The following is a 57,671-nucleotide window of genomic DNA, read 5'->3' as shown; positions in this document are numbered from 1 at the left end:
GAGGCGAGCGAGAAACGGATCATGATCCACAGAGCGACCACACCGGTGCCGAGGCCGCCGAGGAAGGCCAGCGACACGCCGGCCGCGGTGGACCCGGACCAGGCGATGAGGATGCCGGGCAGTGCGCCCACGGCGACGATCGTCATGGCCATGAGCGGCAGCAGGATCGTGAGCCCGCCGAGCCGGGCGAGCTGCGGGCGGGCGTCGCGCCAGGCCTCGGCGGCGGTCACCGGCCTGCCGAGCACCGCCCTGCTGGTGACGGCCGTGAGCAGGGCCGTGGCGATGATGGTGCCGAGCAGCACCAGCAGCATGACCACGGCGGAGCCCAGCAGCGCGTCGCCCAGCGCGCGGCTCACCTCGCTCATGGAGGCGCTGGGGTCGTTGAAGGTGTTCGTGTCGGTGGTGTCCTTCAGGACGAGGCCCTGCAGCAGGATGACCACGGTCTCCGTGACGACCGCGACGGTCAGCGAGATGCCGAGGACCGTGCGCCAGTAAGTGCGCATGGTGGAGACCGCGCCGTCGAGGATCTCGCCGACGCCGAGCGGGCGCAGCGGGATGACGCCGGGCTTGGCCGCGGGCGGCGGGCCCCAGGCACCGCCCCAGCTTCCGTAGCCGCCGAACCCCTGCTGGGGTGCGCCCCAGCCACCGCCGGGACCTGCGTGGCCGCCCGGAGCGGCGGGAGGACGGGCGCCCCAGCCAGGGCCGGGCGGAGGTGGTGGCGGGGCCTGGCCGGGGCCTTGAGGCTGAGGAGCGGTCCACTGTCCGGGCGGGGGCTGCGCCTTGGACCACGTGGCCGACGGCTGCGGCTGATCGGTACCGCTCTGGTCCGAGGGCTGCTCCGGGGTCTGCGCGCCGGGGACGTCCGGCTGCCGCCCGTCGGAGGGGGAAGATCCGGGCGAGGCCCAGCCCGGAGTGTCGTTCATCGTCGCTCCTTCACGGTGCCCGTCCGCGGTCGCGGCGGCGGGTTGGCAGCCATCGTGCCACGCTGTGTCCGCCGGGGAACCGGGGGTGGTGCACGCAGCATGCCTTCAATAGTCGGCGGTGTACGGGGCAGACTGACCGCATGGCTGATCAGTACGCGCGATCCGGCGAGGAAAACGGGGCGGTTGCGATACCGGCGATCCGCTGGGAGGAGCCGCCCGAAGGCCCGGTTCTGGCGCTTCTCGACCAGAGAAGGCTGCCGGCCGAGGAGGTGGAGCTCGTGTGCACGGACGCGTCCGCGCTCGTGGACGCGATCCGTACGCTCGCCGTGCGCGGGGCACCGCTGCTCGGGATCGCCGGTGCCTACGGCGTGGCGCTCGCCGCCGCGCGCGGTTTCGACGTGGACGAGGCCGCCGCCGCGCTCGCGGGCGCCCGGCCCACCGCGGTGAACCTCGCCGTCGGCGTGGGCAGGGCCCAGGCCGCGTACCGGGCCGCGCTCGGCGACGGCGGTGACCTGCGGCAGGCCGCCGAGGCGGCGCTCGCCGCCGCGCGGGCGCTGCACCGTGAGGACGCCGAGGCCAGCGCGCGGATGGCGCGCCACGGCCTGGCGTTGCTGGACGAGCTGCTCCCGGGCGGCGGGCACCGCCTGCTCACGCACTGCAACACGGGTTCGCTGGTCTCCGGCGGGGAGGGCACGGCGTTCGCGGTGGCGCTGGCCGCACACCGGGCGGGGCGGCTGCGCAGGCTGTGGGTGGACGAGACGCGTCCGTTGCTGCAGGGTGCTCGACTGACGGCGTACGAGGCGGCCCGCAACGGGATGGCGTACACCTTGCTCACGGACAATGCGGCGGGCTCCCTGTTCGCCGCGGGCGAGGTGGACGCGGTACTCATCGGGGCGGACCGGATCGCGGCCGACGGCTCGGTCGCGAACAAGGTGGGGAGCTACCCGCTCGCCGTGCTGGCCCGGTACCACCACGTGCCGTTCATCGTGGTGGCGCCGGTGACGACGGTGGATCCGGAGACACCGGACGGGGCGTCCATCGAGGTGGAGCAGCGGCCCGGGCACGAGGTGACGGAGTTCACCGCACCTCAGGTGCAGGTGGCTGGAGCGGAAGCGGGAGGCGGGATACCTGTGGCACCCCTCGGGACCCAGGCGTACAACCCGGCGTTCGACGTGACGCCTCCGGAACTGGTGACGGCGATCGTCACCGAGGAGGGCGTCGCGTCGCCTGTGACGGCCGATTCACTCGCTGCGCTGTGTGACAGGTCACGCCAGGTAACGATTTAGTTAATGGGATGATGTGGTCCATGAAGGGACGAGTCCTTGTCGTCGACGACGACACCGCACTGGCCGAGATGCTCGGCATCGTGCTGCGTGGTGAAGGTTTTGAGCCGTCTTTCGTAGCCGACGGTGACAAGGCGCTGGCCGCCTTCCGTGAGACCAAGCCCGACCTGGTGCTGCTCGACCTGATGCTGCCGGGTCGGGACGGCATCGATGTGTGCCGTCTGATCAGGGCGGAGTCCGGGGTGCCGATCGTGATGCTCACCGCCAAGAGCGACACCGTGGACGTGGTGGTGGGCCTCGAGTCCGGCGCGGACGACTACATCGTGAAGCCGTTCAAGCCGAAGGAGCTGGTGGCGCGCATCCGGGCGCGGCTCCGCAGGTCGGAGGAGCCTGCGCCGGAGCAGCTCGCCATAGGTGACCTCGTCATCGACGTGGCCGGCCACTCCGTGAAGCGCGACGGGCAGTCGATCGCGCTGACCCCGCTGGAGTTCGACCTGCTGGTGGCGCTGGCGCGCAAGCCGTGGCAGGTGTTCACCCGCGAGGTCCTGCTGGAGCAGGTGTGGGGCTATCGCCACGCGGCGGACACCCGCCTGGTGAACGTGCACGTCCAGCGGCTGCGGTCGAAGGTCGAGAAGGACCCGGAGAAGCCGGAGATCGTGGTGACCGTGCGTGGCGTCGGCTATAAGGCCGGGCCGAGCTGACCATGAGCCAGGACAGTGCCGCTCCGGCGCCCGGCCGGCCCGGAGCCCACCCGGGGCGGCCTGTCGGTCGGCGGACGACGCGCTCGGGGTGGGAACGGTTCTTCGAGGGCGGGCTGCTTCAGGGCGGAGTCCACGGCAGCCCGGTCCTCCGGCTCGTCATGCGCTGGGTGCGCCGCCCGCTGCTGCCGATGATGAGGCTGTGGCGGCGCAACATCCAGCTTCGGATCGTCGTCACCACGCTGCTGATGTCGCTCGGCGTGGTGCTGCTGCTGGGCTTCGTCGTCATCGGCCAGGTCCGCAACGGTCTGCTGGACGCCAAGGTGAAGGCGTCGCAGAGCCAGGCCGTCGGTGGGTTCACCGTCGCCGGGCAGAGGGCCGACAGCGCGGCCGGCGCGAGTGACGGCAACGACAACTCCGGCACGGGCAACAACCCGGTGCAGAACGTCAGCGGGTGGATGAGCGACCTCGTCGAGTCCTTGTCCAGTGGTGGTCAGGGTGCCTTCGACGTGGTCACGCTCAGCACTACCGCCGCGGACAACGACAACCGCGGCCTCGGTCCGCGCGCGTCGGGCGGGGTGGATCCGAGCCAGAGCGTGCCGGAGGACCTGCGCAAGCGCGTCGACGCCGGTATGGGCGTGGCCCAGAGCTACACCCGCATCGTCTACACCGACAGCGGCCGGGCCACCCAGCCCGCGCTGATCATCGGCAAGCAGATCAACGACCCGAACGGCGACCCGTACCAGCTGTACTACCTCTTCCCGCTCACCCAGGAGGAGAAGTCCCTCAGCCTGGTCAAGGGGACGCTCGCCACCGCGGGGCTGTTCGTCGTCGTACTGCTCGGCGCCATCGCCTGGCTCGTGGTGCGCCAGGTCGTCACCCCCGTACGCATGGCCGCGGGCATCGCCGAACGGCTGTCCGCCGGGCGCCTGCAGGAGCGTATGAAGGTCACCGGCGAGGATGACATCGCGCGCCTGGGCGAGGCCTTCAACAAGATGGCGCAGAACCTGCAGCTGAAGATCCAGCAGCTGGAGGACCTGTCGCGCATGCAACGGCGGTTCGTCTCGGACGTGTCGCACGAGCTGAGGACGCCGCTGACGACCGTGCGGATGGCGGCCGACGTCATCCACGAGGCGCGCGTCGACTTCGACCCGGTGACCGCGCGGTCGGCGGAACTGCTCGCCGACCAGCTGGACCGGTTCGAGTCGCTGCTGGCGGACCTGCTCGAGATCAGCCGGTTCGACGCGGGTGCGGCGGCGCTGGAGGCCGAGCCGATCGATCTGCGGGAGGTCGTGCGCCGGGTGGTGAGCGGGGCCGAGCCGCTCGCCGAGCGCAAGGGCACGCAGATCCGGGTCGTCGGCGACCAGCAGCCCGTCGTGGCCGAGGCGGACGCCCGGCGTGTCGAGCGGGTGTTGCGCAACCTGGTCGTGAACGCGGTCGAGCACGGCGAGGGCAAGGACGTCATCGTCAAGCTCGCCGCGGCGGGCGGCGCGGTCGCGGTCGCGGTGCGCGACTACGGCGTGGGGCTCAAGCCCGGGGAGGCGACCCGGGTGTTCAGCCGCTTCTGGCGTGCGGACCCGGCACGTGCGCGTACCACCGGCGGTACGGGCCTGGGGCTGTCCATCGCCCTGGAGGACGCGCGGCTGCACGGCGGCTGGCTGCAGGCGTGGGGCGAGCCGGGAGGGGGTTCGCAGTTCCGGCTGACGCTGCCGCGGACCGCGGACGAGCCGCTGCGGGGCTCTCCGATACCCCTGGAGCCGCTGGACTCACGGCGCAACCGCGGTCTCGGCGACGCCGGACTGCCGCAGGGCGGCTCCGGCAAGCGCGCCACGGTGCCCGCGCAGTCGACCGGTGAGAAGGCGGGGACGCGTGACCCGATCGCGCCGCGGCTGACCGTGACGCCGACCGCGGACCCGACGGCGATGCCCGGCAGCGGGGCGCGCGTCGTGCCACGGCCCGCCGGGGGTTCGCGACGCCCGGACGACAGAACACAGGAGCCGCCGAGGGGTGGCGGCGGACCCGACGAGCGTGAGCAAGGGGAGGCGTTTCGTGGGCGCTGAGGGGGGCGGCCGGCGGCGTGCGCTGCTGAGGGGGGCGTACGCCGGCCTTGGTGCCGTACTGCTGGCCGCGTGCGCCTCGATGCCGGACAGCGGGGATCTGCAGGGGGTCGAGTCGACGCCCCGGCAGGACGCGCAGGTCCGCGTCTTCGCGATGCCCCCGCGTGAGAACGCCGGGCCGGCGGAGATCGTGCAGGGCTTCCTGGAGGCGTTGACCAGCGACGACCCGCAGTACGAGACGGCACGCAAGTACCTGACGGCTGCCGCGTCGCGCGGGTGGGACCCCGATGTGTCCACCACGGTGCTCTCCGACGGGCCGAACACGGTGCCCGAGCACCCCCGGAGCCGGGAGGCGGGGGACGACTACATGTACGCGCTGACCGGCACCAAGCTCGCGAGGGTGGACGAGCAGCACGCCTACACGCCGGACTCGGGGGCGTACAGCGCCACGGTCCACCTGACGCTGGTGAAGAAGACCGGACAGTGGCGCATCGACACCCTGCCGCAGGGCGTGGTGATGGGCAGGTCCGACTTCCAGCGCAACTACGTGTCGGTCAACAAGTACTACTACGCCGCGAACGTGCCCGCGGGGGAGGGCGGACAGCTGAGTGCCGTCGCGGACCCGGTGTACGTGCGCAGCAAGGTGGACCCGGTGACGTCCACGGTCCGCGCACTGCTGAAGGGCCCCACGCGCTGGCTGGACCCCGTGGCGACCTCGAGTTTCCCCTCGGGCACGGCACTGCGGAAGGACGTCACCTCCCTGTCGCCCGACGACCAGAACAAGCTGACGGTGCCGCTCAACGACAAGGCCGACCGGGTCGGGGCGACGCAGTGCGGCAGGATGGCGGCGCAGCTGCTGTTCACCCTGCAGGACCTGACGCCCACGGGCGTGAGCCAGGTGGAGCTGCGCGGCTCGAAGGGCACGAAACTGTGCTCGCTCAACGAGGACCGGGCGAAGGTCATCGCCACGCACGGCACAGGCCGGCGACCCGAGTACGAGTACTTCATCGACGGCAGGCAGCGGCTGGTGCGCCTGCCCAGCGGCAGCGCCTCCAAGCAGCCCCAACCGGTGCCGGGCCCGCTCGGCGAGGGAGAAAAGCCGCTGCGCGCGGCCGCCGTCTCGCGGGACGAGGAGACCGCGGCCGGCGTCTCTGCCGACGGGCAGTACCTGTACGTGGGCTCGCTGGCGGCGGGCGCCCCGCTGGGGAACGCGGTGGTGATCAGTGGCGGCGCGTCGAAGCAGGACCGGCTGACGACTCCCAGCTGGGACGGCGGGGGCGACCTGTGGGTGGCCGACCGTGACCCGAGGCGCCCGCGGCTGGTGATGCTGCAGCAGGGCGCGGGCACGCCGGTGGAGGTCCGTACACCGGGCCTCGACGGGCGGATCGACGCGGTGCGGGTGGCGGCCGACGGTGTGCGGATCGCGTTGATCGTGGAGAAGGACGGCAAGACGTCCCTGCAGATCGGGCGCATCGAGCGGGCCGGCGAGCGAGGCGGACAGCCTGCCGTGTCGATCCTGGAACTGCACTCGGTGACCCCGCAGCTGGAGGAGGTCAAGGCCATGTCGTGGGCCGGTGACAGCCGGCTGGTGGTGGTCGGCAGCGAGGCCGGCGGGGTGCAGCAGATCCGGTACGTGCAGGTCGACGGCTCGACGCCGGTGGGCAATCCACCCGCCTCGCTGACCGGCGTGAAGCAGATAGCGGCGTCCGAGGACGAGCGGCTGCCGCTGGTGGCGTACTCGGAGGACGGAATCGTGCGCCTGTCGTCCGGGGCTCAGTGGCAGAAGGTGGTCAAGGAGGGGACTGAGCCGGTCTATCCGGGGTGACGCCGCGCGCCCCGAGCAGGACTGCGCGCCGGTGGTTCGACGGTCGCCGCCCGGTTGTCCACAGGGAGTTCTCCACAGGGGTGGCAGGCCGCTGCGGGCGTTGGCACAGTGGTCGCCATGCGGGGGTGGTGGCAGGACCTCACAGACCTGGTACTGCCAGCCGAGTGCGGAGGCTGTGGCAGGCCGCGCACGGTGCTCTGCCCGGAGTGCCGTGCGGCCCTCCACGGCAGCGCGCCACGCCGGGTGCGGCCGGTGCCGGAGCCTGCGGGGCTGCCCCCGGTGCACGCGGCGGCGCCGTACGAGGGCGCGGTGCGCGCCACGCTCCTGTCCCACAAGGAACGGGGCGCGCTCACCCTCGCTGGACCGCTGGGGACGGCTCTGGCGGGGGCGGTGCGGGCCTGCTACGGCTCGGTGGCCTCCCACGCCGGTGGCGGTCCGGCACCCGTGCTGCTCGTGCCCGTTCCGTCCGCGCGGCGGGCCGTGCGGGCGCGAGGGCATGATCCGACGCGGCGGATCGCGCTCGCGGCGGCGGGACAGCTGCGCCGGGCCGGGACGGCGGCCAGGGTGGCGGCCGTGCTGCGGCAGCGGCAGGCCGTGGCCGACCAGGCGGGACTCGGCTCCCGGCAGCGGCTGACCAATCTCGCGGGCGCCCTCGAGGTGGCCGCGGGCAGCGCCGGGCTGCTGGCCGGCGGGCGGATCGTCCTCGTCGACGACCTGATGACGACGGGCGCTTCGCTGGCGGAGGCGGCACGCGCGGTACGGGCGGCGCTCGCGGACGCCGACGGCGCTGACATGGAGGTGTATGCGCGCGTGCCAGGGGAAGCAACGGGGGAACGGACAGCGAGGGAGGCGACGGCACCGGCGCACCGGCCCCGGGGGCCGTGGGGAACGGCCGCTGGGAGCGGCCTCCAGGACGGGATCCGCGCGGCCGTGGTCGCCGCTTCGCCGGAGTCTTTCGAAACAAACCGGAACTGACCGAGAACTTGCTTCGTTGCAGGTAATGAGCAGGTCAATTCACCTGAACGGAGGTACGCCGCAGTAGAGGGTGACGACATCCGTCCGGGCGAGATATGTTCGGTTGAGAGGGAAAGGCGCAGGCCGTCCCTCCCTTGTCCGAATGCCGTGCTGCGGGTTTTCTGTATTCACCCGTAGCGGTGGGGTGGAGACCTCGCCCCCGGGGGAGGAGGAGGTGGACGTCACCGAGTCCGAGGTTCCGGCGCTCGCCGGGGCCTGGTGCACAAGGGAGATGCTCCGCCACGAATGCGGAGCGATCCGGGAACGGAGTTCTGCGTGGACATCGTCGTCAAGGGCCGCAAGACCGAGGTGCCCGAGCGGTTCCGGAAGCACGTGGCCGAGAAGCTGAAGCTGGACAAGATCCAGAAGCTGGATGCCAAGGTGATCAGCCTCGATGTCGAGGTGTCCAAGGAGCCCAACCCGCGGCAGGCCGACCGCTGTGAGCGAGTGGAGATCACCCTGCGCTCTCGTGGACCGGTGATCCGGGCGGAGGCAGCGGCAAGCGATCCGTACGCGGCACTCGACCTGGCGGCGGAGAAACTGGAGGCCCGGCTGCGCAAGCAGCACGACAAGCGGCACACCCGCCGAGGGGTCCGCAGGCTCACGGCAGCCGAGGTGCCCGACCACGTCCCGGGAGCCGCGACGCTCAACGGCAACGGCGGCCTCGTACCGGAAGAGGAATCGGACGCCGTACCGACCAAGAAGATCGGATCCCTCGAGGTGAAGGGCGAAGGCCCCCTCGTCGTCCGCGAGAAGACCCACGTCGCGTCTCCGATGTCACTCGACCAGGCACTCTACGAAATGGAGTTGGTCGGGCACGACTTCTATCTGTTCGTCGACTCCGAGACCAAGCAACCCAGCGTCGTCTACCGGCGGCACGCCTACGACTACGGCGTCATCCACCTCAGCACCGACCAGATGGTGGCCGAGGCACAGGCGGCCGACGCGGGCGGAACGCTCCGCGGCTGAGCCCGCGGGGTCCTGGCTGAACCCGGTGCCCCTGGTGAGCCCATGCGCCCCCAGGGGCACCGGTGTGCCACCACTTCGCGCCGCGCTCTGTCACCTGACTGTCGCCCCGGCATGGAATCATGGTCACAACGGCTCAACCGGTGGGCCGTTGCCTTGGGTTGGCGATGGCAGCAGGACCACAGGCCACAGCCTTCAGGGGGAGGAACATGGCGGACAGCTTCGGACCGACGCAGGACGAGGACGCCGGCGACGGCGTGGCCGGCACGGTCCCGGAGACGGGCCCCGCACAGAAGGAGCCGATCCGCGTTCTCGTCGTGGACGACCACGCCCTCTTCCGCCGCGGCCTGGAGATCGTGCTGGCGGCCGAGGAGGACATCCAGGTCGTCGGCGAGGCCGGGGACGGCGCGGAAGCGGTCGACAAGGCGGCCGACCTGCTGCCGGACATCGTGCTGATGGACGTGCGGATGCCCAAGCGGGGTGGCATCGAGGCATGCACCTCCATCAAGGAGGTGGCGCCCAGCGCAAAGATCATCATGCTGACGATCAGCGACGAAGAGGCCGATCTCTACGAAGCGATCAAGGCGGGCGCCACGGGTTACCTCCTCAAGGAGATCTCCACCGACGAGGTGGCCACCGCCATTCGCGCGGTCGCCGACGGTCAGTCGCAGATCAGCCCCTCCATGGCGTCGAAGCTCCTCACCGAGTTCAAGTCGATGATCCAGAAGACCGACGAACGCCGACTGGTCCCGGCGCCGAGGCTCACCGACCGGGAGCTGGAGGTCCTCAAGCTCGTCGCCACCGGAATGAACAACCGGGACATCGCCAAGGAGCTGTTCATCTCCGAGAACACCGTGAAGAACCACGTGCGCAACATCCTGGAGAAGCTGCAGCTGCACTCCAGGATGGAGGCCGTGGTCTACGCGATGCGGGAGAAGATCCTCGAGATCCGCTAGCGGGTCCGGACGAGCCAGGGATCAGCCCAGGGCACGAGCCAGCTCCCGGACGAGCGGCTCGCGCAGTTCGGGGGCGTCCAATCGCTCCACACGGACGTCGGTGCAGTCCACCCAGCTCGCCGCCTCCAGCAGCGCCTGGGCCACCGACGGGACCGCCTTCGCACCGTCCAGCGTGACCTGCCGGGCGACCAGCGTGCGGCCCTCGCGTGCGGGGTCCACCCGGCCGACCAGCCGGCCGCCGGCGAGGACCGGCATCGCGAAGTAGCCGTACACCCGCTTCTGCTTGGGGACGTACGCCTCCAGGCGGTGGGTGAAGCCGAAGATCCGCTCCGTGCGCGCCCGCTCCCAGATCAGCGAGTCGAACGGCGACAGCAGTGTCGTCCGGTGGCGGCCGCGCGGCGGGGTCCGCAGCGCCTCCGGATCCGCCCAGGCGGGATTGCCCCAGCCCTCGACCGTCACCGGGACCAGGCCCGAGTCCGCGATCACGGCATCGACCTGCTCGCCCTTGAGACGGTGGTAGTCCGCGATGTCCGCGCGCGTGCCCACGCCCAGGGAGCGGCCGGCCAGGGAGACGAGGCGGCGCAGGCACTCGGCGTCGTCCAGCTCGTCGTGCAGCAGCGCCTCGGGCACGGCGCGCTCGGCCAGGTCGTACACCCGCTTCCAGCCGCGGCGCTCGACGCACACCACCTCCCCGTACATCAGCGCGCGCTCCACCGCGACCTTCGTGCCGGACCAGTCCCACCACTCGCTGGTCTTCTTCGCACCGCCCAGATCCGTGGCCGTCAGGGGGCCTTCGGTGCGCAGTTGCTTGATGACCTGGTCGTAGGCACCGTCGGGCAGGGTGTGGCTCCAGTGCGGGCGGGAGCGGTAGGCGCGGCGGCGGAAGGCGAAGTGGGGCCACTCCTCGATGGGCAGGACACAGGCGGCGTGCGACCAGTACTCGAACGCGTGCGGGCCGGCCGTGGACCGGCCGTCGGACGAACGTGTCCAGTACGCCGAGTCGACCGCCTTGCGGCCTATGGCTCCGAGGCGGGCGTACGGAATGAGTTCGTGTGAGCGGGCCAGGACCGAAATGGTGTCGAGCTGGACGGCGCCGAGCCGGCGCAGCAGGCCACGCACACCGGCCCTGCGGTCGGGAGCACCGAGGAAGCCCTGTGCCCGCAGGGCGATACGGCGGGCTTCGTCGGCGGTCAGTTCCATGGTGGGGCGGGGGAGACTCGGCATGGTCACACCGTAGGGGGCGGCACTGACAACGCGGGACGAGCTGTGAGAGCCCGCGCCTACGGCGCCGGTGTCCGCGCCGGCAGGTACGCCGCCGACGACGGCAGGTCCAGGTCCGAGGGCAGCAGGGAGCCGACCCAGCAGTCCCGGCGCACCCCCTTGTTGTTGATCGCGGACCGCAGCACCCCTTCGATGGTGAAGCCCGCGCGCTCCGCGACCGCCCGCGAGCCCGCGTTGCCGACCTCGGCGCGCCACTCCACGCGGTCGACCGACAGGTGGGTGAAAGCCCAGTGCGCAGCGCGGAGCGTGGCTTCGGTGATGTAGCCGTTGCCCCGGTGCTCCTTCGTCGCCCAGAAGCCGACCTCGGCGACGCCCAGCGAGCGCATCGTCAGACCGAGCATGCCCACCAGTTCCCCGGACGGAAGGAAGACGCCGAACGTGAACATGGAGGCGTCCCTCCAGCCGTCCGGTGCGATCTGCTCGACGAACAGCTCCGCGTGTTCACGCAGATACGGAGACGGGATCGTGGTCCAGCGCTGGATGTCGGGGTCCTGGGCTGCCGCGTACACCGCGTCGGTGTCCTGGGTGCCCACGGTGCGCAGCAGGAGGCGTTCGGTGGTCAGGGTGACGGGGTCCATCGCTTGATTCTGCTAGGGCCCCCGCCCGGTCGCCATGATTTTTCCGTGTCAGGCCTGGCCGCGGTCGCCGCTGCTGCCGGTCCGCCGCGCGCCCCGTGGCACCCGCCACGCCGTCGTCCGCGCCTGCCTCGTCACCTCGTGACTGCGCGGTTACTTTTCGTGGCACGGACGCGGCACCTTCCGCCACGCCCGTCCGTTGTCCTAGTGGCTGTCGGTGGCAGACCTCCCGGCGCGGCGGGGTCCTCGCTTACGATGGCCGTTGCTCAAGCTGTCATTTAACCGACCGTCCCAGGCCCGACCGGCAAGGAGACAAACCCCCGTGTCCGTCCTCTCGAAGATCATGCGTGCAGGCGAAGGCAAGATCCTGCGCAAGCTGCACCGCATCGCGGACCAGGTCAACTCCATCGAAGAGGACTTCGTCGACCTCTCCGACGCCGAGCTGCGGGCCCTCACCGATGAGTACAAGCAGCGGTACGCCGACGGCGAGAGCCTCGACGACCTGCTTCCCGAGGCCTTCGCCACCGTGCGTGAAGCCGCCAAGCGCGTCCTCGGCCAGCGGCACTACGACGTGCAGATGATGGGCGGCGCCGCCCTGCACATGGGCTATGTGGCCGAGATGAAGACCGGTGAGGGCAAGACCCTGGTCGGCACGCTCCCCGCGTATCTCAACGCCATCTCCGGAGACGGCGTCCACATCGTCACGGTCAACGACTACCTGGCCGAGCGCGACTCCGAGATGATGGGCCGCGTCCACAAGTTCCTGGGTCTGTCCGTGGGCTGCATCCTCGCCAACATGACCCCGGCCGAGCGCCGCGAGCAGTACGCGTGCGACATCACCTACGGCACGAACAACGAGTTCGGCTTCGACTACCTCCGCGACAACATGGCGTGGTCGAAGGACGAGCTCGTCCAGCGCGGGCACAACTTCGCGATCGTCGACGAGGTGGACTCCATCCTGGTCGACGAGGCCCGTACACCGCTGATCATCTCCGGCCCGGCCGACCAGGCCACCAAGTGGTACGGCGACTTCGCCAAGCTGGTCACGCGCCTGAAGAAGGGCGAGGCGGGCAACCCGCTCAAGGGCATCGAGGAGACCGGCGACTACGACGTCGACGAGAAGAAGCGCACGGTCGCCATCCACGAGTCCGGCGTCAGCAAGGTCGAGGACTGGCTGGGCATCGACAACCTCTACGAGTCGGTGAACACCCCGCTGGTGGGCTACCTGAACAACGCGATCAAGGCCAAGGAGCTCTTCAAGCGCGACAAGGACTACGTCGTCATCGACGGCGAGGTCATGATCGTCGACGAGCACACGGGCCGCATCCTCGCCGGCCGCCGTTACAACGAGGGCATGCACCAGGCGATCGAGGCCAAGGAAGGGGTGGACATCAAGGACGAGAACCAGACGCTCGCCACGATCACCCTGCAGAACTTCTTCCGCCTCTACAAGAAGCTCTCCGGCATGACCGGTACGGCGATGACCGAGGCCGCCGAGTTCCACCAGATCTACAAGCTCGGCGTCGTCCCGATCCCGACCAACAAGCCGATGATCCGCAAGGACCAGTCGGACCTGATCTACCGCACCGAGGTCGCCAAGTTCGAGGCGGTCGTCGACGACATCGCCGAGAAGCACGAGAAGGGCCAGCCCATCCTGGTGGGCACCACCTCGGTCGAGAAGTCCGAGTACCTGTCGCAGCAGCTCAGCAAGCGCGGCATCCAGCACGAGGTGCTGAACGCCAAGCACCACGAGCGCGAGGCGGCGATCGTCGCCCAGGCCGGCCGCAAGGGCGCCGTGACGGTCGCGACGAACATGGCCGGCCGTGGTACCGACATCAAGCTCGGCGGCAACCCCGAGGACCTCGCCGAGGCCGAGCTGCGCCAGCGCGGGCTCGACCCCGAGGAGCACATCGAGGAGTGGGCCGCGGCCCTGCCCGCCGCCCTGGAGAAGGCCGAGCAGGCGGTCAAGGCCGAGAAGGAGGAGGTCGAGGCCCTCGGCGGCCTCTACGTCCTCGGCACGGAGCGCCACGAGTCCCGCCGCATCGACAACCAGCTGCGCGGTCGCTCCGGCCGTCAGGGTGACCCCGGCGAGTCCCGGTTCTACCTCTCGCTGGGCGACGACCTGATGCGCCTGTTCAAGGCCCAGATGGTCGAGCGCGTGATGTCGATGGCGAACGTCCCGGACGACGTGCCGATCGAGAACAAGATGGTCACGCGCGCGATCGCCTCCGCCCAGTCCCAGGTCGAGCAGCAGAACTTCGAGACCCGGAAGAACGTCCTCAAGTACGACGAGGTCCTCAACCGGCAGCGCGAGGTCATCTACGGCGAGCGGCGCCGCGTCCTGGAGGGCGAGGACCTGCACGAGCAGATCCAGCACTTCATGGACGACACGATCGACGCGTACGTCGCCGCGGAGACCGAGGAGGGCTTCCCGGAGGACTGGGACCTGGACCGGCTGTGGGGCGCCTTCAAGCAGCTCTACCCGGTGAAGGTCACCATCGAGGAACTGGAGGAGGCGGCCGGCGACCGTGCCGGTCTCACCGCCGAGTTCATCGCCGAGTCCATCAAGGACGACATCCACGAGCAGTACGAGCAGCGCGAGGCCCAGCTCGGCTCCGAGATCATGCGTGAGCTGGAGCGCCGGGTCGTGCTGTCGGTGCTGGACCGCAAGTGGCGCGAGCACCTCTACGAGATGGACTATCTCCAGGAGGGCATCGGCCTGCGCGCCATGGCGCAGAAGGACCCGCTGGTCGAGTACCAGCGTGAGGGCTTCGACATGTTCCAGGCCATGATGGAGGGCATCAAGGAGGAGTCCGTCGGCTACCTGTTCAACCTGGAGGTGCAGGTCGAGCAGCAGGTCGAGGAGGTTCCCGTCGAGGACGCCCAGCCTTCCCTGGAGAAGGAGGAGGCCGTGGCGGCCCAGGCGGCCCGCCCGGAGATCCGCGCCAAGGGCCTGGAGGCCCCGCAGCGCCACGAGCGGCTGCACTTCTCCGCGCCGACCGTGGACGGTGAGGGCGGGATCGTCGAGGGTGACTTCTCCAGTGACGGCGAGCCGATCCGCTCGGAGGCGGACGGCCTGACCCGTGCCGAGCGCCGCAAGCAGGCCAAGGGCGGGCGGCGCCGCAAGAAGTAACAGCGTCGCGTGGTGAGGGGCCGGGCACCCGAGGGTGCGCGGCCCCTCACTGTTCCTACGGCACGGTTGTTCCCGCCTCACACGTCGTCCCCGTGCGGTGCACGCGGTCCGCCCAGTTCCACCGCCGTACAGCGCCAGCGGTGGTCCCGGCCGCATTCCAGGCGGAACGCCATCGCGCGGAGCTGGTCGCCCGCGCCGATACGGGCGAATGCCTCGATGGCCCCGGGGCGCGGGACGTAGTAGCCGATGTCGCGGACGACCGGGCGGGTGCCGCGGGTGCGGAGGGGGCCGCGTTCGGCGAGCCGGGCCAGGTCGTCGTAGGCCCGGCCGACGGTGTGCCGGAGCATGCTGTGCACGGGCCGCTGACCGCTCAGCACGGACAGCAGGCGGTCGGCGAAGACGTCGGTGGGGCGGACGTGCGGCGCGGGCCTGAGCGGCCCCTGGGCGGCCTGCTCGGGCGGCGACACGGCAATAGCCGAGCCACTGCCCGACGTGGCACTCGCCAACGTGGCACTCGCCGGCGTGGCACCCGTCGGCAGGGCGCCTGCCGGCGTGCCATGCCTCGGCACGGCACCCGCCGCCGTGGCGGACGGCCGCTGGAGCGTCCTCGTCCGCGACGGGCCCTGGCCCGGTTCCGCGCGACGCGGCGTGCTGCCCGGGCGGCGCGTGTCGTGGCGGACCGGCGGGCGGGCGCCCGGGGCGGGCTTCGTCCTGGTCATCGCCTGGTTCCTGGTCATCACCTTGTGCATGGCGGATCCCCGTTTCGCGAGGCCGGTGAGTACCGGTCGGTAACCTCTTGGGGATCTTGTACGGGTCGGGCGACCGCCCCGCAACGAAGCCGGGAGCCTGCGGGGCGGACCGGAGAGTTCACCTATCAGGGTGAGACGCGGGCCCAATTACCGGCGACGGCCCGGTTCACAGGGTGATCCGTGCCCGCCCCGGTTGACGCCGCCCAGGGGTGCGGGCGGGACCCGAAGGGGGACGCCCGCACGTATCCTGAGGTGACCCCTGACCGACTACGAAAGCGGCTCGCCATGCGCGTCTACGTCCCCCTGACCCTCTCCGGTCTCGCCGAGGCGTACAAGACGGGCGAGCTGGGCGCCGGTCAGGTCGTCGCGTACGCAGTCACACCCGCGTTGCGCGAGTGGTACCTCTCCGACGACATCGAGGAACTGGAGTACGCGGCGCTGAGCCGGGCCGCGCTCGCCTCGCTGCGCCTGCTGGCGGCCGACGCGGAGACGCCGCGGCGACGGGTCGTGGTCGCTGTCGACGTCCCCGACGGCGCGGCGACCACCGATCCCGACCGCGGACTCGACCCGTCGGCTCTGGGCGAGGTGCGTGTCACCGGCCCCGTGGCGCTGGCCAAGGCGGCCGCGGTGCACGTCGACGCGTCCGACGCGGAGGAGGACGTGACCGCGGCGGCCCAGGCGCTCGCGGCTGCCGACCGCGGGGACGACGACGCGCAGTTCGTCGTGGACGGCGCCGAGGACCACGAACTGCTCTGGTACGCCACGCAGGAGATCCCGAACCTGCTCGGCTCCACGCACTGACCGGCGTTCTCCCGGCCGCCGGGGCGCGCACCGGTGATTGTCGGTGCCGCCGGGTACGTTTCATGGCATGGGGACGTACGGAAGCGCGCACATTGTGTGGGACTGGAACGGGACGCTGTTCCACGACAATGACGCGATCATCGGGGCGACGAACGCGGCGTTCGCCGAGCTGGGGCTGGAACCGATCACGCTGGAGCAGTACCGGGCGCTGTACTGCGTGCCGGTCCCGAGGTTCTACGAGCGGCTGATGGGGCGGCTGCCGACGGACACCGAGTGGCAGCTGATGGACGAGGTCTTCCACCGGTACTACGCGGAGCACCGCGTCCGCTGCGGGCTCACCGAGGGCGCGGTGGAGCTGCTGACGGGATGGCGGTCGGCGGGCCGCAGCCAGTCGCTGCTGAGCATGTACGGGCACGAGGAACTGGTCCCGATGGTGCGGGCGCTCGGGATCGAGGCGCACTTCGTGCGGGTGCAGGGACGCACCGGGCCGTCCGGCGGCAGCAAGGCGGAGCACATGGTCCGCCACATACGGATGCTCCACGGCGTGGACCCGGCGCGCACGGTGGTGATCGGGGACGCCGCGGACGACGCGGTCGCCGCCCGCCACGTCGGGGCACGGGCCGTGCTGTACACCGGGGGCTCCCACAGCCGCGCCAGCCTCGAGGAGGTCGGCGTGCCGGTGGTGGACACGCTTCAGGAGGCGGTCGCGGAGGCGGAGCGCCTGGCGGCCTGAGGCGTGTCCGAGCGCTTCGCCGTCAGTGCCGCGGGCGGCCCATCGGCGGAAGGGTGCGGCGCCCGGCGGGCGCCGCACCCGGGTGGCGGGCTCAGGTCACCGGCGCCTTGGCGCGCAGGACGGTCAGGAACTCCCGCATCCAGGCGGAGTGGTCGGGCCAGGCCCGGGACGAGACGAGCGTGCCGTCGACGACCGCCTCGGTGTCCTGGAAGTCGGCCCCGGCCGCCTGCATGTCCAGTTCCAGGGCCGGATAGGCGGTGACGCGCCGTCCGCGCAGGGCGTCCACCGCCGCGGTGAGCAGGGGACCGTGGCAGATCTGGGCGACGGGCTTGTCCGTGTCGAAGAACGACTTGAGGATCTTGCGGAGTTCGGGGTCGTTGCGCAGGTATTCCGGGGCGCGCCCGCCGGGGATCACGACGGCGACGTAGTCCCCGGGGTCGACCTCGGAGAAGGCGAGGTCGGCGGGCCAGCTGTAGCCGGGTTTCTCGGTGTAGGTGTCGAAGCCGGGTTCGAAGTCATGGACGACGAAGCGGAGCTGCTTGCGGGTCGGGGCCGCGATGTGGACCTCGTAGCCCTCCTCCCGCAGGCGCTGGTACGGGTAGAGGACCTCCAGTGATTCCGCCGCGTCGCCGGTGACGATCAGGACCTTCTGCGTCATGGTGGCCGCGCTCCCCTCGTTGGTGCGGACGGCTGCGTCGGGTTGCTTCTGGCAACGTGCCTCGGCCGCAGGCGCTTGCCAAGGGGCCGCGCACTGCCCGGCACCGCCTCCTGGCGGCTCACACAGCCCGTACAGCCATGCTCGCACCGTGCGCCCTGCACGGCATCGCCCTCGATGCCCCTGTGCAGAACGTCAAAGTTGCACCCCCTGTTTTGTACACATACGGCTCATGACGTGCCCCCCACGGGGAGCGATAGCCTTGTGGCGTGATCAGCGCGATAGCTCGCGGGGACGTCGCCGTCCCTGCCCTGCGCCCGGTGAGCACGGACCACCTCCGTGACCGGGCGGCGGTCGCTGGTCTTCACAGGCGGGGCCGGTCGGACAGGGCGCCGCAGGCGCCTGCCGGGGCAACCGGGGCGCCGGGGACGCGGAAGGCGCCGAGCGCGCCGAGAACAGCGTCACAGTCGCTGCGGGCGCCGGATATGGCCGATAACACCCCGCACTTCTCTCCATGCGGCATAGCGTCGAAGCAGACCGGACACCCCGCGTCGCGGCGTTACGTCGGAGAAGAGACCGTACTTCCTTCTACGTCACGCAACGGCGCGCGACAGGAGCCAGAGGACAATGCAGACCAAGCTGGACGAAGCCAAGGCCGAGCTGCTCGAGAGGGCCGCCCGGGTAGCTGAGAACAGCCCGGTCGGGGGGCGCCTACCGACCGGGACGACGGACGAGGGCACCCCGGACCGGGAGACCGTGCTCGCGTTCCTCCAGCGCTACTACCTGCACACCGCCCCCGAAGACCTGACCGACCGCGACCCGGTGGACGTCTTCGGCGCCGCCTTCTCGCACTACCGGCTGGCCGAGACGCGTCCGCAGGGCACGGCGAACGTGCGCGTGCACACCCCGACCGTCGAGGAGAACGGCTGGACCTGCAGCCACTCCGTCGTCGAGGTCGTCACCGACGACATGCCGTTCCTCGTCGACTCCGTGACGAACGAGCTGTCCCGCCAGGGCCGCGGCATCCACGTCGTGATCCACCCGCAGTTCGTCGTCCGCCGCGACCTGACGGGCAAGCTCATCGAGGTGCTGCCCGACGCCCCCGGGACAGAGCTGCCGCACGACGCGCACGTCGAGTCCTGGATCCACGTCGAGATCGACCGCGAGACCGACCGCTCCGACCTCAAGCAGATCACCTCCGACCTGCTGCGCGTCCTGTCCGACGTCCGCGAGGCGGTCGAGGACTGGGAGAAGATGCGCGACTGCGCGCTGCGCATCGCCGAGAGCCTCCAGAAGGAGCCCGTCCCCGACGACCTTCCGCAGGCGCAGATCGAGGAGGCCGGCGAGCTGCTGCGGTGGCTGTCCGCCGACCACTTCACCTTCCTCGGCTACCGCGAGTACCAGCTGCGCGACGACGACACGCTGGCCGCCGTCCCCGGCACCGGGCTCGGCATACTGCGATCGGACCCCCACCACGCGGGCGAGGACCAGCACCCGGTCAGCCCGTCCTTCGAGCGCCTGCCCGCCGACGCCCGCGCCAAGGCGCGCGAGCACAAGCTGCTGGTCCTCACCAAGGCCAACAGCCGCGCCACCGTGCACCGGCCTTCGTACCTCGACTACGTCGGCGTGAAGAAGTTCGACGAGAACGGCAACGTCGTCGGCGAGCGCCGCTTCCTCGGCCTGTTCTCCTCCGCCGCCTACACCGAGTCCGTGCTGCGCGTGCCGGTCATCCGGCGCAAGGTCGACGAGGTGCTCAAGGGCGCCGGGTTCTCGCCCAACAGCCACGACGGCCGGGACCTGCTCCAGATCATGGAGACCTACCCGCGCGACGAGCTGTTCCAGACCCCGGCCGACGAGCTGCGCTCCATCGTCACCTCCGTCCTCTACCTCCAGGAGCGCCGCCGCCTCAGGCTCTACCTGCGCCAGGACGAGTACGGGCGCTACTACTCGGCCCTCGTCTACCTGCCGCGGGACCGCTACACCACGGGCGTCCGGCTGCGCATCATCGACATCCTGAAGGAGGAGCTGGGCGGCACCAGCGTCGACTTCACCGCCTGGAACACCGAGTCGATCCTGTCGAGGTTGCACTTCGTGGTCCGGGTCCCGCAGGGCACCGAGCTGCCGGAGCTGTCCGACGCCGACAAGGAGCGCATCGAGGCCCGCCTGGTGGAGGCCGCCCGCTCCTGGACCGACGCCTTCAGCGAGGCGCTGACCGCCGAGCTCGGCGAGGAGCGCGCCGCGGAGCTCCAGCGCCGCTACACGAACGCCTTTCCCGAGGGCTACAAGGCCGACCACACCCCGCGCGCCGCGGTCGCCGACCTCGTCCACCTCGAACAGCTCACCGACGAGGAGGGCGGCAAGGACTTCGCCCTCAGCCTGTACGAGCCCGTGGGCACCGGCCCCGGCGAGCGCCGCTTCAAGATCTACCGCAAGGGCGGGTCCGTCTCCCTGTCCGCCGTGCTGCCGGTGCTCCAGCGGATCGGCGTCGAGGTCATCGACGAGCGGCCGTACGAGCTGCGCTGCCAGGACCGTACGACCGCGTGGATCTACGACTTCGGTCTCCGGCTGCCCAAGGAGGTGGCCGGCAACGGCGACTACCTCGGGGACGACGGCCGCGAGCGGTTCCAGGACGCGTTCGCCGCGGTGTGGACCGGGCAGGCGGAGAACGACGGGTTCAACGCGCTCGTCCTGAGCGCCGGCCTCACCTGGCGGCAGGCCATGGTGCTGCGCGCCTACGCCAAGTACCTGCGCCAGGCCGGTTCGACCTTCAGCCAGGACTACATGGAGGACACCCTCCGCAACAACGTCCACACCACCCGGCTGCTGGTCTCCCTCTTCGAGGCGCGGATGTCTCCGGGGCGGCAGCGGGCCGGCCTGGAGCTCACGGACGCCCTGCTGGAGGAGCTGGACGCCGCCCTCGACCAGGTCGCCTCGCTGGACGAGGACCGGATCCTGCGCTCCTTCCTCACCGTCATCAAGGCGACGCTGCGCACCAACTTCTTCCAGGAGGCGCACGGCGGCAAGCCGCACGACTACGTCTCCATGAAGTTCGACCCGCAGGCCATCCCGGACCTGCCGGCGCCGCGCCCGGCCTACGAGATCTGGGTGTACTCGCCGCGCGTCGAGGGCGTGCACCTGCGCTTCGGCAAGGTCGCGCGTGGTGGCCTGCGCTGGTCCGACCGGCGCGAGGACTTCCGCACCGAGATCCTCGGCCTGGTCAAGGCGCAGATGGTGAAGAACACCGTCATCGTGCCGGTCGGCGCCAAGGGCGGGTTCGTCGCCAAGCAGCTGCCGGACCCGGCCAAGGACCGTGACGCCTGGCTCGCGGAGGGCATCCGCAGCTACCGCACGTTCATCTCCGCGCTGCTCGACATCACCGACAACATGGTGGCCGGCGAGGTCGTGCCGCCGGTGGACGTGGTGCGGCACGACGGCGACGACACCTACCTGGTGGTCGCGGCCGACAAGGGCACCGCGACGTTCTCGGACATCGCCAACGAGGTCGCCGAGAAGTACAACTTCTGGCTCGGTGACGCCTTCGCCTCCGGCGGCTCGGCGGGCTACGACCACAAGAAGATGGGCATCACCGCCCGCGGCGCCTGGGAGTCCGTGAAGCGGCACTTCCGGGAGCTGGACCTGGACACCCAGTCCGAGGACTTCACGGTCGTCGGCATCGGTGACATGTCCGGAGACGTCTTCGGCAACGGCATGCTGCTGAGCGAGCACATCCGCCTGGTCGCGGCCTTCGACCACCGGCACATCTTCATCGACCCGAACCCGGACGCGGCGACCTCCTACGCCGAGCGCCGCCGCCTGTTCGAGCTGCCGCGCTCGTCCTGGGCGGACTACGACACCGAGCTGCTGTCGGCAGGCGGCGGTGTGTTCCCGCGCACGGCCAAGGCGATCCAGATCAACGCGCACATCCGTGAGGCGCTGGGCATCGAGGGCAAGGTCACCAAGATGACCCCGGCCGACCTGATGCGGGCGATCCTCAAGGCACCGGTCGACCTGCTGTGGAACGGCGGCATCGGCACCTACGTCAAGGCCTCCACGGAGTCGAACGCGGACGTCGGCGACAAGGCCAACGACGCGATCCGCGTGGACGGCAATGACCTGCGCGTCAAGGTCGTCGGCGAGGGCGGCAACCTGGGCCTGACCCAGCTCGGCCGGATCGAGTTCGCCCAGCACGGCGGCAGGATCAACACCGACGCGATCGACAACAGCGCGGGCGTGGACACCTCCGACCACGAGGTGAACATCAAGATCCTGCTCAACTCGGTCGTGGCCAACGGCGACCTGACCGTCAAGCAGCGCAACCAGCTGCTCGCCGAGATGACCGACGAGGTCGGCGCCCTGGTGCTGCGCAACAACTACGCGCAGAACGTGGCGATCGCCAACGCCCTGTTCCAGTCGAAGGACATGCTGCACGCCCAGCAGCGGTTCATCCGCTACCTGGTGCGCGAGGGCCACCTCGACCGGGCGCTGGAGTTCCTGCCCACCGACCGGCAGATCCGCGAGCGGCTCACCGCCGGAGCGGGCCTGACGGGCCCGGAGACGGCCGTCCTGCTGGCGTACACGAAGATCACCGTTGCCCGGGAGCTGCTGGACACGCAGCTGCCCGACGACCCGTACCTGCGCAGCCTGCTGCACGCGTACTTCCCGACCGCGCTGCGCGAGAAGTTCCCCGAACAGATCGACGGCCACGCACTGCGCCGCGAGATCGTGACGACCGTCCTGGTCAACGACACGGTCAACACGGGCGGTACGACCTACCTGCACCGCCTGCGCGAGGAGACCGGCGCCTCGCTGGAGGAGATCGTCCGGGCGCAGACCGCGGCCCGCGCGATCTTCCGCTCCGCCCCCGTGTGGGACGCGGTGGAGGCCCTGGACAACAAGGTCGACGCCGCCGTGCAGACCCGCATCCGGCTGCACTCCCGCCGGCTGGTCGAGCGCGGCACGCGCTGGCTGCTCAACAACCGGCCGCAGCCGCTGCAGCTCGGCGAGACCGTCGCGTTCTTCGCCGAGCGCGTCGAGCAGGTCTGGAGCGAGCTGCCGAAGCTGGTGCGCGGCGCGGACCTGGAGTGGTGGCAGAAGATCTACGACGAGCTGACGGGCGCCGGCGTGCCGGACGAGCTCGCCACGCGCGTGGCCGGGTTCTCCTCCGCCTTCCCGGCGCTCGACATCGTCTCGGTGGCCGACCGCATGGGCAAGGATCCGATGGACGTCGCCGAGGTCTACTACGACCTCGCCGACCGGCTCAGGATCACCCAGCTCATGGACCGCATCATCGAACTGCCGCGCGCCGACCGGTGGCAGTCGATGGCCCGCGCCGCGATCCGCGAGGACCTGTACGCGGCCCACGCCGCCCTGACGGCCGAGGTCCTGGCGGCAGGCAACGGCACGTCGACGCCGGAGCAGCGCTTCAAGGCGTGGGAGGAGAAGAACGCGGCGATCCTGTCGCGGGCGCGTACGACGCTCGACGAGATCTCGAACTCGGACTCGTTCGACCTCGCGAACCTCTCGGTGGCGATGCGCACGATGCGGACCCTGCTGAGGACGCACAGCTAGGACCGGTACGACGACGGGGGCGCCCCTCGGTGAGGGGGGTGCCTCCGTGTGCGTATCCCCGCATCATGCCCGCGGTCGCTCATCGGCTAACGTAGTCTGACGCTTTCTTGCCAAGACCTGGGGGAGCCCAGCCCTTCGTTCTGCTCGTCCCTGTGAGACGGGACGTGCGGAACAGGTTTGGCGTGATCGTCGGACGAGTTGGAGGACCCCCACCCGTGTCTTTGAACCTCACCGAGCAGCGGCCCCAGGTCGCTCGCCCGGTTGCCGCGAGCGTCCAACCCGCCCCCGTCCCGGTGCTTGCCCGGGTCCGGCGGCTGGCGGTCGAGGTGATCAAGTTCGGGGTCGTCGGCGGCAGCGGTGTCGCGGTCAACATCCTCGTCTTCAACGCCCTCCTGCACGGCCTGTCGTGGGCCCCGATGACGGCGACCGTGCTCGCCAGCGTCATCGCCATGGGCACCAACTACCTGGGCTTCCGCTTCTTCGCCTACCGCGACCGTGCCTCGCGCACCCGGCAGCAGATCGTGCTGTTCTTCGTCTTCAGCGGGATCGGCGTGGCGATGGAGAGCGTTCTCTTCTACATCGGCTACCACGGCCTCGGCATGGACGGGCCGATCACCTCCAACGTGGCCAAGGCGCTGTCGATCGTGCTGGCGTCGGCGTTCCGCTTCCTGGTGTACCGGACGTGGGTGTTCCAGCACGGGAAGCAGGGCACCGGAGCGCGATGAGCATCGCAGCAGAGGGGACCGGGGGGACCGACGAGGCTCGCGGCCGGTCCGGAGGGAAGCGGCTCCAGCGCCCGCTCGCGGCCGTGCGGACCCCGCACGGCGCGGTCGGCGCGGCGCTGTGGGCCGTGGTGGCACTGCTCGTGGTGCTGATGCTGCTCGTCATCGTGCGGCTGCCGTGGGTCGGCGACCTCGGCATGCACGCGGCGACCGTGGAGCGGCTGCGGCACCGGCTGCTGGACCCCGGCAACCCCCTGGTCGACGAGAACACGCCGAGCCCGTACTACTCGCCGTGGATGCTCTTCCTCGGCGTCGTGGCACGGGTGACCGGGCTGTCCGTCTGGGTGGTCCTGCGCATCGGTGCGCTGATCAGTCTGACGCTGCTGGTGACGGGTGTGTGGCGGTACGTCCGCACGCTGAGTCCGCACCGCCTCGCGCCGCCGCTCGCCCTGCTGAGCCTGGTGTTCCTGTGGGGCACCCAGGTGTTCAACTGGAGCGGCTTCATCGGGCTGAACTCGCTGGCGCTGACAGTGGCGTATCCGAGCGTGTTCGCGCTGGGGCTGACCTTCCACTTCTGGGCGCTGCTCGCGCGGACGCTGAAGAGCGAGGGCGGCTGGGTGGCGTTCCTCGGCCTCGGTGCGCTGTGGGCGGTGGTCCTGCTCAGCCACCAGTTCACCGGGGTGGTCGCGACGCTGGGCGCGCTGGCGACGGTGGTCGGGGCGCGGGCCGGACTCAGGACCTGGCTGCGCCTTGGCGCCGGGCTCGTCCTGGGGGCCGTGATCCTCGCGCTCTGGCCGTACTACGACTTCTTCGCACTGTTCGGGGTGGGCGGTCTGGAGGAGATCCACCGCCCGCTGTACGACCAGCTGTTCCCGCGGTTCTGCCTGGTGCTGCTCGGGGTGGTGGCGCTCGGGGTACGGGCGCGGCGGGATCGTCTGGACCCCCTGGTCCTGTTCTTCGCGCTGGGCGTGCTGCTGTTCGGCCTGGGCGGCCTGACGGGGCACTACTCCTGGGGACGGGCGCTGCCGGCGGTGCTGATCCCGGCGCAGCTGGCGGCGGCCGTGGAGGTGGCCGGGGCGGCGCGGGGCGCACTGCGGAACGTGGCGGCCGGGGTGCTGGCCGCGGCGCTGGCCGTGGGGGCGTGGACGCAGATCCAGACGGTCGGGTACGTGACGGGGCGGAGCGCGCTGCCCGAGGTGGTCGCGGAGAAGTACCGCGACCCGTGGGTGGGGTACCACTGGATCACGCCGTGGGTGCGGTACGGGGACGTGGTGATGGCCAAGACGAACCCCGCACGGCAGATCCCGGCGTACGGGGCGTACACGGTGGCGCCCGGCTATCCGGACTTCTTCCTGCCGGACGAGGCGCGGAGGGACGCGGCGGTACGGACGTACTTCGCTGCCGGGTCGTCGCGGGCCGAGCGGCTGGACGTGCTGCGGAAGTACGGAGTGCGGTGGGTTGTCCAGCGCCGGTCGGACGGGGGGCTGCCGGCAGGGGACGGGGCGCTGCGCAAGGTGGCCTCGGGGCCTCGGGGCCAGGTCCTGTACGAGGTGGTGGCACGCTAGGGGGTTCCCCCCGCCCCCGCCGCCCCTACCTGTCCCGCCCTCCAGGGGCTCCGCCCCTTCAGTCCTCCGGGCTCTGCTTGTGGGCTTTGGCGGGGACTAGGTCCCTTGCGCCTCTCGCGGGACCCTGCCCTTGGGCCCTCGAGGGGACTACGTCCCTGTACCCCTCGCGGGACCCTGCCCTTGGGCCCTCGAGGGGACTACGTCCCTGTACCCCTCGCGGGACCTGCCCTTGGGCTCTGGCGGGGACTACGTCCCTTGTACCCCTCGGGGGACCCTGCCCTTGGGCTCTGGCGGGGACTAGGGTCCCCTGTACCCCCGCGGGCCTCCGCCCGCACCGCCGGGGCCCGTCGCAGACCCCGTTCTGGGGCCGGCCCCTCGTACCCCGCTCCAAAAACCGCCGGAGGGGCTGAAAATCAGCCCCTCCGGCGTTCGAGTACGCGGTCGCAAGACCCCACAGCGGGATCTGGGAGTGCGGCTCCCAGTGACGGGAACGGCAAGGGCGGCGGGGGCGAACAGACCTCTGCTCGCCCCCGCCGCCCCGTGCTCTTACCGCAACGCGCTCCGCACCAGCCGCGCGGCCCGCCGCATCCGCGGACCCGCGACCCGCCGGACCACCGGACCGACCTTCGCCGTGACGCCCACCGGTCGCCACCGCACCTGCAGGCGTCCCGCCCCGCGCCCCTCCGGCTCCACGGTCACCTCGTGCGGCAGCGTGCCCACCTGGGTGGCCGTCAGTGCCGGGAACGTCAGCGGAGCCAGCAGCACGCCCGTGTTGAACAGGCCCTGGTTCTCCAGGCGCAGCATCGGATGGCGGATGCCCTGGAATCCCTGGACCGGCAGCTGCGCCGCCGCCAGGTCGACCCGCACCCGGCCCTCGAAGACACCGGGCCGCACCGGGTCCAGGCGGAACGCCGTCACCAGGCGGCGCCGCCCCGGCGCGACCACGATGCTCGCCCGCTGCGGGCCCACGGGGAGCCGCAGCCCCGGATCGTAGGTGCGGATCGACAGGTTCACCGACGCGCCCGGGCCCGGCTCCACCGAGGTGATCTCGTGCCGGAACAGCGCGCTCGGGAACGGCCGGTACTCCAACTCCAAGTCCGAGACGTCCAGTTCCCGACGCGCCCATGACGACGCCGGCACCTGGGAACCCCAGTACACGGCCCCCGAGTCGTCCGTGGACGTCGTCCGGGGAGCCACGCCGTGGCCCAGCCCCCGCGCCGCCTCCTGCGCCTCCGTCAGCCGCCGGTCGCGGATGAGCTGGAGCACCACCCGCTCCACACGCGGCAGCCGGGCGTAGGCGTCGGCGGCGAGCCCCTCCAGATACGGGGTCACGATGTCCGCGAAACCGGCCAGCCACTCCTCGTCGCGGTAGGGCAGGTCACCGGCGTACATCCGGAAGTCGTGCTTGAGGAACTTGTAGTCCTTGTGCTCGCGCAGCCCCTCGTGCCCGCTCTCCTTCAGGAACTCGTCGATCAGCGTCTGCACGTAGATGCGGTCGCTGACGTTCGACAGCTTGTGCCGCTGGTTGGAGATCGACGCCGCCTCGGCCGCCACGAACGGCGCTATGTACCAGCGGTACACCGGCTCCGGGATGATCGTGAAGGACCGGGCCAGACAGTACGCCTGCGCCGAGAACAGCTGGTCCTCGTAGTGGATCCCCTCGGGGAAGCGCAGCTGGTGCCGGTCCAGGAACTCCCGCCGGTACATCTTGCTCGTCGACAGGTGCTCGAAGAGCAGTTCGGGCTCGGAGTCGATGCCCTCCACCGTGCGCCGCTCGGCGACGAGGTGCGCCATCCAGGTCGAGCGCCGTCCGGTGTCGACACGGACCCGCTCCACCGCGCCCATCGCGAAGTCGACTTCCCGCTCGCGGTGTGCCGCCAGCAGCAACTCGACCGCGTTCTCGGGCAGTTCGTCGTCGCTGTCGAGGAACATCAGATACGGCCCTCGGGCGATCTCCAGCGCCCGGTTGCGCGGTGCGCTGCACCCGCCGCTGTTCTCCGGCAGGCGCAGATAACGCACCCGCTCGTCCTGGGCGGCCAGCCGCCGCGCCACCGACGGCGTGTCGTCCGTCGAGTGGTCGTCGCTGATGATCACCTCGATGTTGGTGTGCGTCTGCCGCAGCAGCGACGCCACCGCACGCGGAAGGCGCTCCGCGTCGTTGTAGACGATGACCGTGATCGTCACATCGGGGGTCGGGGTCTCGGCGGTCACGGCCGTCGTCACGCGTTCGCCTCCTCAGGAGTCGGGGCCGGGGTGCGTTCGTCCACGGGGATCACCGGCGGCAGCGACTCCTCGCTCTCGCCCAGGAACACCCGGCGCACCACCCGTTCCGCGGCCCGCCCGTCGTCGAACTCGCAGAACCGGCGCCGGAAGGCGGTCAGCGACTTCCGCGCGGCCTCGTCCCGCCACGCCTCCGTCTCGAACACGGCCGCCAGTTGCTCCTGGGTGCGCGCCACCTGGCCCGGGGCCTCCGCCATCAGGTCGAAGTAGACGCCGCGGGTCTTCGCGTACGTCTCCCAGTCGTCGGCGTAGATCACGATCGGACGGTTGAGGTTGGCGTAGTCGAACATGATGGACGAGTAGTCCGTGACCAGCGCGTCCGCCGCCAGGCACAGGTCCTCGACGGGGTCGTACGACGACACGTCGATCACCCGTCCCGAGCGGCGCAGGCCGGTCAGCGGGGAGGCCGCGCCGCCGTAGAAGTAGTGGCCGCGGACCAGCAGGACCGTGTCCTCGCCGAGCCGGTCGGCGAGGGAGGCGAGGTCGAGGCGCGGGGTCCACCCGGCCTCGTAGTCGCGGTGGGTGGGCGCGTACAGGATGGCCCGGCGGCCCGGGGCGATGCCCAGGCGTTCGCGGATCGCGCGGATGTCCTCGGCCGTCGCCGAGTAGAAGACGTCATTGCGCGGATAGCCGTAGTCCAGCTTCGTGTACCGCGACGGGTACGCACGCTCCCACATCCGAGTGGAGTGGCTGTTGGACGAGAGGCTGTAGTCCCACTTGTCGATACGGGCCAGCAGCGCGTCGAAGTCGAGCCCCTTGGATGCGGCCGGGAAGTCCAGCTGGTCCAGGCCCATGCGCTTGAGCGGGGTGCCGTGATGGGTCTGGAGGTGGATCGCGTCCGGGCGCTTGACCACCGGGTTCGGGAAGTTGACGTTGTTCACCAGGTACTTGGCACGTGCCATCACGTCCCAGTAGCGGCGGGTGCCCGCGATGATGTGGTCGGTGCCCGGCGGCAGCAGCGCCGCCTTGGCGCGGGCGACCACCCACACCTGGTGGATGTGCGGGGCGAGCTCGGTGAGCTTCGCGGCGATCGCGGCCGGGTTGCAGGCCACGCCCCGGTCCCAGTACGCCGAGAAGACGGCCAGGTCGGGGTCGACGGGCTCGCTCAGGGCGCGCCGGTAGCGGTGGTCGCGCAGTTTCGCCCCCACCTCGCGCTTGCCGGTGGACACCACCGACTTCACGTCGCGCCGCTTCTGGTTGGCCGCCTGGAAGGCGCGGTAACGGGTGTACTCGTTCTTTTCCAGGAGCGAGCGGCGGATGCCCTCGAAACCGCCCGGGCGCTGGTGGTGCTCAGGCCGCCAGTGCACGGCGGCCCGGGACGCGCGGGCGAAGAACTCCCGTGCGACCTGCTCCGGCATCCTGCTGCGGGCGAACGTGCGCAGCAGGTCGCGGACCATGACGTCGTACAGCACCGCGCGCGGTCCCTGGGGCGCGCCCTGGTCGGCCAGGATGCGGTGCAGCCGCTCATAGCGCTCTATCACGGCGTACCGCTGGCCGGCGGTCACCGGCGGCAGGCTCTCCTCGCGCAGTTCCCTGATCTCGTACGCGACGTGGTCGAGGGCGGCGATCCGGTCCGCGTGCAGGAGCACGGCGAGCGCGGTGTACGCCTCGTCGTCACGGAAGTCATCGTCTGCGATGTCTGCGATGTCCTGGTTTCGCCAGAAATCAGCCCGTACCACGCGAATGCCGAGCACGGGAGTGAGCCGCAGCAGTTGCGGGAAGTCGGCGAGCGGGACGCCGCGGCGGCTCGCCCGGGCCAGGAACCGGTGGTCCTCGCTGGGTGCCCCGGAGGTCTGCCAGGTCGAGCGGAGGTGGTCCACGACCAGGACGTCCGCGGAGTCCCCGAGCTCCGCGACGCGGTCCGCGACCGTGCGCACGGCGCCCACGGGCAGCCCGTCCTTGGCGTGCACGAAGTGCAGCCAGCGGCCGGTGGCCCGCTCGGCGCCCGCGGCCCGGGCCGCGCCGTCGCTCGTGCCCTCGGGCAGCGGCAGCACCACCATTCGGGGGTCGTCCGCGGCACGCCGCTCGGCCTCCTGCCGGGCCCAGTCGCCGACGGCCGCGATCACCACCTCGGCCTCGGCGAAAGGCTGGGTCGTGAGGGCGTCGAGAAGCTCGCCCAGGTGGCCTTGGGTCTCGGGGCCGTGAACGATCACGCTCAGCCCTGGTTGCACGTGGTCTCCCTGCTCTTCAGTCGCCCACGGCGGCACTGCTGCTGATGAACAACATGAATAAGGCGTATACGAGATAGTAAGAGACACGTACGAGAGGGGAACAACCGCTCTCGTCCCGCGTCTCGGTGAAGGAAAATGCTACTTCGCTCCTGCGGGTGCCTTCTTCTGGGCGCTCGCCTGCCCGGTGGCGCTCCCGCTCCTGGCCTTGTCGGCACCGCCCGTGAACGCCTCGTAGGCCTCGAGGACCTCCTCGGTCGGGCCGTCCATGCGGAGTACACCGCGCTCCAGCCACAGCACCCGGTCACAGGTGTCCCGGATGGACTTGTTGTTGTGACTGACCAGGAAGACGGTACCCGCCTGCTCGCGCAGCTCGCGGATGCGTTCCTCGGACCGCTGCTGGAACGACCGGTCGCCGGTGGCGAGCGCCTCGTCGATCAGCAGCACGTCGTGGTCCTTGGCGGCGGCGATGGAGAAGCGCAGACGGGCGGCCATGCCGGAGGAGTACGTCCGCATGGGGAGTGTGATGAAGTCGCCCTTCTCGTTGATGCCGGAGAAGTCGACGATGCCCTGGTAACGCTCCTTGATCTGCTCCCGGGACATGCCCATGGCAAGACCGCCCAGGTAGACGTTGCGCTCGCCGGTCAGGTCGTTCATCAGGGCCGCGTTGACACCGAGGAGGGACGGCTGACCGTTGGTGTAGATTTTGCCGTTCTCCACGGGGAGCAGGCCGGCGATGGCCTTCAGCAGCGTGGATTTGCCTGAGCCGTTGGTTCCGATCAGCCCGATGGCTTCGCCCTTGTACGCGGTGAAGGACACGTTCTTCACCGCGTGCACCCGGCGCACGCCGGCCGCCTTCTCCGCCTGCTTGCGGCGCAGGATGCGGTTGAGCGCCGCGGTCGCCGAGCCACGGCCCGCGCCGGTGCCGTTGACGCGGTAGACGATGTCGACGCCGTCACAGATGACGGTGGGGACCGGCTCGTCCTTCCGGCCGTCGTTCAGCCCGTCGTTCACAAGATCAGCCACGGCCGTACGTCTCCTCAGCCTTCCAGAAGTAGATGAAGCCGCCGACGCCGGCGAGCAGGGCCCAGCCCGTCGCGTACGCCCACACGTGGGGCGGGAGCTGGTGCGCCTTGAAGCTGTCGATCAGGGCGAAGCGCATGAGGTCGATGTAGACGGCCGCGGGGTTCGACTCCAGCAGCAGCTTCGCCCAGTGGGGCATGCCGCTGTGCTTCAGCGTCTTGCCGATGCTCCACATGACGCCCGAGACGTACATCCAGGTGCGCAGGATGAACGGCATCAGCTGAGCGATGTCCGGCGTCTTGGCGCCCATCCGGGCCACGATCATCGACACACCGGCGTTGAACACGAACTGCAGGAGCAGGACCGGGACCGCGAGGACCCAGGAGGCGGCCACCGGCACCCCGAAGCACAGGAGGATCACGACCAGGGCGGCCATCGAGAACAGCAGCTGCTGGAGCTGCTGGAGCGCGAAGGAGATCGGCAGCGCGGCCCGCGGGAAGTGCAGGGCCCGGACCAGGCCGAGGTTGCCGCAGATCGCCCGGGTGCCCGCCATGATCGAGCTCTGCGTGAACGTCCAGACGAACACACCCGTCACCAGGAACGGGATGTAGTCCGGCACGCCTTTGCTGGTGCCCAGCAGGATGCCGAAGATGAAGTAGTAGACCGCGGCGTTCAGCAGCGGGTTCGCGACCTGCCAGATCTGGCCGAGCTTCGCCTCGCTGTACTGGGCGGTGAGCTTGGCGGTGGCGAAGGCCGTGATGAAGTGCCGGCGCGCCCATAGCTGGCGGACGTACTCCGGCACGGAGGGGCGGGCACCGCTGACCGCGAGGCCGTACCGGGCGGCGAGCTGTGCCGGGGTCTCGGCCGGCTCGGCGGCCGTGGGAGGCGGTGTGTGGAGGACCTGGCTCACATCCGCTGCTTTCGCTCGAGGGTCGGTTGCGCAACCGGTACCGAGTGTTCCGCCGCCTTGTCCCCTCTGGTACCGCTGCCCTGCGTTTCTCACGTTTCTTGCCGGCGTCTTGCTCGGCTGTAGGGCTCTTGTACTGCTCTTGGGGGTTTGGACTACTGCCCTTTACGTCGGAACGGGACCGTATCGTCGCCACGCGAGAGTAAGCCGATTCGACGTCGGAACGCAACCGTTTCGTCGTCACGCCCTATGCTGGTCCGCATGACGACGAACGCCGACACTCCCCAGGTGAAACGGCGCCGCAGGGCGCCCGCGGGCGCGGCCGTCCTCCGTGAGGACGTGACGGAAGCCATTCGCGCGGCGGTCTTCGAGGAGCTGGCGGCCGTCGGCTACGCCCGGATGTCCATCGAGGGCATCGCGCGCCGGGCCGGTGTCGGCAAGACGGCGGTGTACCGCCGGTGGCGCTCGAAACTGCACCTGGTCCTCGACCTGGTCTCGGCGATCGCCGTCCAGGGCCTGCCGGCCCCCGACACCGGGTCACTCGAAGGAGACCTCCGTCTCCTCTACGAGGTCACCTCCCGAGCCCTGCGCCACCCGGTGGCCGGCCAGATCATCCCGGACCTCCAGGCGGAGGCGGCCCGCAACCCCGACATCGCGGAGGCCATGCAGAAGGCGCTGCGCGAGGGCCAGGACAGCGTGGCGAGCGGCATCGTCGCGGCGGCGGTCGCCCGCGGCGAGATCGGCGCGGCGATCGACACGGACCTGGCCCTGGACCTGATCTCGGGCCCGCTGTACTGGCGAGCGGTGGTGGTCCGGGGACCGAAGCTGCCGAAGGGGTATCTGGCGGGGCTGGCCCGGGCCACGGCGGGGGCGCTCAGGGCCTTGTGAGCCCGGCGGTGACCGTCGGGGCCCCGCGCCGGGCCGCCGACAGCGCCACCGCGCCTCACCGAGACGGCGGTCGTCCGCCCATCGGCCCCGGGAGTCGCTCGGCGAACCCGGCCCGAAAGGCGGCGAAGAGGGCGAGCAAACGAGCGCCTTGGCCATGAAATGACTCTTGGTTCGGCATACCAGGTGTGTGCGGGGGCGTCTTCCCTGCTAACGTCCGGGTGCCGCCCCCACCCCCCGCTGGTTGGCCGAGCCATGGCCAGAACAGGATGTGACGGTCTTTTGAATCGCAAGCAGCGAAGACACCGCCGGTCAAGGACGCGGGTCGTGATGGCTGCCGGAGGTGTGCTCGCCCTGGTCGCGGTGGGAATCGCGGCCGTGGCGCAGGCCGGCCAGCCCGGTGGTTCGCCGTCGACGGCGGTCGCCCCCACTGCCCTGCAGGACGAGTTCGCCTCGGCGGCACGGGAGTTCCACGTGCCGCAGAGCGTGCTGATGGCGGTGGCGTATCAGCAGAGCCGCTGGGACACCCACGCGGGCCGGCCGAGCATGACCGGCAATTACAACGTGATGGGCCTCACACAGGTGGCCTCGACGGACGTGCCCAAGGAGTCGGTCGGCGACCGCATGCGGGAGTTGAACCTGCGGGGTGAGGACGGCCGGCGGCCCTTCCATCCCTCGAAGCAGGTGCTGGCCGACGTGGGCGCCGTGCAGACGGACGCGCCCGCACTGCACACGCTCGACCGGGCGGCCAAGCTCATCGGCGCATCGACGACGTCACTGCGCACGGACATGAGGCAGAGCGTGCGCGCAGGTGCGGCGCTGCTGGCCGAGTACGAGCGCGCGGCGACCGGCGGCCTGCCGGCCGACCCGGCGCAGTGGTACGCGGCGGTGGAACGTTACAGTCAGTCGCCGGACGGCCGGGGCGCGGCGCAGTTCGCGCAGCGCGTCTACGCCCACATGCGTTCGGGGATCAGCCGTGTGACCGCCGACGGCCAGCGGGTGACGCTCGAGGCGCAGCCCGGGCTGAAGCCGCAGGCGAGCACGGCCGCCTACTCGACCACCGGCAGCACGCACACCGGCTACGCCACCGCGACGGACGCGAGCTACACCACCGCGACGGCGGCGACCGCGACCACCACCCCGGCCCCGGAGTGCCCGTCCGGCCTGACGTGCAACTACGCGCCCGCCGCGTACAAGCAGACCAGTTCCACGGACAAGACGCAGTACGGGAACTACGACATCGCCGACCGGCCCTCGGACGGCGACGCGATCAACTACATCGTCATCCACGACACCGAGGGCCAGTACGCCTCGGCACTCAGCCAGTTCCAGGACCCGACCGCCGGCGCCAGCGCCCACTACCTGATCCGCTCCTCGGACGGGCTGGTCACGCAGATGGTGGCCAACAAGGACGTCGCCTGGCACGCGGGCAACTGGTACATGAACCAGCACGCCATCGGCATCGAGCACGAGGGCTTCGCGCTCCAGGGCGGGAGCTGGTACACCGAGTCGGAGTACGAGTCGTCCGCCGCGCTGGTGAAGTACCTCGCGGGCAAGTACGGCATCCCGCTCGACCGCGAACACATCATCGGCCACGACGACATCACGGGCCCGCTGGACGCCTACGTCTCCGGCATGCACTGGGACCCGGGCACGTACTGGGACTGGAACCACTACATGTCCCTGCTCGGCGTGCCGAACAGCAACCCTGCCGGGTCGCCGCTCGTCGCCGGCGAGGTGGTGCGGATCGCGCCGCCGTTCGACTCGTCGTACGAGCCGCCCGTCAGCGGTCAGTCGGCGCAGCCCGCCGACTTCGTGTACCTGCGCACCTCGCCGTCCGACAGCGCGTCGCTGATCACGAACCCGTACTTCTCCTCCGGGACCACCGCCGCATCCGACTGGAGCGACAAGGCGGTCGCCGGTCAGGACTTCGTGGTGGCCGACCAGCAGGGTGACTGGACGGCGATCTGGTATGGCGGCGCCAAGGCGTGGTTCTACAACCCGCACGGCGCGTACACCGTTCCGGTCTCCGACACCTCGGCGGTCACGGTGGTCACCGCCCGCGACGGGGCCGACTCCATCCCGGTCTACGGCCGCGCCTACCCGGAGGCGAGCGCGTACCCGAGCGGTCTCACCCCGCAGCCGGTGACGCCGCTCACCAAGTACTCGATCCCGGCCGGGCAGTCGTACGTCGCCAACGCGAAGGAGACGTCGGACTACTACCGCTCGACGACGTTCGACGGCAGTGCCCAGTACGACCGAACCGTGATCAGCGGCACCACCACCTACTACCCGATCCGGTACAACCACCGTCTCGCGTACCTGAGTTCGGCGGATGTGAAGGTGGTCTCCGCGGTGCCCGGGCCGGCGGCCTCGACACGGCAGAACCTCCTCGCCCGCGACTCGTCGGGCAACCTGTGGCAGTACCAGGGCACGGGCGTGGCGTCGTCGCCGTTCCTGTCGCGGTACAAGGTCGGCTATGGCTGGGGCGGCTACAACGCCATGACGCCGATGTCGGTCTTCCACGCCGACGGCACCGGTGACATGGTCGCCCGCGACGGCTCCGGCAACCTCTGGTACTACCAGGGCAGTGGCAACCCGTCGGCACCCTTCAAGGCGCGTGTGAAGGCAGGCTATGGCTGGGGCGGCTACACCATGCTCGGCATGGGGGACCTGACCGGTGACGGCAAGCCGGACCTGCTCGCCCGCGACTCCTCCGGGAACCTGTACGTCTATCCCGGTACGGGCAGCACCACCTCTCCCTTCGGTCCGCGCATCAATGCGGGCTACGGCTGGGGCGGTTACACCATGGTCAACTCCGGCGACCTCACGGGTGACGGCAAGCCGGACCTGCTCGCCCGCGACTCCTCCGGGAACCTGTACATCTACCCCGGTACGGGGAGCACCACCTCGCCCTTCGGCCCGCGCACGAAGGTCGGCTACGGCTGGGGCGGCTACATGATGGTCGGCCCCGGTGACGTGACCGGCGACGGCAAGCCCGACCTCGTCGCCCGGGACTCCTCCGGGAACGCGTACCTCTACCCGGGTACCGGCAGCCCGACGTCGCCGTACGGCTCGCGAAGCAGCATCGCCACGGGGTGGGACATCTACGACCCCATCATCTGACCGGTATCGGCACCGGCACGCCGACCCCCGTCCGAACTGGTTCACCGCCAGGGCGGACGGGGGTCGGTCGTGTGTGGGGCCGCCCTGGGTGAGCAGGGCTCCGGGCCCGGTCCCGCTGCTACGGGGCGCAGCCCCGCAGGATGAACGCGACCAGGTCGTCCAGGCCCTGGGCGCGCACCTCCGGCGGCAGGTGATCGCTCGCCGCGAGTGAGGCGTAGCCGTGCAGGGTGGAGAAGACCCCGATGCCCACGCTCTCCAGGGAGCCGTCGCGCACCTCGCCGCGGCGCTGGGCCTCGGCGATCAGGTTCTCCATCTGCGCGATCCACCGCTGCGACGCGGCACCGAGCTCCTCGGAGGCTTCGGGGGTGTGCTTGATCGCGTACATCAGGTCCAGCAACGCGGCATTGGCGGTGGCGAATTCCACGTAGGCATGGGCCCCGGCCCGCAGCCGCTCGGCGAACGACGCGCCCGTTCCCTCCAGGGCCGCCGTCATCGTCTGGGCGAGCCGGTGGAAACCGGTCAGCGCCAGGGCGTCCAGCAGTGCCTGCTTGTCCTTGAAGTGGCGGCTCGGTGCGGCGTGGCTCACGCCCAGGTCGCGCGCGAGTTCGCGGAGGGACAGCGCGGCCGGTCCCCTCTCCCGGAGGGTCTCCTCCGCCCGGGTGAGCAGCGCGGCGCGGAGGTCTCCGTGGTGGTAGCGACGGCGAGTGTGCATACCGGTCAGTGTATCGGCGAAGTGGCCGACGCCTACATTGTTGTCATTGACAGCATTGTTGTCGGCGCCTACTTTGAAGGCATGCCCAAGACACAGCAGAAGTGGAATGCCGACGACATCACCGACCAGACCGGCCGCACCGTCGTCATCACCGGCGCCAACAGCGGCATCGGCCTCGCCGCCGTCGAAGCCCTCGCCCGGGCAGGCGCCCATGTGGTGCTCGCCGTACGCGATCCCCGGCGCGGTGAGGCGGCCGCCGCCGGCGTGCGCGGCGCGAAGGGCCGCCTCGAGGTGCGCCGCCTCGACCTGGCCGATCTCGCCTCCGTACGGGAGTTCGCCGGCGGGTGGCGGGGCGACATCGACGTCCTCGTCAACAACGCCGGTGTCATGAACGTCCCCGAGGGCACCACCAAGGACGGCTTCGAGACCCAGTTCGGCACCAACCACATGGGCCACTTCGCCCTGACGAACCTGCTGCTGCCGCATGTGACGGATCGCGTGGTCACCGTGTCATCCGGTATGCACCGGTATCCCGGGGCGCGCATCCACTTCGAGAACCTGAACCTGACCGGCGCGTACTCCCCGATGGCCGCCTACGCCCAGTCCAAGCTGGCCAACCTGCTGTTCACCCTGGAGCTGCAGCGCCGCCTGACCGAGGCGGGCTCCCGGGTGCGGGCGCTGGCCGCGCACCCGGGCTGGGCGGCGACCAACCTCCAGGGTCATGACGCGAGCGCCCTGCGCCGGATCGGGATGCAGGCCGGCAACCGCCTGTTCGCCCAGGACCAGAAGGCGGGCGCGCTGCCCACCCTGTACGCCGCGACCCAGGACCTGCCCGGCGCGAGCTACGTCGGCCCCGACGGCCTGGGCGAGATGCGCGGCGCACCCACCCTGGTCGGCCGCTCGAACGCGGCCAGTGACCCGGAGGCGGCCCGCCGCCTGTGGGCGGTGTCCGAGGAACTGACGGGCGTCGCGTTCCCCGGACTCCCCGCACTCTCGCGGAGCGCGACGGGCTGAGCGTCCTACCGTCGCGCCGCCTCGCGAGGCCCGGGCGTCCTACCGCCGCGCCGCCTCCGGATGCCTGCGCACCCAGCCCTCCCACGCCGAGGTGATCATGTCCTCCACGTCGCGCTTGGCCGTCCAGCCCAGTTCCCGGGCGATACGGTCGGCCGAGGCGACGACCCGGGCCGGGTCGCCGGGGCGGCGCGGGGTGACCGTCGGCGGGATGTCGTAGCCGGTGATCGCGTTGATGCGGTCGATCATCTCGCGGACCGACACGCCCTCCCCGCGGCCGATGTTGACGGTGAGGTCCGTGCCGGGGGAGGCCTGGAGCGCGCGGGCGGCCGCGACGTGGGCCTCCGCCAGGTCGGTCACATGGATGTAGTCGCGGATGCAGGTGCCGTCGGGCGTGGCGTAGTCGTCGCCGAAGATGCGCGGTGCCGCGTTCTCGGTCAGCTTCTCGAACACCATCGGGATCAGGTTGAAGACGCCGAGGTCCGCCAGTTCGGGGCTCGCCGCGCCCGCGACATTGAAGTAGCGCAGGGACGCCGTGGACAGGCCGGTCGCCCTTCCCGTCGCCCGGACCAGCCACTCGCCGGCCAGCTTGGTCTCGCCGTACGGCGACATCGGGACGCAGGGCGTCTCCTCCGTGACCAGGTCCACGTCCGGCATGCCGTACACGGCGGCGGACGAGGAGAACACGAAGGACGGAACCTCACACTCCGTCACCGCCTCCAGCAGGACGCGCAGCCCCTCCACGTTCTCCCGGTAGTAGTGCAGCGGCAGCTCCACCGACTCGCCCACCTGCTTCTTCGCCGCCAGGTGCACGACTCCCGTCACCGAGTGCTCCGCCAGCGTGCGGCGCAGCAGGTCGCCGTCCAGGGTGGAGCCCTCCACCAGCGGTACCTGCGCGGGCACGCGCTCGGCGATGCCCGTGGAAAGGTCGTCGTACACCACGGCGCGCTCGCCCGCCTCGGTCATCGCACGGACGACGTGCGCCCCGATGTAACCGGCACCGCCGGTGATCAGCCAGGTCATGATGCGGCCGTCTCCTTGCTCGTTGGCCTGTCGTGTTCTTGCTGCCACTTCAGTGAAGCAGGTGGAGTTCTCCTGCCGTCGTCCACCTGTCGTCGGTCACCTCGAGCGAAGCAGGCGCCGGAGCCTGCGCCGGGCGACCGATGTCACTCCTCGTGCCCCTGACGCCACCCTCAGCGCCAACGCCCCCGAGTGTGTCGCGTACGGCTGCACCAGCAGCACGCCGTGCCTCAGGCTCGGCACCGCCTGGCGGCGCAGCAGGCCGGCGCCCGCGACGGCGTGCGGCGCGGTCTCGCGGCTTGTTCCGTCGTCGAAGCGGAGCGTCAGCTTCAGGTCCCAGGTTCCGGCCCGGAGGGCCGCCAGGTCCACGGATGTCTCGGCCGTCCAGCCGGCGGAGTCCGGGTCCTTCCGGAGCGTGGCCGTGGTGGACAGCCCCACCCGCTTCTCGTCCTCCCGGAGCACGAACTCCACGTCCACCCGGGCCGGACGCGCGTTCTCCACCCGCCCGTACAGCTCGTGCAGGCGCAGCAGCAGCCGGCCGGCACGCGCGCCGGGGCGTAGTTCCGCGTCGACGGCGACCGGCAGGTGCTCCATGGGGCGGTGCAGCAGGTGCTCGAGCCGGACCTGCGCGAGGTCGTCCGACCAGACGGGACTGCCGTCCGCCGTCCTCGCGTACGGCGGGGTCAGCCGCGCCGGACGGGCCGCGAGCTCCTTCAGCCGGTGCAGGTCGCGGGGCTGCTCGGAGGCGAGCACCACCTGGGCGACGACCCGCCCCGGCACGGACGCCTGCGCGAAGTCGGCCGCCTCGAACTCCTCGAGGTACGCGCGCGTGAGCCGCCACCACTCCTTGCGGTACTCCTCGTCGCGCAACGGCAGCTCCCGCGTGTACATGCGCAAGCCCCGGTCCAGGAAGGTGGTGCGGACCGCCCGCGCCAGGTGTTTCTCGCCGGCGCCCAGCAGGATCTCGTACGACTGCCGGGTCGCCTCCATGCGCGCCTTCCAGTTCTCGATGTCGGCGCGGGCGAGGGAGATGGACAGGCGCTGGGCGGAGCGGCGCACATGCCAGATGTACACGGTGTCGGGGATCACTGCGATGCTCGGGCCGGCGGCCAGCACGCGCGCGCTGAAGACGAAGTCCTCGTAAGGGAAGCGGCCGTCGGGGAAGCGGATGCCGTGCTCACGCAGGAAGTCGGTGCGGTACAGCTTGTTGACGCACAGCGTGTCCTGGGCCAGGCCGGGGCGCCGGGAGGGGTGGGAGACCACCGCGGCCCGCTCGTAGAGCTCCGGCTGCCAGGACACCTCGCGGCCCGAGGGCAGCTCGCGGCGCACACACAGGCCGGCGGCGAGCTGGGTGCCGTGCGCGACGGCCGCCATGAGCAGCGCGTCGACCGCGCCCGGCGGCAGCACGTCGTCGCTGTCGAGGAACATCACGTACGGGGCGGTCGCCGCCTCGATGCCGTCGTTGCGCGGGGTTCCGCAGCCGCCGCTGTTGGTGGTCCGGCTGATCACCCTGACCCGCGGCTCCTCGGCCGCCAGGGCACGCAGCAGCTCCACGCTGCCGTCCGACGAGCAGTCGTCGACCGCGATCACTTCGCGGACGACCCCGCCCTGCGCGAGGGCCGAACGGACCGCGTCTGTCACATGGGCGGCGTCGTCGTATCCGATGACGACGACGCTGACCTGTGCATCCTGAGGGAGACCCATCGCTTCCACGAGCCGAGAATACGGGCAGCCGGCAATGATCTGTTAAGCGGCCCTTAACCGGCTGTGGGGGAGAAGGCGGGAACCCGGTCCTTCCCTGCGAGGGCATCTGAACTCTCTCGCTGCGGCACCGCGCGCCCGGAGCGCCACAGGCGGACGAACGACATGACGGCCGCGGTGGTCAGCAGTCCGTTGCGGGCCAGCATGAGCAGACAGCCCGCCCAGGTGGAGTTGATCACCTCCCCGTAGCAGGCGGGGTACACCACGGCGCTGATCGCGGTCGCCGCCAGGATGAGCCGGGCCACCGGGCGCTGAGTGGTGTGCCGTGTGGTCAGGCAGACGGCACAGAGCCCGACCAGCCAGATCATGTACTGGGGGCTGATCACCCGGCTCGTCACGGTGAACAGCAGCACGGCCGTCAGCGCCGCGTCGTACGGGGTCGCCGGCGTCCAGCGGCGGGCGCGCAGCCGCCACAGCAGCAGCAGCGCGAAGGCGACCGCGGTCAGCGCGAGCGAGCAGTCGGCGACCGTGCGCACGTGCGGGCCGACGAACTCCACGGCGCCGTACTGGTAGCGGGTGGTGCCCGACCAGCCGGCCCGGCGCGCCAGCATCAGCACCGTGCCGCCCAGCGACTCGATCTGCACGCCCCGGCCGCCCTGCTGGCGCAGGAAGTCGAACGGGTTGCGGAACAGGACCGCGACCACGGCGAGCAGCGTCACCACGGTGACGGCCGCCGTCGTCCACGCCTGGCGGGTGCCGCGGCCTCGCGGCGTGCCGAGGAGCGCCAGCGCCGGCCACACCTTCACCAGGGCGCCGAGGGCCGCGAACCCGCCGCTCAGGCGGGCGGAGCGCCCCACCATGAGCAGTGAGACGACGGCGAAGGCGGTGACCTGGATGTCGTACCGGACGAGTGGGATGTGCCACAGCAGCGGCAGACCGGCGATCCACAGCGCCGCGCCCCGCAGCGAGCGGCCCCGGCGGGTGCCCGCGTACGCGAGGACGAGCGTGATCAGGGCGTCCGTGAACAGGGTGATGACCACGAACGCCTGAAAGTACGTCAGCCCCGGCAGCAGTGCGGGCGACAGGAGCACCGCGCCGGCGCCCGGGGGGTACTGCCACAGGTGGTCGCCGGAGGGGAAGGCGCCGTGCCGGAGGATGCCGTACCAGTGGAAGTAGAGGTTCCAGACCTCCTTCGCGACCCCGCCCCGGCCGAGCAGCGCGTACTGGTCGTGGGCGAGCAGCCAGAGCATCAGGGCACGGGTGGTGAGCCAGCCCACGGCGAGCAGAAGCAACCGATGCGTCCGGCGCACCCTCTTCCAGAAGAGCGGCGGGGAAAAGGGTGCCGGTCTGGTCGCCGGGCGGTCCAGGGCAGTCTTCAAGGCACTCATCAAGGCCGGATGGTAGGCCGTCTGTGTGGCCCGTGTGGTGGATACAGCGTCAACTCAGGGCAAAAGTTATTTAATCGTACGAAACCCGCGCATGTTGAATGCGGGCATGAGCCGGTCATCGATGAGGCGCGGGGAGCACATCGCTGTCCTGGTGCCCGTTGCGGTCATGTTCACGCTCGGGCTGTGGGGGCTGGACCGTGACGGCATGTGGCGTGACGAGGCGGCCACGTTCCAGGTGGCGCGCCGCTCCGTGCCGCAGATCTGGCATCTGCTGCGGAGCGTGGACGCGGTGCACGGCCTGTACTACCTGCTGATGCACCCGGTCCTGGCCCTCCGCCCCGGCGAGGTCCTGCTGCGGCTGCCCTCGGTGTGCGGGGCGGCCGTGGCGGCGGGTCTGGTCGCGGCGCTGGGAGTGCGGCTCGGACGGCCGCGCGTGGGGCTGTGGGCGGGGCTGCTCTACGCGGTCACGCCGATGGCCGGGCACTACGCGCAGGAAGGGCGTTCCTACGCGCTGGTCGCGGCCGGGGTGGCGGGTGCGACGCTGCTGCTCGTGCGGGCCGTGGAGGGTGGGAGGTGGTGGCCGTACGGGGTGGTCGTCGCCGTCACATGTGTACTGCACGAGTTCGCGGCGCTGATGCTGCCGGCGCACGCCTGCACGTTGGCGGCGGCACGGGTGCCTGGCCGGGTGTGGCTTCGGTGGGGGAGTGCGGCCGGGGCCGCCGTGGTGGTGCTGTCGCCGCTGGTGCTGGTGTCCGGGGGGCAGGCGGAGCAGGTGGGGTGGCTGACGGCGCCCGACGTGCGGAGCGTGCAGGGGCTCGTGGAGCAGTTCTTCGGGCCGTCGCCCTGGGTGCTCGTGCCGTGCCTGGGGCTGGCGGTGCTGGGGGCTCTGGCGCCGTGGCGGCGGGGGGTTTCCCTGGCCGGGGTCGCGGGGCCGCTGCTGGTGATTCCGCCGGCGGTGCTGATGGCGGTGTCGCAGTTCCGGCCGTTGTACTACGACCGGTACGTGCTGTACTCGCTGGCCGGGGTGCCGTTGCTGGCGGCGGCAGGGGCGGAGCGGGTCGCCGGGCTGGTGCGGCGGCTGCGGCTCGGTGGGTGGGCGCACATCGACCGTCGGCTGTACGGCAACGGTGTTGCCCTGCTCGGTGTCCTGGCCGTCTGTTCCGTGTTCCTCGTGCAGTTGCCCCTGCTCCGGGCCGACCGGCGCGCCGCGCACCGGCCGGATGATCTCGGGGCCGTGTCCGCGGCGGTGGCACGGCGGGTGCGGTCCGGGGACCCCGTGCTGTTCCTGCCCTCGCTGGAGCGACGGTCGGCGCTCGCCTATCCGGCCGGGTTCCGGGGTGTCCGGGACGTGGCGCTCGGCGTGTCGGCCGCCGAGAGCGGGACGCTGTACGGGCGGGAGGTCGGGCCCGGGGAACTGCGGCGGCGGCTCGAGGGGCTCAGGTACGTCTGGGTGGTCACCGAGCGGTACGCGCTGGACCCCTCGTGGAACCCCTGGAACGCGACGGACCGCGCCAAACTCGCGGTCGTGAAGCGCGACTTCGTCACCCTCGAGGAGTACGCGCGCCCCCACCTCACACTTCGACTCTACGTACGCCGCCAGGTGCCGTCGTCGAACTGACCTGACTAGGCGCAGCCAGGGGTCTCGTCCAGTGCCGCCGCGTCGAGGGTGCGGGTCAGCTGGTCGAGGCGCTCGCGGAGTTCGGTGATCTCCGTCAGGTCGAAGCCCGTCGCCGCGGCGATCCGGCGCGGCACCAACAGCGCGCGTTCCCTGAGCGCCGTGCCCTCGTCCGTGAGGTGGATGTGCACGGACCGCTCGTCCCGCGGGCTGCGCTCCCGCCGCACCAGGCCCGCCGCCTCCAGCCGCTTGAGCAGCGGGGAGAGCGTCCCGGAGTCCAGTCGCAGATGCTCGCCGAGCTTCTTCACCGGCAGTTCCCCGTGCTCCCAGAGCACCAGCATCACCAGGTACTGCGGGTACGTGAGCCCGAGGTCCTTCAGGACGACGCGGTAGACGCCGTTGAAGGCGCGCGACGCGGCGTGCAGCGAGAAGCAGATCTGGCGGTCGAGGCGCAGGTACTCCTCGGCCGCTGAGGTCGCCTCCGTACGGGGGGTCCGGGTGGTCGTCATGCAGACAGAGTAGCTCCTGCCCGCCATTTAGTTGTGCACAACTGAATTGTGTGCTCTACTTGTCTGCGTAAGGCGGCCCCGGGTCGGCAAGGGACCGGCCGCCCTGTGACTTCGAGAGGGATGGTTTTCCATGGACGCGCTCTACACCGCTGTCGCCACCGCCACCCACGGCCGTGAGGGCCGCGCCGTCTCCTCCGACGGCAGGATCGACCTCAAGCTGGCCCCGCCGGTGGAGCTGGGCGGCAACGGCGAGGGCACCAACCCCGAGCAGCTGTTCGCCGCCGGTTACGCGGCCTGCTTCGGCAGCGCGCTCGGTCTCGTCGGCCGGGCGGCCAAGGTGGACGTCAGCGACGCCGCCGTGACCGCCGAGGTCGGCATCGGCAAGCAGGGCGAGGGCTTCGCGCTCGCGGTCACCCTGCGCGTCGAGCTGCCGGACACCGTGGACCAGGAGACCGGCCGCAAGCTGGTCGAGCAGGCCCACCAGGTCTGCCCCTACTCCAACGCCACCCGCGGCAACATCCCCGTCGAGCTCGTCATCGAGTAACACCGGCCCGGCTCACGGCCTCGTACGCACTCTCCCCGGCGTACGAGGCCGCGGGCGTTCACGGCGACGTCGTCAGCGTTTTGCCGTCGCCCGCCGCCGGTGCCGGCACCGACGGCTGGACGTCCGGCTCGCCCAGCATCAGCGTGCGCACCACGCGCTCGGCCGCGCGCCCGTCGTCGAACGCGCAGAACCGCGCCCGGAACACCGCGCGCAGCCGCGCGGAGTCCTCGTCCCGCCAGCACCCGGAGGCGAACAGCCACGCCAGCTCCCGGTACGAGCGCGAGACGTGCCCCGGCGCGTCCTCCGTGACGTCGAAGTAGGCGCCCCGGCTCGCCCGGAACGCACCCCAGTCGTCGGCGTGCACGACGATCGGGCGGTCCAGGTTGGCGTAGTCGAACATCAGGGCCGAGTAGTCGGTGACCAGGGCGTCCGAGGCGAGCATCACCTCCTCGACGTGCGGCTCGTCGGTGGCGTCGACCAGCACGCCCCGCCGGTGCAGCTCGGTCACGCCCGTCCCGCGCGCCGGCCCGTCCGCCAGCGAGGGGTGCAGCCGTACGACGAGGGTGTGGCCCTCGCCCAGGTCCTCGGCGAACCGGGCCAGGTCGAGGCGGTCGACGTGGCCGCCGCGGACGTAGTCGCGGCGGGTCGGCGCGTACAGCACCACCGTGTGGTCCTCGGGGATGCCGTGCCGGAACCGGAACCCGGCGCCGTCGCCGGGCTTGGCGTCCACGAGGACGTCGTTGCGGGGACTGCCGCTGCGCACCGAGATGAAGTCGCAGGGGTAGGCGCGGTCCCACACCAGTTCGGAGTGGCGGTTGGCGACCAGGCTGTAGTCCCAGCGGTCGGCGCGCCGCAGCATCTGCGGCACGTCGAGGCCCAGCCGGGCGCCCGGCTTGTCCCGCAGGTCGGCTCCCATGTACTTCAGCGGGGTGCCCCGGTGGGTCTGGATGTGGACGCTTCCCGGGCGTTTGGCCAGGGCGCCGGGCCAGTTGACGTTGTTGACGAAGTACGTGGCCCGTGCGGTGACCCGCAGATAGCCGAGGGAGCCCGGCAGGACGTACTCGATGTCCGGCGGCAGGTGCTCCGCCTGGTCCGCGCGCACCACCCACACGCCGCGGATGTGCGGGGCGAGGTCGCGTGCCGCGCGGTGGATCGCGGCCGGGTCGCCGAGGACGCCGCGGTGCGAGAACGCCGAGTAGACGGCCAGGTCCGGATCCAGCGGCCGCCGCTCGTGCGCCCAGGACCAGCCGCGCTTGACCCGCCGGGCGGTCACCGTGCGGGCCTGCCGGCGGCGTCGCCCGAGCGCTTCGCCCACGGCGGCGGCCCGCTGCCGTAGCAGGTAGCCGGCGTAACTCCCCTCCAGCACGCGCAGCTCGGCGGGGACCGGTTCCCCCGTGCCGTGGGTGCGGAAGAGGTCGGCGGTCCGGCGGAAGAACTCGCCCTTGTCGCAGGCGGGCAGCCGGTCCGGCTTGGCGAGGATGTCCAGACAGTGCTCGCCCATCTTGCGGTGCAGGTACGGCCGCCAGGGGGCCAGCTCCGGACGGGCGTCGACGTACGCCAGGACCCGCTCGTACTGGTCGTGGACGTCGAAGTGCTTGCGGCTGGTGGTGGACAGGATGTTGCCCTGGCGGCGCTGCCGGTAGCTGACGCAGATCCGGTCGAGGGTCGCGATCCGCCGCGCGCTGAGCAGGGCGGGGAACGTCCAGGGCGTGTCCTCGTAGTAGCCCGGCGGGAAGGCGAAGCCGTGCTCGGTGACGTAGTCCCGGCGGTACGCCTTGTTCCACACCACCATCAGCAGTTCCAGGATCTCGGGCCGCTCGGCCGCGGTGAAGGTGCCCTCGCCGCTCTCGGCGAGGATCCGGGCCAGGACGTTGCGGCGGGTGCCGCCCCACCAGTAGGCGCGGGCGTAGTCGAAGACCAGCACGTCCGGGTCCCGGGTCTCCTCCAACCGGTCGGCGATCGCGCGCAGCGCGCCGGGGGTGAGCGTGTCGTCGCTGTCGAGGAAGAGCAGGAAGTCACCGCCGGCGTACGGCAGCCCGGCGTTGCGGGCCCGGCCGAGGCCGACGTTCTCCGGCAGGTGCAGCACCCGCACGCGCGGATCGCGTGCGGCATACTCGTCGAGGATCGCCCCGCAGCCGTCGGGGGAGCGGTCGTCGACGGCGATCACCTCGAAGTCGGTGTACGACTGCGCGAGGACCGAGTCCAGGCACTCGCGCAGGAAGCCCTGCACCTTGAAGACGGGCACGATGACGCTGAAGCGGGGCACGGCGGTCAGCTCCTCACCAGGGCAGGGGCCGGGGCCGGGATGCGCTCGGCGAGCGGGATCACGGGCGGGATCGACGCCGGCGGCTCGCCCAGCAGCACCCGGCGCACGACGCGTTCGGCGGCGCGCCCGTCGTCGAACTGGCAGAAACGCCGCCGGAAGGCGGCCCGCACGGCCCTGGCCTCCGCGTCCGCGAACGAGCCGTCGCGGAAGACGGCCGCCAGCTCCTCCGGGGTGCGCACCACCCGGCCCGGTGGCGCCTGCATCAGGTCGAAGTAGACGCCCCTGATCTCCCGGTAGACGTCCCAGTCGTCGGCGTACACGACGATCGGGCGGTCCAGGTTGGCGTAGTCGAACATGATCGACGAGTAGTCGGTGACCAGCGCGTCGGCGGCGAGGCAGACGTCCTCCGAGGAGCGGTGCCGGGTGACGTCGATGACGCGGCCGGCGGCCGGGGCGGCGCCCCGGTCGTAGAAGTAGTGGGCGCGCAGCAGCACCACGAACTCGTCGCCGATCGCGTCGCAGAACGCCTCGAGGTCGAGCCCCGCCTCGAAGCCGGTGCTGTGGTCGCGGTGCGTCGGCGCGTAGAGGACGGCCGTCTTCCCCTCCGGGACGCCGAGTTCGCGGCGGACGCGGGCCACGTCGGCGGCGGTCGCCGTGTAGTAGACGTCGTTGCGCGGATAGCCGTACTCCAGCGTCTCGTACGGGCCCGGGAACGCGCGCTCCCACATCTCGGTGGAGTGCCGGTTGGAGGAGAGGTTGTAGTCCCAGCGGTCCATGCGCGCGAGCAGCTTGGCGAAGCTGCCGGTCGACGCCGCGACCACCGGGTACGGCGACTGGTCGACGCCCATCTTCTTCAGCGGGGTGCCGTGCTGGGTCTGCAGGTGCACGCTGCCTGGGCGCTTGACCACACCGTCGGCGAAGTTCGCGTTGTTGATCAGGTACTTGGCGCGGGCCAGCACGTCCCAGTAGGCGCGGCTGCCGATCACCGCGTACTCGACGTCCTTCGGCACGCTGCCCACCGCCTCCGGCTCGACCAGGAAGACCGAACGGATGTGCGGGGCAAGTTGGTGTGCCTTGGCGTGGATCGCGGCCGGGTTGCAGGCGTAGCCGCGGCCCCAGTAGGCGCAGTACACGGCGAGGTTCGGATCGAGCGGGCGGCGCAGCTGGAGGGCGTAGCGGGCGCGGGTGCGCGGCCGGGGCGGCAGCGAAGCCTTCCTGCTGGCCTTCGCCACGCTCTGGTGGGCGGCCCGAAGTGCCCGGAACGCGCCGTAGGCGCCGGACGCGAGCAGCCGGTGCTGCACGCCGAGACTGCCCGCGGGCGGCCGGAACCCGGCCGGGCGGTGGCGTCGGTGGAGGCGGCCCGCCCGCCGGAAGAACGCCCGCCGCCGGTGCGCGGGCAGCAGCTCCGGATGCGCGGCCGTCCGCAGCACCACGGAGAACAGCTGCTCGAACAGCGGTCGTGCCCGGTCGGCGGGCAGACCGAGTTCGGCGGCCCGTACGAGCACCCGCTCCACCTGGTCCAGCAGGTCGAACCGGTGCTTGTCAGGGAGGTGCGGCCGGCTGCCCTGCCGGCGCACCAGATGCCGGACGCAGACCGTGCGCAGCACCGCCAGGCGCTCGGCGGCGAGGGTGACCAGCCCGCCCCAGCCGATGTCGGTGAAGTGGCCGGCGGGAAAGGCGAGCCGGTGCCCGGCGACGAACTCCCGCCGGTAGGCGGCACTCCAAGCGGGCACGGCCACCCCGGTCAGCTCCGGCGCCTGCCCGGGGGCGAACGCCCCGTCCGGTGCCCGGCCGAGCGGCGGTGTGGAGGTCTCGGGGTCCCACCAGTGCGCCCGCTCGTGGGCGAAGTAGAGGACGTCCACGTCGCCGGTCGTCCTCAGACGCGCGTCGATCGCCGCCAGCGCGCCGGGCACCAGGACGTCGTCGCCGTCCAGGAACAGCAGATACGTCCCCGTCGCCGCCCCCGCCCCGGCCGTGCGGGCCACACCCGGGCCGCCGGAGGACGGCGAGGTGAGCGGGGCCACCCTGCTGTGCCGCGCGGCGTACGCGGCGGCGACCGCCCCCGCGGGTGAGTCGGGCGCGTCGCAGACCGGGATCAGCTCGAAGTCGCCGAAGGACTGGGCGAGGACCGAGTCCAGCGCCTGCGGCAGACGGCCTGCGGCACCGGAGGCGGGGACGATGATGCTGAAGCGGGGCATTCTGCTCTTTCTCTCGGGCTCCGGTTTCCTGCGGCGGGGCCGGTGCGTCAGGTGTACGGCGGCGTCAGCGCCCCGGCCGTCCGGCGGGGCGCCAGGTGACGATGGCGGTCCCCCTGTGCGTGGGTGGGAAGCCGAGAACTCGGGGGATGCTGGGGGTGGGCCTGCGCGGCACGGGGACTCCGAGGTCAGGGGATCAGAGGCGTTCCGTGACCGGCAGGCCCTGGCCCGGCACCCGGACCGAGGCGAGCGGCGGGGCCGGCCGCCCCGCGGCGGCGGACGGGACCGGGTGGCGGTGTGTCATCGGTACGACCGCCGGCTGCCAGGCGTTCTCCCCGAGCACCACCCGGCGCACGATCCGCTCGGCGGCGCGTCCGTCGTCGTACGGACAGAACCGCTTGCGGAACGCGGCCCGCCGCTGCTCGGAGCGTGAGCCGCACCAGTGGCCCGTCGCGAAGATGTCGATCAGGTCGTCCTCGTCGTGGGCGACCGGGCCAGGCGGGAAGGCGCGGACGTCGAAGTAGGTGCCGCGGGCCGCCTCGTACGCCTCCCAGTCGTCCGCGTACACGATGATCGGCCGGTCCAGATTGGCGTAGTCGAACATCAGCGCGGAGAAGTCGGTGATCAGGGCGTCCGAGGCCAGGCACACCGACTCCACGCTCGGATGACCGGTGACGTCGATGACCCGCCCCTCCACCGTCCGCGCCAGCGGCCCGCCGCAGGCCGGGTGCGCGCGGGTCAGCAGCACGAACCGCGGCCCCAGCCGGCGCAGCAGGTGCTCCAGGTCGAGACCGGGGCGGTGGCCGCGGCGGTAGTCGCGGTACGTCGGCGCGTACAGGATCGCCACCGAGCCCTCGGGGATGCCGAACGTCTGCCGCAGCCGTGCCACGTCCGCGGAGGTGGCACGGGCGAAGACGTCGTTGCGTGGCTGCCCGTACTCCAGCGTGGTGAAGCCGGACGGGAACACGCGCTCCCAGACGAGGGTGGAGTGGCGGTTGCCGGAGACGACGTAGTCCCAGGTGTCGGCGGTGCGCAGCATCCGGGCGAAGTCCGTGTCGCGGGCGGCGGCCGGACGGTCCTGGAGGTCCAGGCCCATGCGCTTCAGGGGGGTGCCCTGCCGGGTCTGGACGAGGACCTGGCCGGGGCGCTTGACCATGCGGGGGTCGAAGTCGGCGTTGTGGACCAGGTACTTGGAACGGGCCAGCGCCGTCCAGTACGCGGCCGAGCCGGGCCGCAGCCGGCGGGTGGCCACCGGGACGGTGTGGTGGTGCTCGGGGCGGGCGATCCAGGCGGTGCGGATCTGCGGGACCAGATTACGGAAAGCCGACTCCAGGGCGGCCGGGTTGCAGCCGTAGGGGCCGCCCGCGTCCCGGGTGAAGACGGCCCGGTCGGCGCGCAGGGGCAGGCGGAGCTGGATGCGGTAGTGCGCCAGGAGGGCGGCGGCGGTCAGGCGGCGGCTCGACCTGGCGACCGTGCGCCGGGCCGCGCGCGCCAGGCGGGAGGCCAGGGACAGCAGGTGGTGGGTGCGGTGGCTGCCGAAGCGGATCAGCAGGTGGCGCAGCCGGAACGGGGCGCCGGGGACGCGGTGGCGGCGGTAGTGGGCGCGGGCCAGGCGCAGGAACTCGGCGCGGCAGGTGCCCGGCAGCCGGCCGCGCCGGGCGAGGATCGTGGCCAGGTGGTCGGCCATGCGGTGGAACAGCACCGGCCGCCAGCGGGCCAGCTCCGGGTGTGCGTCCAGGTGCGCGAAGACCCGGTCGTACTGGTCGAAGACGTCGAAGTGCCCGCGGCTGGTGGTGCCGAGGGTGCCGCCCCGGCGGCGCCGGCGCCAGTGGACGCAGACCCGGTCGAGGGTGGCGATCGTCTCGGCGGTCAGCAGCACCGGGTACGTCCACGGCGTGTCCTCGTAGGAGCCGGGCGGGAAGGTGAAGCCCTCCCGCTCGACGAACTCCCGGCGGTACGCCTTGTTCCAGGCCACCGTCGGCAGCGACAGCACGCCGGGGCGGTCGGCCAGGCGGAAGGGGGCCGGGCCCTGTTCGGTGAGCAGGCCGGCGAGCTGGTTGCGGACGGTCTTCCCGGTCCAGTACGCGCGGGCGTGGTCGAAGACCAGGACGTCAGGGTCGGAGGTCTCCTTCAGCCGGTCGGCGATGTCCCTCAGCGCGTGCGGGGTCAGGGTGTCGTCGCCGTCCAGGAAGAGCAGGTAGTCGCCCCGTGCCTCCTTCAGACCCGCGTTGCGGGCGGGACCGGGGCCCACGTTGCGGGGCAGGTGCAGGGGGCGGATACGGGTGTCACGGGCGGCGAACTCGTCGATGATCGCCCCGCAGGCGTCGGGCGAGCTGTCGTCGACGGCGATCACCTCCACGTCGCTGAACGACTGCTCCAGCACGGATGTGAGGCATTCCTCCAGGTATGCCTGAACCTTGTACGCGGGGACGATGACACTGAACCTGGGCAAAGGGCATCCATATGGATCGGCGCGGACAACCTGCCCGAAAACGTCCGATGGAGTGGTTTGGTTACGCGCCGTGCGGCATGTGGGGGACCGTCGCGGGAAACCCCCGGTGAACGGCGAAGGGTGGACCGTGCTGCCGGTCCACCCCACGAACCGCCCTACGGATCGCGCTACTTCACGGCGCCCGCCATGACGCCGGAGACGAACTGCCGCTGGAAGGCGAAGAACACGGCCAGCGGGATCACCATCGAGATGAACGCGCCGGGTGCCAGCACGTCGATGTTGTTGCCGAACTGGCGGACCTGGGTCTGCAGCGCGACCGTGATCGGTTGCGTGCCCGACTTGGTGAACACCAGCGCGACCAGCATGTCGTTCCACACCCACAGGAACTGGAAGATGCCGAGGCTCGCGATCGCCGGGCCGCCGAGCGGCATCACGACCCGGGCGAACAGCCGCAGCTCGCCCGCGCCGTCCAGACGGGCCGCCTCGAGCAGCTCCCGGGGGATCTCCGCGAAGAAGTTCCGCAGCAGGAACACCGCGAAGGGCAGGCCGAAGCCGGTGTGGAAGAGGACCACGCCGAGCACCGTGCCGAACAGGCCGATCTTCCCGAACAGTTCGGCGATCGGGATCAGCGCCACCTGTACGGGCACCACCAGCAGGCCGACCACGCCCAGGAACCACCAGTCGCGGCCCGGGAACTCCATCCAGGCGAAGGCGTAGCCCGCGAGGGAGCCGATGACGACGACCAGAATCGTCGCCGGGACGGTGATCAGAACCGTGTTGAGCAGGGAGTTGGTGATGTCGCTGTTCTCCAGCAGCTTCTGGTAGCTGTCGAACGTCAGCTGCGAGGGCTTGCTGAAGACGTTCCACCAGCCGGAGGCGTTCATGTCCTGTGGCCGGCGCAGCGAGGCGAGCAGCAGACCGATCGTCGGCACCAGCCAGAACAGCCCGACGAGGACGAGGAAGACGCGCAGCAGTCCCCCGCCGACGCCCTCCGCCATCCGCGCCCCGAGGGACCGCCCGGCCTTGACGACGGTGACCGGGGCCGCCTTGGTCAGGGGTCCGACCTGTGTGGTCATCGCCGTACCTCCCGCCTCAGCCTGCGGATGTTGAACAGCATCACCGGGATGACCAGCAGCAGCAGGAACACCGCGATCGCGCTCGCGACGCCCGGCTGGTCCTCCGAGAAGCCCTTGCGGTACAGCTCCAGGGCCAGGACGTCGGCGTCGTCCTGCGAGGAGCCCGGCGGAATGATGAAGACCAGGTCGAAGATCTTCAGCACGTTGATCATCAGCGTGACGGTGACCACCGCCAGCACGGGCGCCAGCAGCGGCACGGTGACCCGGCGGAACACCTGCCACTCGTTCGCGCCGTCCACACGCGCCGCCTCCAGCAGCTCCCGCGGCACGCCCGCGAGCCCCGCCGCGATCAGCACCATCGCGAAACCGGCCCACATCCACACGTACGCCCCGATGACCGCCGGGGTGACGAGCGCCGGGCCGAGCCAGTCGACACCGTTGTACGGCTCCCTGAAGTTGCTCGCCGGGAGGCGCAGTCGTGCTCCGTCCGCCGCCGCGGGGAGCGTGAACGTGCCGTCGCCGGCCGCCTTGGTGGAGGCGACGACCTCGCCGTTCTTCACCGCCTCGATCCGCATGCCCGCGTAGCCCTGCTCGGAGGAGTCCACTGCGCCGAGCTTCCCGACGCCCTTGCCGCGTGTGAAGTCCTGCCAGGCCGTGCCGGTGATCCTCCCCGGCTCGGCCTCCGCCCGCACCGCCCGCTTCGCGCTCTTCGGCATCTGGTCGGGCGCGACACCGACCAGTGGCAGTGCGATCGACTCGCCCGTGTGCACGGTCGTTCTCGTGATGAAGCCGCCCTGGTCCGGCTTCAGGGGCGACTCGCGGCCGGGGTGCGCCTTCGGGAACGCCGACGACGGGGCGAACGTGTCGTGGACGCCCACCCACACCGCGTTCGCGACGCCCTTGTCCGGGTCCTGGTCGTAGACCAGGCGGAAGATGATCCCGGCCGCGAGCATCGAGATCGCCATCGGCATGAAGACGACCAGCTTGAACGCCGTACCCCAGCGCACCCGTTCGGTGAGCACGGCGAAGACGAGCCCCAGCGCGGTCGACACCGTCGGCGCGAAGACCACCCAGATGATGTTGTTCTTCAGCGCGGTGCGGATGCCGTCGTCCGTGAACAGGGCTCGGTAGTTGTCGAATCCCGCGAAGGAGTCACCGGAGCGGTCCAGGAAGCTGCGGATCACCGAGTACCCGATCGGGTAGACCACGAGCGCGCCGAGCAGCACCAGCGCGGGCAGCAGGAACAGCGCTGCCACGGTCCTGCGGGTGCCGGTCACGCTCTTGCGACTCTTGGGCGCGGCAGGGGCCGACGGGGCCCCTGCCGCCGTGGCCGACGTCATCGCCGGATCAGCTCCCGCTCCCGTACGCCGCCGCCGCGTCCTTCTCCAGCTTCGCCTGCGTCCCCGCGATGTCCGTCGGGTTCTTCAGGAAGTCCTGGAGGTCCTTCCACTCGCCCTTGCCGGGCGTGCCGCCGAACGCCTGCGGGGCCTGGTCCGACATGTCGAAGCGGAAGCTGTCACCGGCCGCGAGCAGCGCCTTGGCCATCTTCTGCTGCACCTCGTTCGGGTACGCGGAGTCCGGGACGTTCTTGTTCGGCGAGAGGTAGCCGCCGAGCCTCGCCTGGATGGTCGCCGCGTCCGGCGAGGCCAGGAAGGTGACCAGCGCCTGGGCCGCCTTGGAGTCCTTGAGGATGACGGCCGCGTCACCGCCGGTGACCACGGGCGCCTGGGCGCCCACGGCCGGGAACGGGAACACCTTCGCGTCGGTGCCGATCTTCGCCTTGGTCTCGCCGATGTTGACCTGTGCGAAGTCGCCCTCGAAGACCATGCCGGCCTTCGGCTGGTCGCCGCCGGTGAAGGTCTGGGTGACCGAGGTGGGGAACTCGGTCTGGAGGGCGCCTTTCGGACCGCCCGCGATGTAGTCCTTCTTGCCCCAGATCTGGGCGAGCGTGATCAGGGCCTGCTTGACCGACGGGTCCGTCCATTTGATCTTGTGCTGGGCGAGCTGGTCGTACTTCTCCGGGCCCGCCTGCGAGAGGTAGACGTTCTCGAACCAGTCGGTGAGGGTCCAGCCGTCCGCGCCGCCGATGGAGAACGGGGTGACACCGGAGTCGTAGATGTTCTGCGCCGCCGTCAGCAGCTCCCGCCAGGTCTTCGGCTCCTTGCCGTTCGCCCCCTCGAAGACCTTCGCGTTGTACCAGATCAGGGACTTGTTGGCGGCCTTGTAGTACACGCCGTACTGCTTGCCGTCGACCTTGCCGATGTCCTGCCAGCCCTGCGAGTAGTTCTTGGCGAGCTCCGCCTGCGCCTCGGCGCCGAGCGGCTTGGCCCACTTCCTGTCGACGGCCTGCTTGATGGCGCCGGGCTGGGGGAGCAGCGCGACGTCCGGCGGCTGGCCACCGGCGATCTTCGAACCGAGGAAGTTGATGATCGGATCCTGGGCGGGCACGAAGGTGACCTTGGCGCCGGTGCGCTTCTCGAACTCGGCGAGCACCGTCTTGAAGTTCTTCTGCTCGCCGCCGGTCCAGACGGCGGCGACCTCCAGGTGCTGCCCGTCCAGCTTCGGGAGGGTGACGCTCGCGCCACCGGTCGGTGTGCTTCCGCTGCTCTTGTCGCTGCTGCTCTTGTCGCCGTCGCTTCCGCCGCACGCGGTGAGCGTGAGCGCAAGTGCTCCCGCGATGACCGCCGCCGCGGTCCTGGCTGCCCTGAGTGTCCGGATGGTGCTGCTCGTGCTGCGCATCACTGCCCCGTTCTCCGTCCCTCGTCGAACGTTCGAGCTGCTGTCCGTGCGCTCTGGTCTACGCGGGGAGGTTCGGGGCGGCAAGAGCGCCTGCGCTGTCGACTGGCCGATTGTGATCGCGTCGTGACGTACGGTCAGGTGCGGTGTCGGTGCTGCTCGGCAGTCGGCGGGGCCGGACGAGACGGCGTCACAAAAGCGAAGGCACCTCCACCGCCGACACCGAGCGCGCCGCCCGCTCCAGCGCGCTCGCCAGCAGCGCCAGGTCCGTCGGCCCGTTCCCCAGTTCCCGCACCGGACGCCGTGCCGGCGGGTCGCCCATGCGGTGCCACTCCAGCGGTACGACCGTCGGCCGCACGGTCGCCGTCCGGGGAATCCGCCCCGTGATCCGCCCGCCTTGGAACGGCGTCGCCCTGCCGTCCGCCCGCGTCAACCGCCCACGACCCGGCCCCGGTTCGTCCGCGCCCGCGGTCACCGCCTCCAGGCCGATGCGCAGCGAGGCCGCCCGGGCCGGCTCCCACTGAGCCGTCCGCCCACCGGGCCCCGACGCTGCGACCAGGTGCACACCCAGCCGTTCCCCGTCCCGTGCCACCGCCTCCAGCGCCCGTACGACCGACCCGGCCGCCGGGCGGCCCGGCGAGCCGAGCGCAGGGGACAGCAGCGCGTCCAGGTCGTCGACCAGCACCACCAGTCGCGGCAACGGCGGACCCGCCTCCGCCCGCTGCCGTGCCGCCGCCGGACGCAGCCGCAGCGTGACACTCGGCGGACTCTCGAGGTCCCCCGACTCCGTGGCTCCCGACCGCTGCGGCCCGATCCGCCTCGACACCTCCTGCCGCGTGTGCCACTCGGCGAAACCGAGCCGCCCGAGCAGTTCCGCCCGCCGCTTCAGCTCGGCGCTCAGCGACTGCGCGAACTCCCGCATGCGCACGGGGTCGTTGGCCGCCAGATAGGTCGTGACATGCGGCAGGTCCGTGCAGACCCGCAGGCCGTCCCCGCCCGCGCTGCCGTGCGCCGCGCAGTCGCGGCCATCGACAAGTGCGATGCTCAGCCGGTCCGGGCGCTCCGCCGACGCGAGCGAGGCGGCGAGGGCGCGCAGCAGTTCCGTACGACCGCTGCCCGGTGGCCCCTCGACCAGCAGATGCGGTCCCTCGGAGGCGAGGTCCACGCTGACCGGACCGCGTGGACCGGCGCCGAGCACCGCCCAGGCGCGCCCGCCGGGTGACGCGGTGTCGTCCGCCGCGTCCGCCCAACGCGCCATCAGCGACGCCGGGGTGGCCCGGGCCAGCCCCAACTCGTCCAGCAGCCGCGCCGCCGGGGGCAACGGGGCCGACACGCGTGCGTGCCGCTCACCGCCGCCGTCCGTCCGCAGCGGGGCGAGCGCCCGCGCGAACCGCTCCGCCCACGCCGCCGACACCGCGTCCACGGCGGCGACCGTGCCGTGCCCCACGGGTGCCCGCGCGGCGTCCGCGCCCTGCCCCGGAGCGACCCGCAGCAGCCGCAGTGCTGTGGCCACGTCACCGCTCAGCAGCGCGACGGCCCCGCACTCCCGGAAGACCGGCGACGCGGCACACGCCGCCTCGTACGTGTCCGCCACCGGCGACGCGGGCGAGGCGGCCGGCGCCTCGGCCAGACAGACGACATGGATCCCGGCCGGCGCCCCTTCCCGGGCCAGCCGCGCCACGGCCGCCCGCACATCGGCGCCGCCGGGGTCACCGTCGACGACCACCACGGCGTACGGCCCCGCGTGGGCGTCGTCCCGCGCCCAGGAGGGGCGGTGGGTCGCCCCCCGTGGCGAAGGGGCCTCCGGCGGGACGGACAGCGGGCCGTCCTGGTCCGCCAGCTGGTCCTCCAGGCGGCGCAGCAGCTCCTGGGTGCGGGCCGTCGCCTGTTCGCGGTCGTAGGCCAGCAGCAGGCGGCAGTCCTGGCCGTGGGCCGGACGGAGATGGGGGAGCCAGCCGAGCCAGGACCAGTCGGTGGTGCGCTCCTGCAGCGGGCGCGCGCGGTCGGCGCTGATCAGGACCAGCTCCAGGAGGTCGGGGGAGTGCAGCGCCGCCAGCTGTGCCACCACCGCGCGCGCCAGCCCGGCCAGCCGGGCGCGCGGCCCCGCGAGCCCCAGCGCGCCCACCTCGCGCAACCCCGCGGTCACCGGCACCGCCGGCAGCAGTCCCGCACCGTCCGGCGCCGCCCGGTCAGCCGTGCCCAGCCGCACGGTGAGCGCCTCCGGGTGCCCCGGGCCGCGCTCCCACAGCCGCGGACCCGGGCCGAGCGCGGTGAGCAGCAGCGCCGCCGGGTCCGGCCACTTCTCGGGCGCCCGGGCCACGGGCGGCCCGGAGGCGTCCCCGCGCTCCTCGGACCCGTCCCGTGCGGTGCCGCCCTGCTCGCCGCGGCCTCCGGTCAGCCGGCGTGCCCATGCCGTGAGCCCGCCGCGCCGGCGCAGCCCGGGCGGAACGTCCGTGCCGCGCAGTGGGGTGCCCTTGCGTGTGCCGTCGTCCGGCGCGCCCTGCCGCGGTACGACGTGCGCCGGAGGGGGCGGCTCGGCGGAGTCGTGCTCCT

General features: G+C 71.4%; 39 protein-coding genes (1 of these 39 running past the window's edge). 18 read left to right on the top strand and 21 right to left on the bottom strand.

The annotated features are described in order from the left end of the window. Positions 1 to 923: the 5' portion of a glycerophosphoryl diester phosphodiesterase membrane domain-containing protein gene (locus tag C3488_RS19625; RefSeq protein WP_103841150.1), read on the bottom strand. The gene continues 418 nt to the left of window position 1, outside the view; the window shows 923 of its 1,341 coding nt (coding positions 1–923); its start codon is at positions 921 to 923; the stop codon falls past the left edge of the window. Positions 924 to 1,063: 140 nt separating this feature from the next. Here C3488_RS19625 and mtnA point away from each other — a divergent pair, with 140 nt between their 5' ends. From mtnA to C3488_RS19585, 7 genes are all read left to right on the top strand, one after another. Further along, positions 1,064 to 2,209 carry an S-methyl-5-thioribose-1-phosphate isomerase gene (mtnA, locus tag C3488_RS19620; RefSeq protein ID WP_103841148.1) on the top strand — a complete coding sequence of 382 codons (1,146 nt, stop codon included), beginning with the start codon at positions 1,064 to 1,066 and terminating at the stop codon, positions 2,207 to 2,209. An 8-nt stretch (positions 2,210 to 2,217) separates the two neighbouring features. Then, complete coding sequence (mtrA, locus tag C3488_RS19615; RefSeq protein ID WP_308460676.1) at positions 2,218 to 2,907, top strand: two-component system response regulator MtrA; 690 nt, start codon at positions 2,218 to 2,220, stop codon at positions 2,905 to 2,907. A gap of 2 nt (positions 2,908 to 2,909) precedes the next feature. Next, a complete protein-coding gene (mtrB, locus tag C3488_RS19610; protein ID WP_103841144.1) occupies positions 2,910 to 4,964 on the top strand; it encodes an MtrAB system histidine kinase MtrB in 2,055 nt (684 codons plus the stop codon). Then, complete coding sequence (locus C3488_RS19605) at positions 4,954 to 6,786, top strand: LpqB family beta-propeller domain-containing protein (protein WP_258053513.1); 1,833 nt, start codon at positions 4,954 to 4,956, stop codon at positions 6,784 to 6,786. The genes mtrB and C3488_RS19605 overlap by 11 nt, the downstream gene beginning before the upstream one ends. A gap of 117 nt (positions 6,787 to 6,903) precedes the next feature. Beyond that, positions 6,904 to 7,761 (top strand): ComF family protein, encoded by an 858-nt coding sequence (locus C3488_RS19600; RefSeq protein ID WP_103841165.1) that lies wholly within the window; start codon positions 6,904 to 6,906, stop codon positions 7,759 to 7,761. A 315-nt stretch (positions 7,762 to 8,076) separates the two neighbouring features. Further along, entirely contained in the window at positions 8,077 to 8,769 is a 693-nt protein-coding gene (gene hpf, locus C3488_RS19590; RefSeq protein WP_200417734.1) for a ribosome hibernation-promoting factor, HPF/YfiA family, read from the top strand. Between the two features lie 206 nt (positions 8,770 to 8,975). Then, positions 8,976 to 9,722, top strand: a complete 747-nt coding sequence (locus tag C3488_RS19585) for a response regulator transcription factor (RefSeq protein WP_103841138.1) — start codon at positions 8,976 to 8,978, stop codon at positions 9,720 to 9,722. Positions 9,723 to 9,743: 21 nt separating this feature from the next. On the opposite strand, the gene C3488_RS19580 is transcribed toward C3488_RS19585, so the two are convergent. Together C3488_RS19580 and C3488_RS19575 are read right to left on the bottom strand one after the other, a co-directional pair. Beyond that, positions 9,744 to 10,946 (bottom strand): winged helix-turn-helix domain-containing protein, encoded by a 1,203-nt coding sequence (locus tag C3488_RS19580; RefSeq protein ID WP_103841136.1) that lies wholly within the window; start codon positions 10,944 to 10,946, stop codon positions 9,744 to 9,746. 56 nt (positions 10,947 to 11,002) lie between these two features. Then, positions 11,003 to 11,581, bottom strand: a complete 579-nt coding sequence (locus C3488_RS19575) for a GNAT family N-acetyltransferase (RefSeq protein WP_103841134.1) — start codon at positions 11,579 to 11,581, stop codon at positions 11,003 to 11,005. A gap of 319 nt (positions 11,582 to 11,900) precedes the next feature. Between C3488_RS19575 and secA the strand changes: the two genes are divergently transcribed. After that, entirely contained in the window at positions 11,901 to 14,711 is a 2,811-nt protein-coding gene (gene secA / locus C3488_RS19570) for a preprotein translocase subunit SecA (protein ID WP_103841133.1), read from the top strand. 77 nt (positions 14,712 to 14,788) lie between these two features. On the opposite strand, the gene C3488_RS19565 is transcribed toward secA, so the two are convergent. Next, positions 14,789 to 15,460: an Rv3235 family protein gene (locus C3488_RS19565; protein WP_103841131.1), complete on the bottom strand. Its 672-nt coding sequence runs from the start codon at positions 15,458 to 15,460 to the stop codon at positions 14,789 to 14,791. A 285-nt stretch (positions 15,461 to 15,745) separates the two neighbouring features. On the opposite strand from C3488_RS19565, the gene C3488_RS19560 reads away from it, so the two are divergent. After that, the gene (locus C3488_RS19560; RefSeq protein ID WP_103841129.1) at positions 15,746 to 16,261 is read left to right on the top strand and encodes a DUF6912 family protein; all 516 of its coding nucleotides are present in this window, start codon (positions 15,746 to 15,748) and stop codon (positions 16,259 to 16,261) included. 67 nt (positions 16,262 to 16,328) lie between these two features. Next, entirely contained in the window at positions 16,329 to 16,994 is a 666-nt protein-coding gene (locus C3488_RS19555) for an HAD family hydrolase (RefSeq protein WP_103841127.1), read from the top strand. Positions 16,995 to 17,085: 91 nt separating this feature from the next. On the opposite strand, the gene C3488_RS19550 is transcribed toward C3488_RS19555, so the two are convergent. Continuing rightward, positions 17,086 to 17,652 carry a DJ-1/PfpI family protein gene (locus C3488_RS19550; protein ID WP_103841125.1) on the bottom strand — a complete coding sequence of 189 codons (567 nt, stop codon included), beginning with the start codon at positions 17,650 to 17,652 and terminating at the stop codon, positions 17,086 to 17,088. Positions 17,653 to 18,276: 624 nt separating this feature from the next. Here C3488_RS19550 and C3488_RS19545 point away from each other — a divergent pair. The 3 genes from C3488_RS19545 (at position 18,277) to C3488_RS19535 (ending at position 25,504) form a co-directional block, all read left to right on the top strand. After that, entirely contained in the window at positions 18,277 to 23,217 is a 4,941-nt protein-coding gene (locus C3488_RS19545; protein WP_103841123.1) for an NAD-glutamate dehydrogenase, read from the top strand. Positions 23,218 to 23,432: 215 nt separating this feature from the next. Beyond that, on the top strand, positions 23,433 to 23,942 hold the full coding sequence (locus C3488_RS19540; protein WP_258053512.1) for a GtrA family protein: 510 nt from the start codon (positions 23,433 to 23,435) through the stop codon (positions 23,940 to 23,942). Continuing rightward, positions 23,939 to 25,504, top strand: coding sequence for a hypothetical protein (locus tag C3488_RS19535; RefSeq protein ID WP_374955438.1), 1,566 nt, complete (start codon positions 23,939 to 23,941; stop codon positions 25,502 to 25,504). Before C3488_RS19540 ends, C3488_RS19535 begins: the two co-directional genes overlap by 4 nt. A gap of 546 nt (positions 25,505 to 26,050) precedes the next feature. Here the strand turns inward: C3488_RS19535 and C3488_RS19530 are convergent. The 4 genes from C3488_RS19530 to C3488_RS19515 all read right to left on the bottom strand — a co-directional run bounded on the left by C3488_RS19530 (position 26,051) and on the right by C3488_RS19515 (position 31,885). After that, positions 26,051 to 27,727: a glycosyltransferase family 2 protein gene (locus tag C3488_RS19530; protein ID WP_103841119.1), complete on the bottom strand. Its 1,677-nt coding sequence runs from the start codon at positions 27,725 to 27,727 to the stop codon at positions 26,051 to 26,053. Continuing rightward, entirely contained in the window at positions 27,724 to 29,955 is a 2,232-nt protein-coding gene (locus C3488_RS19525; RefSeq protein ID WP_103841117.1) for a CDP-glycerol glycerophosphotransferase family protein, read from the bottom strand. Before C3488_RS19525 ends, C3488_RS19530 begins: the two co-directional genes overlap by 4 nt. A gap of 138 nt (positions 29,956 to 30,093) precedes the next feature. After that, positions 30,094 to 30,978 (bottom strand): ABC transporter ATP-binding protein, encoded by an 885-nt coding sequence (locus tag C3488_RS19520; RefSeq protein WP_258053511.1) that lies wholly within the window; start codon positions 30,976 to 30,978, stop codon positions 30,094 to 30,096. Beyond that, on the bottom strand, positions 30,971 to 31,885 hold the full coding sequence (locus C3488_RS19515) for an ABC transporter permease (protein ID WP_103841115.1): 915 nt from the start codon (positions 31,883 to 31,885) through the stop codon (positions 30,971 to 30,973). Before C3488_RS19515 ends, C3488_RS19520 begins: the two co-directional genes overlap by 8 nt. A 258-nt stretch (positions 31,886 to 32,143) precedes the next feature. On the opposite strand from C3488_RS19515, the gene C3488_RS19510 reads away from it, so the two are divergent. Further along, positions 32,144 to 32,770, top strand: coding sequence for a TetR/AcrR family transcriptional regulator (locus C3488_RS19510; protein ID WP_103841160.1), 627 nt, complete (start codon positions 32,144 to 32,146; stop codon positions 32,768 to 32,770). A gap of 327 nt (positions 32,771 to 33,097) precedes the next feature. Continuing rightward, positions 33,098 to 35,893 carry an N-acetylmuramoyl-L-alanine amidase gene (locus C3488_RS19505; protein ID WP_103841114.1) on the top strand — a complete coding sequence of 932 codons (2,796 nt, stop codon included), beginning with the start codon at positions 33,098 to 33,100 and terminating at the stop codon, positions 35,891 to 35,893. 118 nt (positions 35,894 to 36,011) lie between these two features. Here the strand turns inward: C3488_RS19505 and C3488_RS19500 are convergent, their stop codons facing one another. Further along, positions 36,012 to 36,605 (bottom strand): TetR/AcrR family transcriptional regulator, encoded by a 594-nt coding sequence (locus C3488_RS19500; RefSeq protein WP_103841112.1) that lies wholly within the window; start codon positions 36,603 to 36,605, stop codon positions 36,012 to 36,014. 81 nt (positions 36,606 to 36,686) lie between these two features. Here C3488_RS19500 and C3488_RS19495 point away from each other — a divergent pair, with 81 nt between their 5' ends. Further along, positions 36,687 to 37,619 (top strand): oxidoreductase, encoded by a 933-nt coding sequence (locus C3488_RS19495; RefSeq protein WP_103841110.1) that lies wholly within the window; start codon positions 36,687 to 36,689, stop codon positions 37,617 to 37,619. 39 nt (positions 37,620 to 37,658) lie between these two features. Here the strand turns inward: C3488_RS19495 and galE are convergent, their stop codons facing one another. From galE to C3488_RS19480, 3 genes are all read right to left on the bottom strand, one after another. Next, positions 37,659 to 38,639, bottom strand: a complete 981-nt coding sequence (gene galE / locus C3488_RS19490; protein WP_103841108.1) for a UDP-glucose 4-epimerase GalE — start codon at positions 38,637 to 38,639, stop codon at positions 37,659 to 37,661. 96 nt (positions 38,640 to 38,735) lie between these two features. Further along, positions 38,736 to 40,340: a glycosyltransferase family A protein gene (locus C3488_RS19485; protein WP_103841106.1), complete on the bottom strand. Its 1,605-nt coding sequence runs from the start codon at positions 40,338 to 40,340 to the stop codon at positions 38,736 to 38,738. Between the two features lie 53 nt (positions 40,341 to 40,393). Then, positions 40,394 to 41,587 (bottom strand): glycosyltransferase family 87 protein, encoded by a 1,194-nt coding sequence (locus C3488_RS19480; protein WP_258053514.1) that lies wholly within the window; start codon positions 41,585 to 41,587, stop codon positions 40,394 to 40,396. A 244-nt stretch (positions 41,588 to 41,831) separates the two neighbouring features. On the opposite strand from C3488_RS19480, the gene C3488_RS19475 reads away from it, so the two are divergent. Then, complete coding sequence (locus C3488_RS19475; RefSeq protein ID WP_258053510.1) at positions 41,832 to 43,343, top strand: glycosyltransferase family 39 protein; 1,512 nt, start codon at positions 41,832 to 41,834, stop codon at positions 43,341 to 43,343. Positions 43,344 to 43,348: 5 nt separating this feature from the next. Here C3488_RS19475 and C3488_RS19470 read toward each other — a convergent pair whose 3' ends face one another. Next, entirely contained in the window at positions 43,349 to 43,849 is a 501-nt protein-coding gene (locus C3488_RS19470) for a MarR family winged helix-turn-helix transcriptional regulator (protein WP_103841103.1), read from the bottom strand. 130 nt (positions 43,850 to 43,979) lie between these two features. On the opposite strand from C3488_RS19470, the gene C3488_RS19465 reads away from it, so the two are divergent. Then, positions 43,980 to 44,393, top strand: coding sequence for an organic hydroperoxide resistance protein (locus C3488_RS19465; RefSeq protein ID WP_103841101.1), 414 nt, complete (start codon positions 43,980 to 43,982; stop codon positions 44,391 to 44,393). 58 nt (positions 44,394 to 44,451) lie between these two features. On the opposite strand, the gene C3488_RS19460 is transcribed toward C3488_RS19465, so the two are convergent. The 7 genes from C3488_RS19460 to C3488_RS19430 all read right to left on the bottom strand — a co-directional run. Continuing rightward, positions 44,452 to 46,659: a bifunctional glycosyltransferase/CDP-glycerol:glycerophosphate glycerophosphotransferase gene (locus C3488_RS19460; protein ID WP_103841100.1), complete on the bottom strand. Its 2,208-nt coding sequence runs from the start codon at positions 46,657 to 46,659 to the stop codon at positions 44,452 to 44,454. Positions 46,660 to 46,664: 5 nt separating this feature from the next. Next, positions 46,665 to 48,857: a CDP-glycerol:glycerophosphate glycerophosphotransferase gene (locus C3488_RS19455; protein ID WP_103841098.1), complete on the bottom strand. Its 2,193-nt coding sequence runs from the start codon at positions 48,855 to 48,857 to the stop codon at positions 46,665 to 46,667. Between the two features lie 193 nt (positions 48,858 to 49,050). Next, entirely contained in the window at positions 49,051 to 51,306 is a 2,256-nt protein-coding gene (locus tag C3488_RS19450; RefSeq protein WP_103841096.1) for a bifunctional glycosyltransferase family 2 protein/CDP-glycerol:glycerophosphate glycerophosphotransferase, read from the bottom strand. 167 nt (positions 51,307 to 51,473) lie between these two features. Next, the gene (locus tag C3488_RS19445) at positions 51,474 to 52,382 is read right to left on the bottom strand and encodes a carbohydrate ABC transporter permease (RefSeq protein ID WP_103841094.1); all 909 of its coding nucleotides are present in this window, start codon (positions 52,380 to 52,382) and stop codon (positions 51,474 to 51,476) included. Continuing rightward, positions 52,379 to 53,722, bottom strand: coding sequence for a carbohydrate ABC transporter permease (locus tag C3488_RS19440; RefSeq protein ID WP_103841092.1), 1,344 nt, complete (start codon positions 53,720 to 53,722; stop codon positions 52,379 to 52,381). The genes C3488_RS19445 and C3488_RS19440 overlap by 4 nt, the downstream gene beginning before the upstream one ends. Before the next feature lie 7 nt (positions 53,723 to 53,729). After that, positions 53,730 to 55,121, bottom strand: coding sequence for an ABC transporter substrate-binding protein (locus C3488_RS19435; protein ID WP_103841090.1), 1,392 nt, complete (start codon positions 55,119 to 55,121; stop codon positions 53,730 to 53,732). A gap of 187 nt (positions 55,122 to 55,308) precedes the next feature. Then, positions 55,309 to 57,671 (bottom strand): FtsK/SpoIIIE domain-containing protein (locus tag C3488_RS19430; protein ID WP_258053509.1); only part of this gene is annotated, 2,363 nt, incomplete at its 5' end.

This window comes from Streptomyces sp. Ru72 (assembly GCF_002920635.1).
Classification (GTDB): domain Bacteria; phylum Actinomycetota; class Actinomycetes; order Streptomycetales; family Streptomycetaceae; genus Streptomyces.
This window is presented reverse-complemented; position numbering and strand designations above follow the sequence as displayed.

Coding starts and splice junctions, on each gene's coding strand:
- C3488_RS19600 (WP_103841165.1), top strand. CDS start 6,904: ATGCGGGGGTGGTGGCAGGACCTCACAGACCTGGTACTGCCAGCCGAG.
- C3488_RS19480 (WP_258053514.1), bottom strand. CDS start 41,587: ATGCTCTGGCTGCTCGCCCACGACCAGTACGCGCTGCTCGGCCGGGGC.
- C3488_RS19495 (WP_103841110.1), top strand. CDS start 36,687: ATGCCCAAGACACAGCAGAAGTGGAATGCCGACGACATCACCGACCAG.
- C3488_RS19560 (WP_103841129.1), top strand. CDS start 15,746: ATGCGCGTCTACGTCCCCCTGACCCTCTCCGGTCTCGCCGAGGCGTAC.
- C3488_RS19580 (WP_103841136.1), bottom strand. CDS start 10,946: ATGCCGAGTCTCCCCCGCCCCACCATGGAACTGACCGCCGACGAAGCC.
- C3488_RS19445 (WP_103841094.1), bottom strand. CDS start 52,382: ATGACCACACAGGTCGGACCCCTGACCAAGGCGGCCCCGGTCACCGTC.
- C3488_RS19550 (WP_103841125.1), bottom strand. CDS start 17,652: ATGACGCAGAAGGTCCTGATCGTCACCGGCGACGCGGCGGAATCACTG.
- C3488_RS19535 (WP_374955438.1), top strand. CDS start 23,939: ATGAGCATCGCAGCAGAGGGGACCGGGGGGACCGACGAGGCTCGCGGC.
- C3488_RS19470 (WP_103841103.1), bottom strand. CDS start 43,849: ATGACGACCACCCGGACCCCCCGTACGGAGGCGACCTCAGCGGCCGAG.
- C3488_RS19555 (WP_103841127.1), top strand. CDS start 16,329: ATGGGGACGTACGGAAGCGCGCACATTGTGTGGGACTGGAACGGGACG.
- mtrA (WP_308460676.1), top strand. CDS start 2,218: ATGATGTGGTCCATGAAGGGACGAGTCCTTGTCGTCGACGACGACACC.
- C3488_RS19465 (WP_103841101.1), top strand. CDS start 43,980: ATGGACGCGCTCTACACCGCTGTCGCCACCGCCACCCACGGCCGTGAG.
- C3488_RS19500 (WP_103841112.1), bottom strand. CDS start 36,605: ATGCACACTCGCCGTCGCTACCACCACGGAGACCTCCGCGCCGCGCTG.
- C3488_RS19435 (WP_103841090.1), bottom strand. CDS start 55,121: ATGCGCAGCACGAGCAGCACCATCCGGACACTCAGGGCAGCCAGGACC.
- C3488_RS19505 (WP_103841114.1), top strand. CDS start 33,098: ATGGCTGCCGGAGGTGTGCTCGCCCTGGTCGCGGTGGGAATCGCGGCC.
- C3488_RS19575 (WP_103841134.1), bottom strand. CDS start 11,581: ATGGACCCCGTCACCCTGACCACCGAACGCCTCCTGCTGCGCACCGTG.
- C3488_RS19475 (WP_258053510.1), top strand. CDS start 41,832: ATGAGCCGGTCATCGATGAGGCGCGGGGAGCACATCGCTGTCCTGGTG.
- C3488_RS19440 (WP_103841092.1), bottom strand. CDS start 53,722: ATGACGTCGGCCACGGCGGCAGGGGCCCCGTCGGCCCCTGCCGCGCCC.
- galE (WP_103841108.1), bottom strand. CDS start 38,639: ATGACCTGGCTGATCACCGGCGGTGCCGGTTACATCGGGGCGCACGTC.
- C3488_RS19585 (WP_103841138.1), top strand. CDS start 8,976: ATGGCGGACAGCTTCGGACCGACGCAGGACGAGGACGCCGGCGACGGC.
- mtrB (WP_103841144.1), top strand. CDS start 2,910: ATGAGCCAGGACAGTGCCGCTCCGGCGCCCGGCCGGCCCGGAGCCCAC.
- C3488_RS19485 (WP_103841106.1), bottom strand. CDS start 40,340: ATGGGTCTCCCTCAGGATGCACAGGTCAGCGTCGTCGTCATCGGATAC.
- C3488_RS19545 (WP_103841123.1), top strand. CDS start 18,277: ATGCAGACCAAGCTGGACGAAGCCAAGGCCGAGCTGCTCGAGAGGGCC.
- C3488_RS19455 (WP_103841098.1), bottom strand. CDS start 48,857: ATGCCCCGCTTCAGCATCATCGTCCCCGCCTCCGGTGCCGCAGGCCGT.
- C3488_RS19565 (WP_103841131.1), bottom strand. CDS start 15,460: ATGCACAAGGTGATGACCAGGAACCAGGCGATGACCAGGACGAAGCCC.
- mtnA (WP_103841148.1), top strand. CDS start 1,064: ATGGCTGATCAGTACGCGCGATCCGGCGAGGAAAACGGGGCGGTTGCG.
- C3488_RS19510 (WP_103841160.1), top strand. CDS start 32,144: ATGACGACGAACGCCGACACTCCCCAGGTGAAACGGCGCCGCAGGGCG.